This is a genomic window from Alcanivorax sediminis, from assembly GCF_009601165.1.
In the GTDB taxonomy this organism is placed as follows: Bacteria; Pseudomonadota; Gammaproteobacteria; order Pseudomonadales; family Alcanivoracaceae; genus Alcanivorax; species Alcanivorax sediminis.
This window is the reverse complement of sequence record NZ_WIRE01000001.1, coordinates 742880-800550: the sequence shown is the minus strand read 5'-3', so window position 1 is coordinate 800550 and position 57671 is coordinate 742880. Positions and strand designations below refer to the sequence as shown.

The window sequence follows — 57671 nt, the reverse complement described above, 5'->3', positions numbered from 1 at the left end:
CGCCTTGTTGGTGTTGTCCCAGATCAGGTCTTCCACCGGGTACACCTCGGAAAAGTCCGGCACCAGAATCCGGCACGCCGGGGCACCCAGTTGGTCATGCACCGCCACATACACTTCCTTGCCCTGCTCGGCGAGGATACCGAACAACGTCTGCGCTTCTTCATCGGTGGTTCCGGAAAAATCCCAGTCCACAAACTCATAGTCCGCTGCCGAACTGAAGAAGCGCCAGGAAATCACCCCCGTGGAATCAATAAAGTGCTCCACGAAGTTATTCGGCTCAGACACTTCCATGCTGTTGAAAGTGGGCGGCGGTACATCGTTGAGACCTTCAAAGCTGCGCCCCTGCAACAGCTCGGTAAGGCTGCGCTCCAGCGCCACATGGAAGCTGGGGTGCGCGCCGAAGGAAGCAAACACGCCACCGGTGCGGGGATTCATCAAGGTCACACACATCACCGGGAATTCCCCGCCCAGCGAGGCATCCTTCACCAGCACCGGGAAGCCCTGGGCTTCCAGCGCCTTGATCCCCTCAACGATCTCCGGGTAGCGGGCCAGCACATCTTCCGGCACATCCGGCAGCACGATCTCCTGTTCGATGATGTATTTCTTCACCGCCCGCTCGAAGATCTCCGAGAGACACTGCACCTCGGCTTCCGCCAGCGTGTTACCGGCACTCATGCCGTTACTGAGGAACAGGTTCTCGATCAGATTGGACGGGAAGTACACCGTCTCACCGTCGGACTGGCGCACGAACGGCAGCGAGCAAATGCCGCGATCCACCCGGCCGGAATTGGTGTCGATCAGGTTGGAGGCGCCCAGCTCGCCGTCCGGGTTATAGATGGCGCGGGTATGCTCATCCAGAATCTCCGTGGGCAGGCTGTCATTGGGCCCGGGCTTGAACCACTTTTCATTGGGGTAGTGAACGAACGCGCTATTGGCGATCTCCTCGCCAAAGAACTGGTCGTTGTAGAAGAAGTTGCAGCTTAACCGCTCGATGAATTCACCCAACGCGGAACACAGCGCACTTTCCTTGGTCGCCCCCTTACCGTTGGTGAAGCACATGGGCGAAGCCGCATCACGGACATGCAGCGACCAGACATGGGGCACGATATTGCGCCAGGATGACACCTCAATCTTCATGCCCAGGTCTTCGAGAATCCCGGTCATGGTGGCGATGGTCTCTTCCAGCGGCCGGTCCTTGCCCTCAATCAGGGTGCGAGCCGTCTCGTCCGGGTTCACCGTCAACAGCGCCTGGGCATCCTCGTCCAGGCTCTCCACGGCATTGATCTGGAAGTCCGGCCCGGTCTGCACCACCTTCTTCACCGTACAGCGATCGATAGCGCGCAGTATGCCAGTGCGATCCTTGTCGGAGAGATCCTCCGGCAGCTCCACATTGATACGGAAGATCTGGTTGTAGCGGTTTTCCGGGTCGACGATATTGTTCTGCGACAGGCGGATATTATCCGTGGGGATATCCCGGGTGTTGCAGTACACCTTCACGAAATAGGCGGCACACAACGCAGACGACGCCAAAAAGTAGTCGAACGGGCCGGGGGCCGAGCCATCGCCCTTGTAGCGAATGGGCTGGTCCGCGATCACCGTGAAGTCGTCGAATTTGGCTTCCAGACGCAGGTTGTCGAGAAAGTTGACCTTGATTTCCATGGGGCACTGCCGGGTTGGAGAGTGGGGGTTTCCGGGCGCCATTATCCCTGTTTTGGGGCGCGACGTCTGCCGGGCATCCATTACCGGATCGAGCCCGAGCCTCCCGGCTTGATCCACACAACGGCAGCACTGCTTAAAGTTTACCCAACCCTGCGATTCCCCCCTATACTTGCCCTCAATATCAAAACGACATTATTTGGGGGGAATCCATGAAAATGAAGATACAGCACCTTGCCACTCTGGCGCTTCTCGGCGCATCCGGCCTGACCATGGCAGACGAGGTAATCCAGGACGATCTGATCGTTTCCGGGGGCGCACCTTTCTCATCCGGCAGTGCCTGTATTGGCGCGGACTGCATTGAAGGCGAAGAATTCGGGTTTGATGTCCTGAAACTCAAGAGCGCCTCTCCACAGATCTACTTTAATGACACCAGTAACTCTGCCTCATTTCCCAGCACAGATTGGCGAGTAGGCGTGACCGATGGTGCGTCCTCCCTGCCGGCCGCCTTCTTCATCATGAACGCCACCAGCAGTACTTATACCCTGCAGATCAGCCCGGAAGGTGATGTGGCTCTGGGCGCCGGAGCAGTATCCGTAGCCGATGCCGTTTCCGTGGGCGCGCCGGGCAGCGAACGCCGCATTACCCACGTCGCTGATGGCATCGACGACACTGATGCCGTCACGGTTGGTCAGTTCAATACCTATGCCGCCAGCGTGGACACCACCGCCATGGATGCCAGCATTGCCAAACTACAGGATCGCATCAATGACCTCTCTGCACGCCTGAGCGTACTGGCTGAAGAAGAGTAAGGCGGAGAAACGACATGAAAAAAAGCATCCTGTTACTGGGTTTAATCCCAGCCATTGTCAGTGCGGACCAGGTGTACAATGATGACCTGATCGTCGCGGGCAACACCTGCGTGGGGATTGACTGCTCCTTAGACCAACCCTTCCCTCATTCCCCTCTCGAACTGAAAGAAAACAACCTCCGCCTGCGCTTACTGGATACCGACTCGCCAGTGGAAGTCATCAACACTATTGGTCCCGACTACACCCGCGCACCAGCCGAACTGGGCCATAGCTGGAGCCTGGTGGCCAACGATTCGGCTAATGGTGGTCCTGGCTACTTTGCCTTCGAGCAATATAGCGATCCAGCCCCAAGACTCAGTGACGGCACCGCCATTGATTACAACTGCACCAACACCGTCACGGGTGTTCCGATATCCGGTGAAGCCAATAAAGATGATATGACTGTCACTATCGTGGGCACTATCCCCGAGGGACTGAATTGGGAAGATCAGTGGTGCGCCTTTCACAACGAGGCCATTGTTCGCAACGGCGTTCGCTTTACCGTTGGCAGCACCGCAACCAACGGCGGCGTCAGCATCGGTTTTGGTAGCGAATATGCAGAAGGGACCGTCAGCGTCGGCAACGACAGCAAACTGCGTCGCTTGGCCAATCTGGCAGAAGCACTGGATGACGTGGACGTGCTGACCGTGGCACAGATGGATGTCTACGCTGAGCAAAAGGCCGCACTGGCCAAGCTGAATGCCAAGCTCGATCAGATTGAGACGGTTGTTCGCGCCATGGAGAACCCTCGCTCCGGCGGCAGCCTGCCCGCAGGGCTGCTTGCCACTGTTGCCATGCTGTTGATGTGGCGGCGGCGAGTTTAAGAGAACCGGGAAGCATCAAAAAGGGCAGCTACGCTGCCCTTTTTATTGATACACCCTATGCCCATCAGCAGGCTCAAAAGAGTCACGGCGCCTCTACGCGACAGCGGCCCAGCGACGAATCCTCCAATGCCTTACACAAGGCCACCACATCCGCACTGTGATACTCACTGGAGATCAACTCCCCCGGAATCAACCCTTCATCCCAACGGGTCGCCATCACAAAATAGCTATCAGGAACATCCGCGTCCGGAAACACCTCTATCACCGCCCGTGTCTGGTGAATAAAGAGGTTGCGCAAAGCCTTGTCGCAACGGTAGCGATGGCCCTCCCCCGCAGCATGACACTCATAACCGCTTGCCCGAAGAGTATGTTCAATCGATGCGAACAGGTTCTCCTGACGCTCAGCAGGCGCCTCGATCACCCGAATCGCATCTCCTGCTACATTGGTACAACCCACAAGCACCGAGGACACCCCCAGCAACACAACCAATCCGCCTCGAAACCGCAACGCATTCTCCCTATTACCAATCCACTTCAAGTGCCGTTAACGATAACCCGCTTGCTCGTAAAGCTTGTCCTTGTAACGCCCCAATACAACATCAAGCTCCGGCCGCATCATGAGCTGACCATTTACATCAATGACGGGCAGGTCATAGCGTGCCGTGGAGATATCTGATGCCTGCATCCTTGAATGCAGAAGATCCGCCACGCTCCTCTCATCAACAATGAAATACTGATAATTCGCCCCGGTACTTTCCAGTTCCCACTCTCACTCAAGGCAACATATCCATCAGCCAGGGCCATCTCTTTCAACCTCAAAATCAACCCAAACGCCAGCACCATCGTCACCATCACCGTGCTCAATCTTGTCATAGTCAAAGCGATAACCCTGGGCCGTCATGAAGAAGGAACAGTAAGCATTAATGAAACCTTCCGGAAAAACCACACCTGCATCTTCTATCCGCGTGATCGCCAAAGGCACCCCCTCTACAGGAAGCTGTAGGTCGCCCTCCATAACGCCACGCAAAAACGGCGTGCAACATCCAGCCAGGTCATAGGGATCATCATTCAGTGACAACAACAACTCAGACAGAACTGTCGCCTCTCGCCTTAACCTGACGAGATCAATCTCAGACAGCCTCCCCCAATCATCAACCCGGACCCACTTTCGGATTAATTTCGCTTCAGTCATAGACTGGCCAAGCTCAAAGCAGGGCCCATTGCCTCACAGTTGATCAACGGAATCGGGACGCACAACAAGCCGCCTCACCCTAAAAAACAGTGCAAACAAGACCGCAGGGACAATCAACATGATGCTCACGGGGAGCATCCCCACAACCACCAACACCGAAACCATCAAAAAAGCCACTGCGATGATGCCCATCAGAACCCCCGTTCTCCGGTCATACGCCAGTGAAATCCCACAATGCGGGCATCTGTACTCTTGATGCTCGAACTTGTACCAGACAGCTCTTTTGGGAATAGCTGATATAAAGCGCTCCCCTGTAATTTTCTGGTAACAGGAAGGGCAGTGGATCTTGTTATTCATGTCAACGCCAGCGCTGTGGATTGATTGGATTACCCATCGCCTCACCAAAGATGATGACAAATCTAAAACCATGATCCGGGACCAGAGACCATGGCACACCTAAACCACAGCAGCAGGAAAAGCTGAGACACAACGTTAAGTTTTTTCGACTTCCCGATCTTGTTAAAGTTTTAGCCGATAACCGTCGGTGGCAAATAAATTGTGAATTCATTTATAGGCTCGATTAATACGCTGTAGGGTGAGGTTTGCTCCGACTCCTCAACAATTCCGAGTTTAGATAAAAGCTTGAAATTGGCTGACTCTAACTGTGCCGGCCTGACTTCTAGTGCCTTATGCCAGACTCGATATGTCCCGAGCTTTCCATCTCTACGGTAATAGAAGCCTGCCAATGGATGTGTCAAGTAGACCAAGGCCGACTCAGCGTCAGGGAACCCGGGGAAATTGAACCGATCGGTTTCCGACTGGATCAAGCTAACTGTAGCCTCTGCCCACCTTGAGGCAGTTTGCATGTGATATTTATCATAAAGGCCAGAGAATTCGTTTATAGCGCAATCAAACTTCACTTTTCCCGAATGCCAAGGAAGGTTCCATAAATATCTTGGCACTACCAGTGTTAATGAATCCAGAGTCGTACCGAGGAACCATACACAGCGCTCGCCGGTTTCGGTGTCTATTATGTAAATTCGATAGTTAGTCTGCCCCATCGTGAATTTGGGAAAAGGGAAAACTGCTGAAGTAAAATCAACATCGATGAAGGGCACCACTGATATTAGTCCCATTTCCTGGCCGTCGATTTCGACTGCATCCAACTGAAAGCGCTCAGGGAAAATACCCTTAAATCTGCTTGACGGTACCGCGTACGTAATAATTGAAAAATGTTTCAGTCTGCATAAAACGTCTATGCCTTGCGGCTTTGGTCTTTCTATCAAATAGTCTTTTATCTTTCGTGATTCTTGCACGATACTTCCCTGAAGTTTAACCCCCGGCACATGTGCCGATTTGGAACCGTAAAGCGGCGAAAAAACGGCCGCGATGATGTCGATTGTTATAACCTGTACCGGTAACAAACTTCATCAACATTGCAGATTGACGCCTCTTCATTTTTTTCGGTTCGAAAATGCCAGGAAAACCCGAGGAACGGATCTTGTACTGGAGGGATAATAATCCAGCCTCCATTCTCAAAATGGAGCTCTAGCGAATTATCGTCTCTTAAAGTCCACTGTTGAACGAGCGAATTCATTGAATGGGTTAAAACCAACGCGGCCAAGGTATCGTTCGCGTTGGCTCCTTTAGCCTCAAGGTCTATCGGTGGCTTATTGATCGATGCCCACCACCGCTCTGAATCTGGAACCAAAATTTCCGAAGCTGATAATTTGTTTGTATCTAGATCCTTTGAAACAAAGTCAACGTCCCAGTACGTATACCCATACTTGAACAAATTGACGTGCGCACCATCCAGCACTGAGTGCAAATCCTCAAGAACCCTATCTCTATCATGTGAAAACAGAAATTTAGTCATGCGCTTCGAGTTGGTTACGCCGCGCTCTGCCGCTTGTCGGCAGTAGTGCCTTGTTATGCTTCATCTGCTTCAGCAGGCTTAGAATCTGAGGCTTCTTGAATAGCCCGACGAAGACCTTTAGCCAGAAAAAATACCCCTGAAATGCTTGAAATATAGGCAAAGTAGTATATATACATTCCTATAGCTGTTTCGTTTCCTAGGCCCAAAACACCTTTCAAGAACCCTGCAACCATCGGTATCAAAACCATAAAAAGGAGCGCGCTCTTAAGCAGCTTTTTCCCTTTCGCTCCAGATGCATTAGCGATCCCATTGATAGTAATCACCAGGTACACGCTAGCCCCGAACAAAGCTGCTGTTATCAAACCATTTATCAGTTGCATTTCTACCCCGCTAAATTCATGCATAACGCTTGACGCAGTAGACCAGTGGAGCGAGGAACGAGCGTAACTAGGTCCGACTGCCGCCACTTGTTATGTAAATTTTAACTTCGACCGAACTAGACTCACCACTGCGGCAACGTAGCACGGGATAAGGAGGACAACGAACAGACCCGCATCACCTCTTACACCAACCCCACCCCAACTTAGCCCTGAATCCGTATAGGCCGGCCCAATGAAAAAAATCATGGCAAAACCACCGATAAAACTAACCGGCACGCCCCCATGGCCACCAAGAAGCAAGGTTGGGGCGATAAAGGTTGCTGTTATGCCTGCCCTTGATGCTGCAAAAAACCAAAATTTACGTTTTATGAAGCCTTCGTTTTGGAGCAAGCCCCTTTGAAATAGAAGACCCAAAAGAAGAGGAACGGCCCACACGAAGATAACTTTAACGAAATCCACTCCCCCTCCTTATACATAACGCCAAGCTAAACGGACTAATTGAGTGCAGCGAAATTTGATCCGCTGCAATTTCTTGTTAGGTACTTAATGCCTAACTCCCCAGCCGCCAAAGTCGCACCCGAAATCACCGCCAATCACTATCATATTGAGACACCATCGATTGGCAAAGTCTTCAGTAAGAGTCAGATTTGGCCGCAAACCTTGCAAGATGAACGTTCCCTCACTGTTTTTTGAGGCTTTAGTTATATACTCGTATTTTTCTTTTAGATGATGATGTAGTTCAGATATTGATTCCAAAACGTCAGATATAAAGTAGTATTCAGCTTCGACCTCATCTCCTATTTTAAATCCAGAGGAAACCAGTTTGCTCACCACGATCGAGTTCATCTCTTTGTGCGAATCATAAAGCACCTTTTCGTGATCATTTAGCTGACTTTCCAGATCAGACATTCTTCCTCCTTCATGTACCTAACGCCCGGCGCAGCAGGCAAATTGGAGCGACGAAGGAGCGGAAATTTGGTCTGCCTGCCGCCGCTCGTTAGGTGACTCCACCGCTCTCTCCATTGTCTCTTTTCATCTTGAATATCACGGATAGGATGAACCACGCCACTACATAGCTCGGAGCATATAAGAGACTCCCGAAAATGACTCCCTGCATTGGGTGCCAGCCGCCTTGATAAGACGAGAGAGCCAAATACCCGAGCACCAAGAAACCAACCAGGAGCAATATGGTGTGCACTAAAGCCTTTTTCCTTTGAACGATTCTCATCAAGTCAAAGACCCAAAGAGCAACCGGAACAAAGATCATAACGACAAGAATTTCCGTGCCCATAATTCACCTAACGCTTTGCAGCGTGCGCGCCCGTGGAATGGAGCCGAAGGCGCAATGTAAAGGGCGTCGCCGTGCCTGCACTTGTTAAGCGCGACCTACGGCGATAATTGCTCACGCGCTTCCATTAACGCGAATCCCAATAGATTAGCGCCCTTCCACAAGTTTGGGTTTTCACAGGCCGGGTCATCTTCGGCCAGGCCGATACCCCAAATTTTGTCCACTGGGCTTGCTTCGACGAGCACCCGGTTTCCAGTGTTAAGTAAAAATTCTTTCAGTTCCGGGTTGCAGCTGAATTTTGCTAAGTTACCCGAAACCACGATTTCAAAGCGACAATAGTCCCATTTTTCTTGATTGAAGCCCTTAACCTCACGACCAATAGCTTTTGCTTCTCCGGGATTACTCGCGGCTAGAAGTCTTTCTGCAGCATCGCAATCACCAAAAAGTAACGCTTTGCGATACATCATGTAATGCTCCGCTGTCATGAAACTTTTGCCTTCGCATTCAAATGGCGCATCATACCACTGACTAAAGCAACTTTTTGATACGCCAGTCTTTGGTTTTTTGTGCCCCCAGAAAAATACATACTTCACTCTGTTTCCGTGATTTACGTATTCCGCCAGCTCTTCTCTATTTCTGATTTTCAATTCTACTCCGTGACTAACTTGGGCGCTTAACGCCCGGCACAGCGGGCAAATTGAAGCGAGGAACGAGCGGAAATTTGATCCGCTTGCTGCCGCTTGTTAGGGGAGTTGCCGCTCGATTTGATCCCAAACCGGATCGAGACCAATCTCGAACTCATACCACAGATCCTGAGTCCAACCCGCTCCCGCACCGTCGCTAAACTGGCCAGATGTATACTCCATAAGCTTTCTGACTTGCTTTTCATCAAGCTCTGAATCTACGTTGTACCTAGCACATATCCAAAGCTTCCCTGCTTTCGTTTTGAAATGGAGAATCCCATCCTGTACCCCAGCTTCTTTCAGACCATTAGCATCATGACTATCGGACAAATACTGGGATAATTCACAGTCTGGATCTTCATTTTCTCGGCCAGAGAGGGCTTCGATAACACTATCCGGAATTTGAATCTCTTTATTATTTTCATCAACCGCTTCCATTGGAGCACAGAATTCAATGAGCATTTCTTCCCCCTAACGCTGCGGACACGCGCTTGTCGCGTGCTCTGCCTTGTTATGACCCGTACCGCATATCACAGGCCCATTGAACTGATGTGATCCCAGTAACATTGCTTTCATTTGACCACCCCTCAGCCTCGTCATTTATATCGCCCGAAATTGTCCAACCTCTACCGAGTGCTTGCCCTGCCGCAATAACCTCTACTACGTGGTCATTCCAGGTGGCGGCACGGCCTGCGGCTACGAGGGATATAACGTAGCCGCCTTTGTGATATGGATCGATCGCATGATCCACAACATTCAGGAAGAAGCTATTTCTTAGCTTTGAAAATACTACGCCAGCATTTTTCTCATTCTTAGCGTCGCACCAAAATTTCCAGTGAGATTTCATGGCTTCTCAGTCATAACGCCCGCCTCAGCCGCCGAAGGTCGGCATGCAGGCCCTTGTTATAGGTATTTTTTGATGCCAATTCTTTCATCGTATTCATGCTTTTTGTGATCGGGTGTTAAATTGCGCTGGTAGCGTAATGAATACCCTCCAGATAAATCTCCTGAATCAGTAAGAATGTACCAATCCATCAATGATTCTTCAGGAAGCTTTATCCATTGCCCTACTTCTAACCACGTAAACTCTTCCGGTAGTTCGAATGGCCTTGCGAAGCAATAACCATCTTCAAAGAAGGGATGCATTAACCATAAGAATGCTCCTTCATCGGAACCTTGCGCTTCAGGTATAAAAAACTTCACGGACGCAAAAGAGTCATCAGGCAAGCTTTCCAAGGCGACCTTGAAATCATTTAGTGTTGCCTGCGCCTTTTTAATAGTTTGTCGATAGTCATCACTATTTGAGTCAACAGCCATGAATTTTGGTTCTTCAGCTTCTTCCATGCTTCTTACCTATAACAGCGTATTCAGTCGAACGGTTCGACATATCTTTTATCGACATATTTCTGGACCAGAAATACATTATTCCAAAGAAAAAATTCAACGCCTCAATAGGTTGCAGTACAAACAGCAACCGTTCTCATCCGGCAAAACTCGAATCGTTCGACATAATTCCGGCACGGTCGTACTGTTCCGCTTATTTGGATTCGAATTAAATCACTCTATATCAATCAGTTAGCATTTTCTGTAAGCCATATCTTACACGCCATACACTTCCATCTGTTGAGCACGGCTTTTGCCATTACTATGGCATTACTCTTTCGTGCCGATTCTGGTTTTGGTTTTTCCTTCCTGCGATCAGGTTTCGTCTGCAGGCATACCCTGACGATCACTACGGGCCCTGCGGATGGTTATCCCAACAGGACGCCCCCTGATTTTGACTTTCCTCATGGCTGGCAGCTCAAAGCTCGTAGCTGACGCTTTCCCAGGCATAAAAAAACGCGGCTGAAGCCGCGTTTTATTTCGAACCCGAAAAGAGTTACCGACCGAGAATGTCCCGGGAGATAATTTCCTTCATGATTTCGCTGGTACCACCGTAGATGCGCTGGATACGGGCATCCACGTAGTCGCGTGAGATCGGGTATTCCTGCATGTAGCCGTAGCCTCCGAACAGCTGCAGACACTTGTCTGCCACCACACCCTGAAGCTCGGTGGTGGTGAGTTTGGCAATGGAGGCGTTGGTGGTGCTCAGCTCGCCCTTGTCGTACTCGGCGGTGCACTGGGTGCAGAACGCCTTGTTGATCTGGGTCTGGGCGTGCAGGTCAGCCAGCACGTAGCGGGTGTTCTGGAACTTGCTGATGGGCTGGCCGAAGGCCATGCGCTCCTGGGTGTATTCGATGGTGCGCTCAATCATGCCTTCGCAGGCTGCGACCGCACCCAGGGCCAGGATCAGGCGCTCACGGGGCAGCTCGTTCATGAGGTTGGCAAAGCCTTTGCCTTCGCCACCGAGAATCTGATCGGCACCGATTTTTACGTCCTGGAAGAACAGCTCGGAGGTGTCAGCGGCGTGGTGACCCATTTTTTCCAGGTTACGACCACGGGAGAAGCCCGGCAGGCTGCAGTCCACGGTGAACAGGGTCATGCCCTTGGAGCCGGCATTGGGGTCAGTCTTGGTGGCGAGCACAATCAGGTCACAGTGCTGGCCGTTGGTGATGAAGGTTTTCTGGCCGTTGATGCTGTAGCCATCGCCATCTTTGTCGGCACGGGTTTTCATGCCCTGCAGGTCGGAACCGGCACCCGGCTCGGTCATGCCGATAGCGCCTACGGCTTCACCGGACACCATCTTCGGCAACCAGGTCTGCTTCTGCTCTTCTGTACCCAGATGCAGGATGTAGGGGGCAACGATGTCGGAGTGCACGGAAATGTTGGAGGCCAGAGCGCCGTAACCGGCACGGGAGGCTTCTTCCACGATCACTGCGGAGAGGGTAAAGGTGGCACCAAAGCCGCCGTATTCTTCCGGCACGTCCACACACAGCAGGCCGTTCTCGCCCAGCTTGTTCCACAGCTCGCGGGGGAACTTCTCGTCCTTTTCCCACTGGTTGTAGTAGGGCGCCACTTCGTTTTCGAGGAATTTCTTGACGTTGTCGCGGAACAGATCGATTTCGTTTTGATCAAGCATACTGGCTCATCCTGTTGGTCATTAACGTGCACGGGGCAGCCCGTGCCGGCGAAACTATGGCCAACATTCTAGCGACAAGCGGTGAGGGTCACATCAACAAGGGTGACTCTCCGGTCTTTTGTATACCTTCTCCGTCAGTGACCTGTCAGTCTGAGACCGACAGGTCGCCCGGGCATCAGGCTGGCTCGATGCTCACCGGGGTCTTGAGGGAGTTGGCCACAAAACAGTTGCGGTGCGCACTGTCATGCAGTTTCTGCAGCGCCGGACCATCCAGGTCTGCATCGTCGAACACCACTTTCGGGCGCAGGGTGATACTGGTGATCGCCACTCTCCCCTCGCTGTTCTTTTCTACCTTGCCGGAGGGGCGATCAATGTAGCTCAACACCTTGATTCCACGCTTGGCGGCGATGGCCAGGAACGTGAGCATGTGGCAGCTGGACGTGGCAGCCACCACGGCCTCGTCCGGGTTGACCTTGTTGCCGCAGCCAAAGAAGTCCGGTGAGGCCGACGCCTGCACCACTTCACCACCACTGAGGGTCCATTCGTGGTCGCGATTGAAGGATTCATAGTCGAAAGGGGTATCCGGTTTCAGGTGCCAGGCAACCGTAGCTCCGTACTCACTCATTGCTTGCTTCCTTTTTCCAACGATGACTGAACATTAACCATGATCCGGAAAGGCGGGAAAGGCAACTCAACCATCGTCGATCTTGATGACCGTCAAGGTTTGGAGGGTAGGTGGCAATGCGGGAAGGGCTGGTTATGAGTTTCGAGGAGCGAGTTTCGAAGACCAAAAGCAAAACCTGGCCATACCAGCGGGCTTTGCCTTTCGTAACTCGCTTCTCATTACTCGCCTCTTCTGGGCAGCCTACTCGCCGCTCTGCTCCGGCTTGAGCAGACAACGCTCCACCTGGTCCAACACCCGTGTGCTATACAGCAGCGCCACATGACCCAGGTACGGCACATGCACATTCTCTTCTGCACCATGCAGAACCGCGGTGGAAACAGGCAGGACGAAGTTATCCAGGTTGGAAAAAATGGAAAAATAACGCGCGCCCCCCGGACAGGTTTCCCCGGTGGCCAGCTCCCGGATAAAGGGGCTCTGGTAGCGCATTTGGGCGGCCGCTCCCAGGGGCGGGAACAACGCCGCAACACGGGAGCCATAGTGAGGGCTACCCAGCGTGATCACCCGATCAACCTTGCCGGCGAGCCCCAGGTTCTTCAGGGCATAGCGCGTCAGTGGGCCGCCCATGGAATGGCAAACCAGGTGCGCCTTTTCGGCGCCGGTGGATTGCAGGATACGCCCCACATGATCCACAACCTGTTGCGACAGCTTGCGGGCATTGATATGCGGCGGGGTATAACTCACCGAATACACGTTGGACCAACCGCGCCATTTCAAACGCCACTGCATCATTAAAAAATTGGCGCTATTGCCGCCATAGCCATGCACCAGAATCACGGGCACTTCCCCATGGTGGCGGGTGCGTGCCGGGGTGGCGTCGTGAATCAGACGCAATGGATAGCTGTATACCATCAGGGTTAACGACAGCGCTTCCTTGAGGATGCCCATCACTGCAGGTAGCCGTGCCATGGGAGGCTCTCCCGGCAGCACTGCCAGTTCCGGAAAATTACGTCGCTCGAAGTACCAGCACAAATACAACCCGAGTGTTAGCGATACAGTAACCAACGCCACCATGACCAGCAGCAGAACAATCAGACTCATGACGCTTTCGCCTTTTAAAAGCCAGCAATAACAGTATCAGTAACCCGGACAAAAGCGCGCCGAATGACAGGACTGCCAGAAAGGAAAAATAATGTCACATCAGCTCCTGGCGCTGTAGCCAGTCGATGCAATAACCCACCGCTTCGTCCATCTTGTCCTGCTGGCCGAAGTAGTAATGGTTGGCGCCTTTTACTTCGTGCCGCTCGGCTTGTCCGGCTGCAAAGCATTCGTAGAGTCGCTGGGTATGGCTGGGGGTGCAGGCATTGTCGGCGCTGTTGCCGATCACCAGCGCCGGAATCTTGATGCGCCTGGCGCAGGCCGGGCCATTGGCGCGGGAATCGTCGAAGCTCCACTGGCTCAGCCAGCCACGCAGGGTGTTGAAGCGAGCCAGCGCCACGGGGCCGTTGTTCACGGTGCGCGGGTCCCCCAGATAACAGGTGCCCGGCGCCCGATCGTTGGGATCCTGGGCCGGATCCAGCCAGCGCACGTCGCACATGGTGCGATGCACCACAAAGCCAAACTCTTCGCTGTTCAGGCCACGACGGCGAAAGTCTTCCAGCTTGCTTTTTACCCAATCGGTAATGCGACGGTTACGATCGATCTGGGCCTGGCGGAAGCGCGCCACGAAGTCATCACTGTAGGGCGGCTGGTTGGGGCAATCCGGGTGGTAAATATCCAGCTCCCGATCCCGGTCTTCCGGGTTATTCTCGTCTTTCACCGACGGGTCCAGCCACTCAGTCATGGTGATGGCGCGGGACACATGGGCAGCCAGCAACATGATGCCATCGGCCGGAATCAGCTTCTGGGCCACCAGATCATAGGGATCGCCGGCGGGGGTTTCGGTAATCTGCGGGTCTTCCGCTTCTGCCTGGTACATCAGACTGAGAGAGCCACCGCCGGACCAGCCACCCAGCACCACTTTTTCGTAGCCCAGCTTCTCTTTGGCATAGCGCACGCAGGCACCCAGATCTGCCACGACCTTTTCCATCAACAGGGCACTGTCGGCACCGCGATAACGGCTGTTGCAGTAGATGACGGACAGACCGGCCTTGGCCAGCGCCGACACCATGGGCAGATAGGCGCCGCCGCCCACCGGGTGCATGAACACAACGACGGTCTTGCCGGGGCCACTTTTCGGGGTCAACAGGTGTGCTTCCAGCGTCACCAGATCCATCGGCCCGGCATAAGTGTCCTTGAACTTGGACTGCTCGGTAAAGGCAATTAAATGAGGCGTGCGATCGTAATGCTTGCTCATGTTCAGGCGTCCTTCGATTGTTCTTGTTGTGCGTCCTTTCCGTTTTCCATGGCGGCCTTCACCCGGGAAAAGTCGGTCTTGCTGGTGTCGATACCACGCATGTCCAGCGCCGCGCCAAACAACGCTTCTTTCCGGGCGCGGGTTCTTTCCGTCCAGGCCTTGAGGGCGTCATGGGCCTTGGCTGCATCGGCTGCCACCACCTTGTCGTAGCTTGGGTCACGCACGGTGATCTCCAGCGGAATGCCGTTGGGGTCGACAAAATAGATGGAATGAATGAACTCGTGGTCCACGGGGCCGAAGCAGGGTCGCCCCGCCTTGTTGATGCGTCGGCGCCATTCCTTGAGCTCTTCCATGGTGTCCACCTCAAAGGCCAGATGCAGATCGAACGCATGGCGCGGGCGGAATTGCATTTCGTCGGCACTGTCCGGCGCATCAAAGAAGGCGATGAAGTTGTCGTCGCCCATCTGGAAGAACAGGTGCATGTAATCCACTTTGCGGCCGGTCCCCGGTTCTTCATCAAACTCCATGGCCAGGGTCAGCGGCAGGCCCAGCACATCTTCATAAAACCAGCGGGTCTGTTCTGCATCGCGACAGCGATAGGCACCGTGATGCACGTGCTTGAGCATGGCGAGAGGGGTCGGGCTGCTCATGGTTTGCTCCTGTTTATTGTTCGTATTCGGGATACTCCTTGGAGGCACATTGTTGTCACAGGAATCGTCTGAATTGAAAACCGAAACTACCAAGAACTTGTCAGTTCTGACCACTCGCGCCAGCGCTTGCACAATGGCACACTGAGCAACCTTTTTACGGGCAGGACAAACCTCAATGAGCGACAAGGCCATCATCAACGAAGTCGGGCTGCGCGACGGGCTGCAGAATCAGCCGATCACGGTGGATACCGATACCAAGGCGCGTCTGGCGCAACTGCTGGTGGATGCCGGGATGCGTTACCTGGAGCCGGTGAGCTTTGTGAGCCCCAAGGCCATTCCGCAGATGGCCGATGCCGCCGCCCTGACCCCCCTGCTGCCCAAGGGTGATGACCTGCACGCCCCTCTACACTACACAGCCCTGGTCCCCAACCTGAAGGGCTATCAGCTGGCTAAAGAAGCCGGCTACCCCACCGTGGCTCTGGTGCTGTCCACCACGAATTCCTTCAACGAACGCAACCTGCGCATGAGCCTGGAACAGGCGGCGCAAAGCTGCGAAGCCATCATCGCCGCCGCCAAAGCCGATGGCATTGCTACACGCACCTATATCTCCGGGGCCTTTGCCTGCCCCTACGACGGCCCGGTGCCCGTGGCCCTGTCGCAGCAACTGGCCGAACGCATGTTTGCGGCCGGATCGGACGAAGTGGCCATCGCCGACACCATTGGTGCCGGCAACCCCCAACAGATGAAAGACATCATGGCGCCGCTGATCCGCGAATTCGGCGCCGAAAAATTCTATGTACACCTTCACGACACCCGTGGTCTGGCCGCGGCCATGGCCTGGGCCGCAGCGGATCTGGGTGTGCGTCGCTTTGATGCTTCTGTGGGCGGCCTGGGGGGTTGCCCATTCGCCCCCGGCGCCACTGGCAACATGGCCACTGAGGATCTGGTTTACCTGCTGGAGAGTGCCGGACTGGATACGGGTATCGACGTGGAGAAGCTGCGCGCCGCGGTGGCGTTGGCTCAGGAAGCCACCCAACGACCACTGGGAGGACGCATCCTCAGCTGGATGGAATCGCAGGAAAAACAGGGCAAGACGCCCTGCCTGTGGTAATGGCTCTGACTGGTCCGCGTTGAGAGTGGGCCGGGCTGGCGAGTTTCGAGTTTCGAAATGCAAAACTGGAGGTGGCTCGTACTGCAAACCTGTTGGTGATTTTCGTTACTCGAAACTCGTAACTCGCCGCTGCCCAACGTTCGCACAAACCGGCTCTTTCGCTGTTCGTAGCTCGTAGCGCAATACTGCCCTTCAGCTGTCCGCTTCCGCCACCAGCAGCAAACCGCGCAGAATCATGGCGACCGACGCGACCACGTCGGCCCGTGGCGCCTGGTAGTCGCTGAGCAGCCAATCCAGTGTTACCTGGCTCACCGAGCCCACCACCCCCAGCGCCACCCGGTGTACCAGGCCCGCATCCTGATTACTGATCCAGTCGGGATGGATACCCTGCATCAGGGATTTCAGCAGCGACGCAAAGTTCTGCACCGTCTGGTTGTAGAGTGCATCGACCCTGGGACTGACCCCCATGATTTCCTGCCACACCACCCGTGCCACCCGCGCGTCTTCCACGGCAGCGAAAAAGGCATCCAGGCCTGTGTTGATCAGTGCCTGGTTATCCCCTTTGGGTTGAACCGCCAGCACCGCAGTGAGGATGTGCTGCTGGATCTCCGCCACCTGCTTTTCGTACACCACCACCAGCAAATCTTCCATGGAGTGGAAAGAGGCATAGAAATAGCGGTCCGTCAGCCCCGCCGTCTTGCACAGCTTGCGCATGGTAGTCGCGCGGTAGCCCACCGTACCAAACAACTCCAGCCCGGCGTCCAGAAACGCCTGGTAGCGACGCCTGGCGCGGACTTCAGGTGATTCACCGCCATAGGTGCGGCCCCGGGATGATTTACGTCGTGTCGTTGTCATGGGCCTATTTGACGACAGACAACATCAGATGTAAAGTGACGACAACTGACATCAGATTGTGCAGCACTCACTTCCCCTGCACACAGAACAAGATACCGAGACATCGCCATGAAATATGCCGACACCAACCGCTACGCCGTGCCTGCTGACAAGGTCCTGAAGGCCTTCACGGATCCGGATTTTTTCCTTCGCAAATATCAGGCCCAGGGCGCAGAAGACATTCAGCAGCTGCACCATGAGCAGAACGGCAACCACTTTTCCATCACCTTTACCCGCACAGTGGCGGTAGGCGTGAAACTGCCGGGCTTCGCCAGCAAGCATGTGCCGGATCGCATCACATTGATCCAGACCGACCGCTGGGATCTGGATGCCCGTCGCGGCACCCTGGATATCCGTTTTGACGGCATGCCGGCCACCGTAAAGTGCCAGATGCAGTTATCCGACCACGGTGAGGCCACCGAGCATGGGCTGGAGTTCGAAATCGCAGTGAAGGTGCCATTGATTGGCAAGAAGCTGGAAAAACTGTTGGCGGATGGCCTGCAGAAAACCTTCCAGCGGGATTCCGGTATCGCTGCGGAACTGCTGGCCAGTTACTGACTGGCCAGCAGCACAGCGCAGCCTCAGGCGGTCACGACAACCGTTTCAACCCGCAGTGCCCGCACGCCGTTTCCGCCAGTCTCACGGGTGGCGTAAAGCGCCTGGTCAGCGGTACGCAGGAGGTCGTCCATGTCCGGCTGCGGCGGCTCCTCATCAGGCAGCAGCGCCGCTACGCCGATACTCAGGCTGAGCGGCTGCGGAACTCCGTCCAGACCAGCCACACCTTGAAGGCAGCGATCCGCCATCTGCAGTGCGCTGTTGATGCCACTCTCCGGTAGCACCGCCATGAACACATCTGCACTGTAACGCCCCACTTCACCGCGCTTGCCAATGACGGATTTCAGGCAATCCGCCACTGCTACCAGCAGGGCATCTCCCTCGCTGTGCCCGAAGGTCTCATTGATACCCCGGAAGCCATCCACTTCCATCAGCAAGCAGGCCAACGGCTCACCACTACGCAGGGAGCTGCCATGGGCATGGCGCAGGTGCTCCATCATCACCGTGCGGTTACTTAGCCCGGTGAGGCTGTCGATGCGAGCCAGCTGGGCCAGCTCCTGATTCAACTGCTCCAGCTCATCCCGGTTTTCCAACAGCGCCGACTCGGCGTCTCGTTGCGCGGAGATATCCTTGATCTGGGACAGAAAACAGCGCGGCGAACCGTCCGCGTTACGGACAATGGAGACCGCCAGTAGCGCCCATACCAGCTCGCCATTGCGGTGAAAGTAGCGCTTCTGCATCCAGTACTGGTTCTTGTCACCACACAGCAACGACTGCACGTGAGCCAGATCCGTATGCAGGTCATCCGGGTGGGTGATGGTCTGGAAATCCATGGCCAGCAGTTCCTGGCTGGAGTAACCAAGCAGGTCACAGACCGCATCGTTGACCCGCAACCAGTGCCCATCGGGCGCCACAATCGCCATGGGGATGGCCGCGTGCTGGAAGGCCGCCTCGAACAGTGCCTCACTGGCTTCCCGGGCACTGTGACTCTGCGCCTGGCTGTGGCGCAGCTGGTCCTGTTCCAGCGCATGACTGAGGCTCTGGGCCATCAATTCAATAAATTCCAGCTCCTCCACCGTAAACGGCTCGGCCCGAACCCCGGTAGCACTGAAATTAAGCGTGCCGGCAATCTTATCGCCCACACGCAGTGGCGTGCCGATATAGGACTCCAGCTGCATGCCCTGGTAAACCGGGTGGGTGCGCATTTCTTCCAGTGCGCCCACATGATGCAAGGCCACGGTGCCACGCTTGGTGACCACCGCCTGGCAGTAGGTATCCCCCAGCGGGAACACATCCCCCTGCTTGATCAGATCACCGCCACCGGAGACGGCAGACACGGTATACCGATCCTGCTCAATCTGGCTGACGATGCCGGTGGAGAGGCCCAGTAGCTCACAGCCACTGTCCAGGTAGGCCTGGAACAGAGCGGACAGATCCGTCCGGTCCAGTAACGATAGTTGATGTAGCGTGCGCATACTGGTCACGCTGAAATCCCGCAGATCATCCACTGTGCGGTTCCTGACAGGTCCATTGATAGAAAAGTCACTTTACTGGCTGTCGGGCAGCCGGAAAATGCGACGGAAAGAGGATATGCATATCGCCCATCGCCTGTCAGCTACCGTTCAGGCGATTTGCGGTGGTGCTGAGCCCTGATTATCTCTTGCCAGCCACCCTGACGGGCAAAGCGCCAGCCAGGGGTCAGTGCAGCTGAAACAGGATCTGCAGCAACTGAATGCCCAGCAGGACAAACAGCGGGCTGAGATCAAAGCCGCCCATGGGCGGCAGCAGCTTGCGTACCGGCGCCATGATGGGCTCGGTGATCTGGACAATAATTCGTACCACCGGGTTATAGGGATCCGGCGCCACCCAGCTGAGAATCACCCGCACCAGCACCGCCCAGAATACATAGTTCAACAGCACGCTGGCCAGTTCGCGCAGGGCATAAATCACCAGCTGGGGACCAATCCCTGCGGGGAAACCACCTACCTGAATCCCGAGGATCACCAGTGCCTTGAGGATGATCAGAATGACCACCAACACCAGCGACGCCACATCCAGGCCGCCATATCCGGGAACAATGCGACGCAACGGGGTCAGCAGGGGATTGGTTGCCTTAAGCACAAACTGGGAAATCGGGTTATAAAAATCTGCCCGCGCCAGCTGCAGCACAAATCGAGTCAGCACAATAAAGATATAGGCACTGAAGGCAAAATCGAGCAGGTAGATCAGGGCACCCTGGGGGTTCATGGATTACTCCGTTGGTCGCAACAGGGGAAGAGTTTGGGGCAAGGGGGGCAAATTTCAAAGGGGGGGCAAAAAACAGTAACGAGAAGCGAGTAACGAGTTGCGAAAAGCAAGACCCGCTTCGGGGTTCGCTTCTCGTAACTCGCACCTCGCAACTTGTTTTAACCGGCCAGCTCTTCCGACCGTTCCCGTGCCGCGGCGACGGCTGCCTGGACGTGCTCGCGGAAGCCGGCTTCTTCAAACACGTTCAGGGCGGCGGCGGTGGTGCCGCCGGGGCTGGTGACCTGCTTGCGCAGCACGTCCGGCCCTACTTCGCTGGTGATGGCCAGCTGGGCAGAGCCCCAGGCGGTCTGCAGCACCATCTGGCGCGCGGTGGCGGCATCCAGCCCCTGGGCCTTGGCGGCTTCGATAAGGGATTCCATCAGCAGGAAAAAGTAGGCCGGGCCGGAGCCGGATACCGCGGTGACAGCATCCAGTTCCTTTTCTTCCTCGAACCAGAAGGTCAGGCCCACGGAGCCGAGGATGTCCTTGGCCATGGTCTTTTGCTCATCACTGACGCCGTCAGCGGCGAACAGCCCGGTAGCACCGGCCTGAACCAGGGACGGGGTGTTCGGCATGCAACGCACCACCGGCGTTTCACCGAGCCAGGTTTTCAGGTTGGCCACGGTGATGCCGGCCGCGATGGAAATCACCAGCGGCTGACGGTCTGCAATCAGATCGCGCAGATCTTCACATACCTGCTGCATCATCTGCGGTTTCACCGCCAGCACCAGCACGTCGACGCGGTTCAGCACATCACGGTTATCCGTGGTGACATGAACCCGGTGCAGCTGGGCTACCTCATCCAGGCGATCCTGCGACGGGTCGCTCATCCAGATGCGGGCCGGGCGAATTCCTTTCGCCACCATGCCACCGGCCAGGCTGGTCGCCATGTTGCCGGCACCGATAAAACCGATCAGTTGCTGTGCCATAACTGCTGTGTCCTTTGGTTGTCGCCCATGCGACACGCCGGGCTAGCGGGGCGGACGGGGGCCAAACAGGGCCGTACCCAGTCTGACCACGGTGGCGCCCTCTTCGATGGCCACCCCGTAATCCGCACTCATGCCCATGGAGAGCGTGTCGAGGCCGGGCATTGTATTGCGCAATTGTGACAGTGTCATGGCGAGCTGTCGGAAAGCGCTCCGGCTGGCGTCATCACTGTCCGCACGGGGGATGGCCATCAGGCCGCGCAGGGCCAGATTGGGCAGCGCCGCCACCCCGGCGGCGAGCTCGGCTACGTCCGCCAGCGGCACCCCGCTTTTGCTCTCTTCATCGTCCACATTGACCTGAATACAGACATTCAGCGGCGGCAACCCCTCGGGCCGCTGCTCACTGAGCCGCCGGGCGATCTTGAGACGATCCACGGAGTGCACCCAGTCGAAACGGGCGGCGATATCACGGGTCTTGTTGGACTGGATGGGCCCGATGAAGTGCCAGACCAGATCACGCCCTGCCAGGGCGTCCATCTTGTCCAGTGCTTCCTGCAGGTAGTTCTCGCCAAAATCCCGCTGTCCCTGGTCCGCCAGAGCGGCCAGTTCCGGCGCAGTGCGGGTCTTGCTCACCGCCAACAAGGTCACCGAATCCGTCCCCCGGCCGGCGCGCTGGCAGGCAGCGGCAATGTCCTCGCGGATCGTCTTCAGGGGGCTATCAGCGTCTTGCATGGGGGGCTCTACCTTGTCATTTGGCGCAGTGGCCGTCCGGCGGCGCTTTCCTACCGAAGGCGAATTCCCACTGCAGTTCCTTGAACGCCTGAAAAGCTCGGGTTACTTTAAGGCGCATTAAGACGATATTCTGAGACTGCCGGCGCGCCGACGGTCCACATAATAACCCTACATAATAACGGAAGAGGGCGCTCACCGTACCCTGTTCCACAACGCACAATAACGCCAGAAGACACCATGGATATTACCGAGCTGCTCGCCTTCAGCGCCAAGAATGGCGCGTCTGACCTCCACCTCTCCGCAGGCCTGCCCCCCATGATTCGGGTGGACGGCGATGTACGCCGCATCAATCTGCCCGCCATGGAGCACAAGGAAGTTCACGCGCTGATCTACGACATCATGAATGACAAGCAGCGCAAGGATTTCGAGGAGTTCTTCGAAACCGATTTTTCCTTTGAGGTGCCCGGTGTGGCCCGTTTCCGGGTGAATGCCTTTAACCACAACCGCGGTGCGGGTGCGGTATTCCGGACCATTCCTTCCAAGGTACTGACCATGGAAGACCTGGGCATGGGCAAGGTGTTCCAGAAAGTCTCCGAATTCCCCCGTGGCATTGTGCTGGTGACCGGGCCGACCGGTTCCGGTAAATCCACTACCCTGGCGGCCATGCTCGACTACATCAACAACACCCGTTACGAGCACATCCTCACCATTGAGGATCCCATCGAATTTGTACACGAATCCAAGAAGTGCCTGGTGAACCAGCGGGAAGTCCACCGTGACACCCTGGGCTTCTCCGAAGCACTGCGCTCCGCCCTCCGGGAAGACCCCGATATCATCCTGGTAGGTGAGATGCGGGATCTGGAAACCATCCGCCTGGCGTTGACGGCGGCCGAAACCGGCCACCTGGTGTTCGGCACCCTGCACACCACCTCCGCCGCCAAGACCATTGACCGGGTGGTAGACGTATTCCCCGCCGAAGAAAAGTCCATGGTCCGCTCCATGCTGTCGGAATCCCTGCAGGCGGTTATTTCCCAGACCCTGATGAAGAAGAACGGCGGTGGCCGGGTGGCGGCCCACGAAATCATGATCGGTACTCCGGCGATCCGGAACCTGATCCGCGAAGACAAGGTGGCGCAGATGTACTCGGCTATCCAGACCGGTGGTGCGCTGGGCATGCAGACACTGGACCAATGTCTGCAAGGGCTGGTACAGAAGGGGCTGGTGGCCCGCGATGTGGCCCGCGAAAAAGCCAAGTCTCCGGATTCCATCTGATCAGGCTGGATACGAACAATAACCGCCCCGGGCTGATGCCCGGGCAGGCAGGCAAGTAACATGGAATTTGAAGAGCTTCTCAAGATCATGGTGCAAAAGGGCGGGTCCGACCTGTTCATCACCGCCGGTGTGCCACCCAGCATGAAAATCCACGGCAAGATCCTGCCGGTAACCAAGAACGCCCTGACCCCGGACATGACCCGGGATATTGTGTTCGGTGTGATGACCGAAAAGCAGCGCAAGGAATTCGTCGAAAAGCACGAGTGCAACTTCGCCATTTCCGCCCGTGGCATCGGTCGCTTCCGGGTGTCCGCCTTCTATCAGCGCAACCTGGTGGCCATGGTGCTGCGCCGCATTGAAACCAAGATTCCGAATGTGGACGACCTGCGTCTGCCGCCCGTGATCAAGGAACTGGCCATGACCAAGCGTGGCCTGGTGATCTTCGTGGGCGCCACCGGTACCGGTAAGTCCACCTCGCTGGCCTCCATGATCGGCCACCGTAACAAGAACTCGAAGGGCCACATCATCACCATCGAGGACCCCATCGAATTCATCCACCAGCATCAGGGCTGTATCGTCACCCAGCGTGAAGTGGGTATCGATACAGACAGCTTCGATGTGGCATTGAAAAACACCCTGCGTCAGGCGCCAGATGTGATCCTGATCGGTGAGATCCGGACCCGGGAAACCATGGACAAGGCCATCGCCTTTGCCGAAACCGGCCACCTGTGTCTGGCCACCCTGCACGCCAACAACGCCAACCAGGCGCTGGATCGGATCATGCACTTCTTCCCCGCGGACATGCACGACCAGCTGTGGATGGACCTGTCCCTGAACATGAAAGGCATTGTCGCCCAGCAGCTCATCCCGACCCCGGACGGCAAGGGTCGCCGAGCCGCCATTGAGGTATTGCTGGGTACCCCGCTGGTGCAGGATCACATCCGCAAGGGTGAAGTGCACATGCTCAAGGAGCTGATGAAAAAGTCCCGCGAGCAGGGCATGCAGACCTTCGACCAGGCCCTTTATGACCTCTACACCGCTGGCGAAATCACCTATGAAGACGCCATGCTCCATGCGGACTCCCCCAACGATCTGCGTCTGATGATCAAGCTCGGCAACGAAACCGATGCATCCAGTCTGGATGTGGCGACCCGGGGATTGAGCATCGAGGACACTGAATAGAGCAGTTAATAGTGAATAGCTACGCGGGATGGCATGTTGCCAGACCGCATGAATAGAGGCCGCGACCAGGCGATTGGGCGCGGCCTCTTTCGTTTTATACGTCAGGGGATTGCTGTAGGAGTTCCGCTTGAGGGACGAACCGGGCGCCAGCAAGGTACACCCACCCCAGAACCAAGCACACCCCCTCAGTAAACTCCGCAACCTCTGTGGTAAAAATCGCCTTTGGCCCCGGCCGTTTCCCACGCCATGGCCCTTAAAACGGCGAGCTCTATGCTTCGAACGGGATCGATTTCCGCCGAACGGAATTCGGCCACTGTTCGAGGGCCCCGTTTTTATTGCAAAATGAAGGCATGAATCTGAATTCCATCATTACTGACAGCCCCACCACCGACAGCGACCATTTCATTTCCGGGATCGGGCTGGCTCAGCTTTATTACGGCGCCGAACTACTGGGGCTACCCGCTGCTGACATCCTGCAACGTTGCGGGCTGGATCCGGCTACCTCACTGCAACCCATGGCACGGGTGGCCACCTGGCAGGCGGAGATGTTTCTGCAGGAACTCCTGCTCAGCAGCCAGGATGAATTGCTGGGGCTGCATATCGGCCAGCAGATGATGCCGGCCATCTTCAACACCATGACCAACCTGGCGTTCAGCGCGGCCAGCTTGCGTGAGGCCCTGACCTTTACCACCAAGTATCAGGCCCTGATCGGTGGTAATTCGGGTGGCTTTCATCTGGAGCACCGTGACAACGGCAACCTGGTGCTCACTGCCTCCATGGTCACCCAGCAACCGGTACTGCGCCGTCACCTGATGACCAACCTGATATTGCTCGGCACCTCCATGGTGCGGTTCATTACCGGCCAGCCGAACATGACTGCCTGCCGGGTGCAGCTGGAACACACGCCGGTCAACGAGGAAGAGCAGGCGATTCTCGAAAGCATATTGCTGTGCCCGGTCACCTTCGGTGCGTCCTGCAATCAGGTGGAGCTGGATGCCCATACGCTGAACCTGCCCATCAATGTATTCAACGATCAGCGCCTGGTACAGGCCGAAGCCGCAGCACGTCAGCAGCTTGAAGAGGTGGAAAAGCAGCAGGATCTGGCCGGGCAACTGCGCTGGCTGGCGCGGGACCTGATGCTCAGCGGCCTGCCCCGCCGCAAGACCGTGGCCGATCGTCTCGGGGTGAGCCTGCGCACCCTGGATCGCCGTATGGCCGAGCAAGGCCTGTCGTGGCAAGAGCTGCTGGATGAAACCCGCCAGCAGCTGGCCCAGGATTATCTGAAGATCACCGACATGACGGTGGCGGACATCAGCCAGCGGCTGGGCTTCTCGGATACCCGCTCCTTTCAGCGCCGCTTCCAGCAATGGACCGGGCTGTCACCCTCCAAATACCGCGAATCGCTCTAGCGAGCATGCACTTGACCGGGCGGCAAGATTTGCCGCCCCGTTGACCCAATCGGTCGGTGCCTCTCTGACAGCCCGCAATGAACAATAGCCGGCTACCTGAAGCCCTCGGGTAGCCACGCAGACTAAAAAAAGGGTTCAGCCTGCCTCGGGACCACCTTGCATGAACGCGGACTACTACATTACCGGTATTGGCGTGTCGCAGTATTACCACGGCGCGCAACGGCTGGGACTGCCCGCGGCCAATATCCTGAAACGCTGCGGCATGTCACCAGACATTACCTTGCAGCCCATGCAGCACACCTCCGTGGACGATTTCGAACGCTTCATGCTGGAGCTGATCCTGGAAAGCGGCGACGACATGCTCGGTATCCATATTGGCGAACAGGTGATGCCATCGCTCTACGGCGTGCTTCCCACTGTCGCCACCATGGCCGGCAGCGGTCACCAGGCAGTGGAAGCGGTACTCAAATACCAGGCACTGGCGGGAGGCAACGCCGGGGCCATTCGCCTTCTCGACGAGCCCGGCGATCATCTGGTCTTCCAGGGGTTGATGGTCTACCCCAACCCGGTGATTCGCCGCCATCTTGCTGAAAGCATGGCGGTATTGCTCTACAAACTCGCCACCTTTATCTCTGGCCGACAAGACCTCAAAGTCCAAGAAATTCACTTCGAGCATGCCTCCGGCTCCGACGCCAGCAAGGCCTATCTGGATAAGCTGCTGGGCTGTCCAGTGCGCTACGAAGCTCCCGAAATACGTATTGTGGCGGAACGGGCGCTACTGGATATCCCCTTGAACGCCTACAGCAATGACGCCATGCAAGTCGCCGAAGAGCTGGCGAGGCAACAGCTTGCACAGCAGCAGGAAAACCAGAATATTCTCCAGCAGATCAAGCTCCAGATACGCACCCTGATGGCGGGCAGCTCACCGCGCAGGGAGATCGTCGCCGATCGACTGGGTATCTCTGTGCGCACGCTGGACCGACGACTGGCCGAAGCGGGGCTCTCCTGGCAGCAATTGCTGGATGGCCTGCGCGCCCAGCTGGCCCAGGAATTCCTCAGCGACACGCAACTCACCGTGCAGGAGATTGCCTGCCGCCTGGGCTTTGCGGATGCCCGTTCCTTCCAGCGCCGCTTCCGTCACTGGACTGGCAAATCGCCCTCTGAATATCGCGACACCAGGAGGTGGCCCGGTTCGTCACCCTGATGGCGGCTTTTGCCACTGCCTGCCACGACAACCCTTGTTCATGATGCGGTCAAAATTCTGCGCGAAAAATGCGCCCCTGACGGCAGAACAATAATGAAACGTCTCCCACCCTTTATCTGCGTAATTCCTTTACTGCTCATCGTGATCAGCGGCTGCGCCATGCGCAACCCGCCCGCCATCGCCAACGATATTCCACTGGACGCAAAACGCTATCAGGTGGTCATCAAGGCCCACGATGGCGGCGATATCGCCGCCACCCTGTGGCAACCCGCCCTGGCATCTGGCCAGAGTGCACCCTTGATGCTGCATACCCACGGCTTTGGCCTGCAACGCATGGACGGCGGACTGGATCTCTATTCCCTGTTGCCTACCGGCCAGATTGCAAAGCAGATGTGGAAGGAGGGCTACTGGCTAATCACCTGGGATCAGCGGGGGCATGGCGGAACCGACGGCGTCATCGACGTGATGAACCCGGAACTGGAAGTGCGCGACCTGAGCACCATCCTCGACTGGGCCGAGCAACACATTCCCCGCCTGGCCAGAGACGATAATGGCGACATCAAAGTCGGCATGGTGGGTGAATCCTATGGCGGCGGTATTCAGCTACTGGGCACCATGCTGGATGACCGCATTGATGCGCTGGTGCCCATGACCACCTGGTACGACCTGGAAACCGCGCTGGCGCCCGCCGAGGTACCCAAAGGCGGCTGGATCAAGACCCTCAAGCTGATGGGCGACTGGGTTAACTTTCGCAAACTCAACCCGCCACTGCGTGACGCCTTCAAGAAAGCCATGGACGGCGAGCTGGACGAGCAGATGCGCCAGGACTATGCCAGCCACTCCATGGCCTATTACTGCAATCAGGGCATGGCACCGGGCGCCAACGCCCTGCTGATCCAGGGCTTTCGGGATGTGCTGTTTGATATGGAACAGGCCCTGGAGGCCCGGGACTGCTTTGCCCGCAACGGCCGCGATGTAATCCTGATCGCCCAGCAAGGAGGTCACCTGCTGCCGCTGGAACAACACTCTCCCTCCCTGCCGGTGTGGTATCTGGAGAAAGAGCTGCACTGCGGACAGCAACCCATGGACAGCAACCAGGTTGCCGTGGACTGGCTCAAATCCCAGCTGGGCAACAGCCCCTCCCCTGACCTGCCACCGGTCTGCGTATCCAGCCAGGAGCAGGGGGTCGCCCTGAACGACTGGCCTGACAGCCGGGAAACCCTCACCCTCACCCCCGTGACCCTGAGCGGCAAGCGCAGCGGTAGCTGGCGCTGGTGGACCGGCACCCTGGACTGGTTTGCGGGCTGGCGTACGGAAACCGGGCTCGGCGATACCTTTGCCGAAGCCAGAGATGCCGGCCTGCGCCCGGCCTTCATCCCACTCCATACTGCCGAGAGCCAGGAATTCCGCGTTGGCACCCCCTTGCTGCACCTGCAATCTGACAGCGACGGCCCGGTACTGGCCGCGCTCGTGAAGCGGCAAGCCGGCAAGGCCCATCTGGCGCTCGTGAACGATCAGCTGGCCCCGGTGCCTCTCAATACGGACGGCGCCCTGCCCCCCATCGCCGTGGCACTGGAGCCCGGCGACCAGCTCGGGCTGGTGCTGTTCAGTCGTCATCCCCAGTTCGACACCCGCGAGCTGGCGTTTGGTGACGCTACCCAGATCAGCGGCACCCTGTCATTGCCTGTCACGGTCAAGCAGCTGGCAGACATCGACCCCGCCCGCCTGCGCCAGCCCACCGGCACCGTTGCCTCCAGCAGCAACAGCGCCGCCCGCTGATACCCTCTAGGCCGTCACATCCCTTGTGGCGGCCCTGCAGCGCCTTCTTCCGCCCCCCACTGACTGCGCGTCGCCCTTCACCGTCACACCCCCGTCATGATTTGTCCGCCCGCTGGCAACATTTACCGCTGCGCTCGTTTTTTCACCAGCTCCACAATGATCACTTGATCTGGGCAACGTTGCCGATCAGACGAGGGACGCCATGAATAAAACAATAACAACGGCGCTGTTGCTGGCTCTTGCCAGCGTCAGCCAGGCCCGCCTGCAGGCGCTGGACGAAAGCGAAATGTCCGCCGCTCACGGCGCTGGCATTGCCGTGGCTCTGGATAATTTCCGCTATTTGATGGCTCCCACCAGTTATTTCGAACAGGTGGGCATCAGCCCATCCGGTGCCTGTACCAGCACCGGCAATACCAGTGGCAACTTTGGTTGCTGGCGCCGCGGCGATCTGCGTTGGTACGGGATCAATATTTCCGGTGCGGGCGCAGGCGGCAGCCACTGGAATGAAAGTGCCTGTGATGCCTCGTCACTGGCGTGCCCCCGTGGCGGCCAGATCAACTGGTTTTCTCCGTTCGACAACCCCTATGTAATGCGTGCCTGGTCTCCCCGGGGCATGGCCTGGGACGGCAGCCTGGTGAACCAGGACGCGGCCAACCCGGACAAGACCATTTACGAGTTTCTGGCACCCACCAGTCAGCCGGACTACACCCTCTCGTTCTGGGGTGAAATCGAGGCGGGCGCCACCCGCAACAGTGCCACCCAGATGCTGACTGCCGGACAGGGGATCAACAACAGTAGCGGCGGCGGCCTGCTGAAAAGCCAGACCATCATCCATGGCAATGCGGCAGGCAGTGTGTTCCGCCTGTTCCAGCACACCGAGCCGGGCAACGAAACCTTCGGCATGATGTATCACAGTTACCTGCGCGGCGACTTCCGCTTCAGTGTTGCCCAGGCCGCCGGCGGCGCCACCGATGTCATTGGCCAGGCACCGGTGTTCGAGGCCAATGAAGGTCTGATCTTCCGCAACGTGGAAGCCTTTCTGCCTTTTGGTCAGCTCTATTACCAGTCACTGGTACTGGGCCCCGTGGGCACCAGCGGCGACTTTTATCTGCAGCTCACCCCGATTCCAAACAACCCCACCGTCTACAACCGCTTTTACGGATTGGACGCTGGCGATGTGCGCGGCTTCGAAACCGCCCGCACGGCGACCCGGGACTGGCAGACAGCCTGTGCCGGTGGTGACACCGCCTGCCAGAATTATCGTCTTTCCCATGGTTATGTGCGCTATGGCGACTGGTATCCCGCCATGGCGGGCTGGGCCGCCCAGGGCACCCGCGAATCCATTAATGCCAACAACGACGGGATCATTTTCCAGGCTCGTGCCGGCAGCACTTTTAACGCCTTCGCCAAACGCCCTATCCGCATCGACAAGCGCGGCGAAACGTCCAGCATGCACCAAACCCAGAACTACAACTGTGACCCCAACAACCCGGGTGTTTGTTTTGGTACTGGCGAAGGTCCGATCAGCAATGGTCCCGGTAACAACAATCGCTACTACACCACCGACCGGGTCAACCTGGGCTCCGCGCGCATCGAAGGTCTGCTGATCAATCAGTTCTATATGGAAAGCTGCCGGCCGGGGGTGTGCTGATGAAGGGGTTACTCCTTGCCCTGTTGCTGGGCCCACTGATCGCCCAGGCCGACAGCCTGACGCCGCTCAACGATGACGAAATGGCACACATCGCCGGCCAGGCCGGACAGGGCGTGCAACTTACCTTGATGCTACGCAATAACATGGATGCCAGCGGCAACCCCATCGGCTGCACGACGGGTGGCCTGAACCCCTGCCGTATGGGATTTGAGTTCTCTGCCCGTGATGGCATCTGGCTGATGCTGAAAGATTATTACGGCGAACTTCAGATCAATGATCTGCGCATCGATAACGCCACGCTGCCCGGGAGTAACACGAGCCACTTCGACGCCAGCCGCTTTCAGTCCGTGGAAGGCAACTGCCTGATCACGGGCTGCAATCCCGCCGGCCTGCTTTCTCTGAGAACTTACTATCCATTTCACAAGGAAACCGGCGTCTACAACGACCTGAACCTGTTTACCAATGTCGGCCGCGTTGCCCTCGAGTATGACGACACCGTCAACAACATCCCCGGCTATATGCAGGACGCCGCCACAGGCAGCGTGCTTGGCTTCCGCGCCACCGATAGCCAGGCGTTGAACGCGCCTGCCAACATGCGATTTGAAGGTGAGGCTTATGTTTTCGGTTTCTAGAAAAAGTCCCCGTTCCGGACGAAGCCTGATGCTGCTCGCGACTGCGCTGATGACTTACAGTACTGCGAGCCTGGCACGCCTGGAGCCCATGGCGGATACCGCGCTCTCGGATGTCATCGCACAGGATGGGAGCCTGTTCCTGTCCGACCATATCTCACCCAACTCGCTGGCCAACGCCCCCGGAGACGGTTCGGCCAATTTCGATTTTTATCGCATGGGACTGGACGTCAAACTCAACCTTAACGCCAACATGGCCAAGTTCCAGCTGGGCTGTGGCGGCGTCAATGATTTGCTCTCCAGTTCTGCCGCCTGCGATATCGATATCGATTATCTGAGCTTCATGGGCGTGAACAATGACGGTGACTTTCCTGCCCTGAATGGCCCGGAGAGCATGTTTGAATTAATCCGCCCCTACGTGGAACTCGCCGTCAAGAATGATGGCACCTCCACGCTGCGCGAAGTGGTCGGCCTCAAGGTCGGCGGCCAGCGGATTAACGGCGCCCTGGGCATTGGTCGTGACTACACCGGTGCCAGCAAACCCTCCGAAGGATTTGTGGGTCCGGGACTGGAAAGCAGCCTGATCAATCAGGAGCATGGTGGCACCTGTAACCCTTCTGCCACCACGGGCCAAGGGGTGGTGAACTGCCACTCCGGCATCAACAGTGTATCTGGCTTTTTGTCACTGGAACTGTCGGCCGCCATTCGGGCAAGAGCCAATATGGCCGGGCTCTATGATGCTGATCTGGACACCTGCTTTGGCCGGATGAATCCGGCCCAATATGGCTGTGGTCCAAACTCCCTGCCGTTCTTTGTGGATGCCGGCGGCACGCGCTTGCAAACCCTGCATGTGGCGGCGGCAAAACTGACCGTCGATGATATCGATCTCAACTGTGCCTGGTGGGACGCCGTCTGCTGGGGCATCGTTAACCCCCTGGCCAGCGCCATCGTCAACGAAGGTTATGGTCAGCTGAAAATCGACATGCGCCAGGTGCACTACCTGCTGACCCCGAACACGGAAAATTTCTTCCTTTCTGTGCAACGGGAGAAAGTGTCCTGGCCGAACTACAGCAAGGCACCTCCCCCCAACAATATTGCTTTCGACGCCTGTAACCCAACCTACGGACAAGTGCCCACCAACGGACGCTGCTCCAGCGGTTATGCCCCCACAGCCAACACCGGTTGGTGGCTGAATGCGCCGGGAGCAAAAATCCTCAACATTAATCCGCCAGACCGGATCAATGTGGGGCGTGTTGATCTTGGCACCGTTATCAGCCTGCTTGGCCCTGAAGGGCGACTGTTGATTGATAATCCCAAGATTGACCTGCCTCGAGTCTCCAACTGCTACGGCAGTGCGGTTTTCTGCTGAGGGCATGGTCATGAAACAACATCTCGCGCCCTGGCTGCTCATCGGCTTCCTGCCCGCCAGCTCACAAGCATTACAGGCCATGACCGATGCCGCGCTTTCCACGGTGACCGGTGCCGACGGAGTGTCCGTTGGCTTAACCAGCGATACCGGGATCAGTGCAGACACCATCCAGTGGATCACTGATGACAATGGCCTCAACAATGGTTCCTGCAGCGGCGGCATTGCCAATCAACATGCCTGCACCCAGCTGCAGAATGTCTCTCTGCAAGGCGTTGGCGGTGCTCTTAACCAGCAATGGGATCTGGATGTGGGCAGCGATGGCAGCGACAATCCTTATCTCGCCATTTCCGGTAACTGGACACCGCAGAAATTCGAGATCGGCGGACTGACGTTCAATACCGCAGCGGAGAATGCGTCAACAAGATCGCTTGGCGCTCTGGCACTGATATCCTCAGGCCAGATTTCGCTGATCAATCGTGGGGGCATTTTCAATACCGGTGGCGATTTCGCCACACTGGACCTGACTACCAATGGCGACCTGATTTATCGGCAAGGTAACGCGGGCAGTGCTGAACTCAGCCTTGCCAACCTGATGATGGCCGCTCGCTTCACCAATGGCGCCGCGGCCGGCCAAGCCATCTCCACAGGACGTGTTGGCATCGACTCACAAGGGTTACTGGTTAGCGCTCCCTTTGCCGATGTGGACATTGGCTTTGATCTCGCGTTCAAGGCAAACCCCACAGACTTTGACCAAACCGGACGAAACAATCTGCTTCGTTTTGGCTGGCAGGGCGGCCTGGTCAATCCGGTATGGCGACTGCAACCCGGCGGCTTCGGTTACGGCAGCTACCTTAACGGGGCCGACACTTACCAGGACTTTGATGGCAGCCAGACGGGGCAACGCTCGCAGGGTATCAGCCTCTATACCGAATGGGATTTCGATAGCGACTTTTCTCTCTCATTGGGAGAAGCCGGCGGTAACGGCACCATCGCGCGCTTTAGCAACTGGCAAAGACTGGGCGCGGCACCCGGCCCGATGTTCAAACTGCCGATTATCTTTGATGTGTTCCAGGGAGGAGTTGGCCCAGCAGGGCTCTGTGCAGGGAGTGCCACCTCCGGCGTCGTGGATCAAACCGCCTGCACCGCCGCCGGCGGCGAGTGGTATGGCAATGATCTCCCGGGGGCAAACGAAGCGGCTTTCGGCATCCTGATGCGCGATGGGCGTCTGCTTGCCTACAACACCTTGATTGAAGTGGAGGATCCGCTGGCCGGTGGCACCGTCACACCGGTGAACTGGGGCGCCGCCTTCACTTTCGGCAAGCTGGATGCCGATATCTTCCTCTACCCGTATGGCCGTGCTGATGGTACCGCCGTCGCCACCACCGATACCGGTATTCGCGCCGACATTAACCTGATCGCCCAGTCGCCGGATGCCTGGCGTCGCGCCAACAGTAGCAGTGCCGCCGTACGAGCCACTTCCGGCAATGGCTGGCAGACCAACACCCATTTCATGATGGTGGATACCACCGCCAATACCGGTGTCGGCTTCATCAATGGCGACATTATCTATCAGGCGCGTGATTTGTTTCTTCGCGTCACCGATGGCGACAGCCGCTACCCGAATCTGCCCGGCGGCCTTTGGCTGCAAACCGACAACAGGGCCCAGTACCGTTTTCGAGCCCTCTTTGGTGGCGGCTACATGAACGACCTGAGTTATGACGCGCTCACCAAGGTATCGCTGATTGATGTGAACCTGAACACCAGCCAGTTCCTGTTTGTGCTTAACCCGCTACCGGTGGATGGCGCTACCGGGGCTGCGCCCATTGGCTTCAACGGATTGCTGGATCTGGATAACAGTCACATCACCGTAGGAGAAATTTCCAGTCCGCAGTCGCAATTTTACGTCAAGGATGTGTCCGGCCGGGTGGCCTGGCGTGATGGCAGCCTGTCCATGATTTCCGGGCAGCACACCGCTGATGGTTTGCCTCAGCTGGCCATCAGCAATGACCTGGATTTTGGTACCTCGGCGCATTTTGGTGGTGCACCGGGTGCACCCTTGATCGGCACTATCGGTTTTGGTTCTGAAGACTTCGGTCGCATGGCCATTCCTGCCGGCACCTGGCACAGCGATGTCATTCTGAAAATTCCCTGATCAACCGATTCATCACGGATAACAATAATGAAAATGGTTTTTCACCCACTGCGTTGCTTACTGGTCCTGCTGTGCTTCCTGGCGCTGCAAGGCTGCGCCATGTTTGCGCTCAATCCCGAGCGAAATGCTCTGCCCGAGCAGTACGTGGCGGCAGAAGGCGCCTCTTCCATCATTCTGGAAAGCCCGGATCAGTTATCTCTTTTTGGCCAATGGTGGCTTCCCGAGGGCCAGTTGGAACCCCGGGCGGTGGTGCTGTTGCTACACGGCACCATGGCGCACTCCGGGTTCTATTCCCCCATGGCCAATTTTTTTTCCGAAAACGGCATTGCGGTATTCGGTCTCGACCTGAGAGGTTGGGGACAGTCGCAAGGCTTTGGGCGTAATGGTGTGATCGGCAGTTACGATGAATACCTGCTCGATCTGGACAGCGCCTACGTTGAGGTCAAGGCCCGCTATCCTGACCTTCCCGTCTACCTTCAGGGAGAGTCCATGGGGGGCGCCATTGCCCTGCTCTCCCAGATTGAAGAGACGGTGGAAGTAGACGGCCTGATTCTTAATGCGCCAGCAGTAAGACCCGGGTTGAGCTTTGGTCCAGTCAGCTCCCCGAACTGGCTGTCCAGCATGGGACTCTGGACACTGGCACAGCCAGGCAAGCTCTTCCCCAACATGCCCGCGCTGTATCACGGTGGTCTGTTCGAGCATATCGGGATCGGGCTACTGCTTAAGGAAGACGAAAATAAACAACGTTTTCTGGAAGACCCCCATGCTACCCACAAGGCCCTTCCGTTCAGCTACTTTACCGGTCTGCAGAATGCAGCATCCCGGATCCAGGACCGCCTTGACCAGGTCACAGCTCCTGTTCTGATTCAACAGGGCACCCGGGATGTACTGGTACCGGTCAAATCCAGCGAATTCACTCTTGAGCACCTGGCCAGCGAGGACAAGACGCTGTTGCTCTACGAAAAAATCACCCACGCCAGCCTGCATGACCGGCGGCGAGAAGAAATCTGGGGGGATATCGTCAATTGGATGAATGCCCGGATCGCAGAGTCGGAAGACAGCATCGCGTCCAGCCCCCCACTACCTGCCACCGCAACACGGTAACCGCGTCCTTTCCCGATTGCCCCCTATGTTGCGCATAGTGGGGCTTTTTTTTGGGCGCGCTTCAGCCCCGCAAATAGCGTTTGCTGGCTCAATAATGCGGCGGTGGCGCATCTTCGATCTGCGCTGACTCGAAAGCATCAGACAGATAGACCAACCTTTCGACCATTTTCCGGCACGCTTTTTCCAACTCATCCAGCTTTTGCTGCTGATCACTCACCACCTTGTTGAGATGTTCGATCAGGTCTTCCTGGTAAGCCAGCTTGGTTTCGATATCAATCAGACGGTCTTCGCTCATGGAAACCTCTTGTTTAATGACTTCAGCAACGTCCGGGGCGCTGATGAGTCCGTTTCGAGTGGCGAGAAGCGAGTTTCGAAAGGCAAAAGCAGAGAGTGGCACCACCTGAAGGTTTTCGTCACTCGAAACTCGTTACTCGCTGCCCACATGAGCATCTCGCCCCAGAGCCATGTCTGTGGCATATAGCAATGCTATCCCCCATTGTACTGGCCTGAACGGCAGATTTCCGCTATGGTTTCACCCGTCTTGGGGGAGTAGTCGCTCGACCCGCTTTCCTGATAAGCCTCAAGGTGGCCGTCAACATAGTTGCGCCTCATGCGCATGGCGTCCACATCCGCACTACCCTCTACGGGTTGCCGGATTGACGAGACCTGAGACATGACTTGCATTCCGCTGGGGCGGGATTGGCAGGTTGTGTCTCTGTGTCGAAGTAATCCCGCCCCTCTGGAAAACATCCATGGAAGCCACCCTCAGCTCACTGTTGCTGGTTGCCCTCGGCGAAATTGGCGACAAGACCCAACTACTGTCCCTCGCGCTGATCCTCAAGTTCCGTAAACCCTGGCCCATCCTCGCTGGCGTGGTGGTAGCCACCCTGCTCAATCATGGCGTCTCGGTGTGGTTCGGTGACTGGCTGGCGGATGCCGTGCCCATGGAGTGGATGCGCTGGATTCTGGGTATCAGCTTTATTGCCCTGGGCCTGTGGATGCTGATTCCCGATGAGGATGAGGAGATCAGCAACGAGCCGAAATACGGGCCCTTCCTCACCGCCCTGGTGCTGTTCTTCATCGCCGAGATCGGCGACAAGACCCAGCTGGCCACCATTGCCCTGGCCGTCCAGTTCAAGGATCAGTTCTGGCCAGTCCTCACCGGCTCCACCCTGGGGATGATTGCCGCCAACCTCCCCGTCATCTGGCTGGGCCACCAGTTCGCCAGCGAAAAACTGGAGACCTGGGCCCACCGCATCAGCGCGCTGCTGTTTGTGGGCTTTGGCATCTGGGCATTGGTGTAGTGCGCCTGACGCCTGACGCCTGACGCCTGACGCCTGACGCCTGACGCCTGACGCCTGACGCCTGACGCCTGACGCCTGACGCCTGACGCCTGACGCCTGACGCCTGACGCCTGACGCCTGACGCCAAAAAGCGTATTCTGTGCCACCTTGAGCACAACAGTTTTCTGCGCCGCAAGGCGCTAACGTCTGGCGTCCAGCGTCAGGCCTCAAGCGGAATCTATCCATGGCCCTCACCGCCACTATTTTCAAAGCCGAACTGACCATTTCTGATATGGATCGGGACTATTACGCCACGCACAATCTGACAGTGGCGCTGCACCCTTCCGAAACAGAAGCGCGCATGATGCTGCGGCTGCTGGCCTTTGCCCTGAACGCCCATGAGGACCTTGCCTTCTGCAAGGGCATCTCCAATCCCGAAGAGCCTGATCTGTGGCAGCACAACCCCAACGGTACGGTGGCACACTGGATAGAGCTGGGAATGCCAGATGAAAAGCGACTGCGCAAGGCCTGTGGCATGGCAGAGCGTGTCACGATCTATTGCTACGGCGCCCGGGCACCGCAGGTGTGGTGGGATGGAATGAAGAACAAGGTGCAGCGTTTTGACAATCTGTCCGTCATCTATATTGATCACGAGAGCGAAGTGGCGCTGGAGGAGTGCGTGAACCGGACCATGCAGCTGCAGGCGATGATTCAGGATGGGCAGGTCTGGTTTGGAACAACAGACAACAATATTGAAATGGGGCTGTCCCGCTGGTATCCAGCAGGAAAGTAAAGGGGCGCCTTCAAGTTTCAGGGGGAAACATGAAAAACGCGATCATCCTTGTCTTGTTTACAGGAGTGATTTTCTTTACCGGCTGGTGGATCAGCGATGAGCCTCTGAACCCGGTGGCCCAAAAGTGGATCGATGAACCACAGGTTGAAAACCAGCCCTACAATATTCTGTTAGGGCTTGGCAGTGCACCTGGATTGTCCGCGCAGGAAGAAGGAAAGCGTCTCTATCATCAACGCCTCACTGAACCGACAACAGCGACACCCAATCACTTTGGTGGCTTCAACGATGATCCTCTCCTGTGCGATTACAGCACGTATGAATGTCTTCAGAACCAACGCCTTCACATCGAGGAATCAAAGTCACTTCTGGTTGAGAAAAAAGTTCTGATCGACCGCTATCTTCAACTGCTTTCAGCGGGAAACTATGTCGACAACACACCTCTTTCCCTGACCGCCGAATTTCCCCATTACTCATTATTAGTCAAAGCTGCACGTCTTCATTCATTACAGCTTTTATCACAATCCGATCCAACCAGCGCCCTTGAAACCGAGATCAGCCAGCTTCGCGAATTTCTGACTCAGGATCACAACCTCATTGGCAAATTGGTCACTGCACGAATACTGAGCGAGAAGTTTCAGCTTGCCGCATTGCTGGTACAGGAAGGGATGGATATTTCACTTTCCGACTATCGCCTTTCTCACGAAGAAAAAAGTCTCGCGACTGCGCTGCGGAATGAGTTTCGTCTCCGCGCTTTTTTCCTGATTAATGAAGAGTACAACCAGGATTCCTCAGGAAGCAGTGTATGGGAGCGCCTGGCCTTAAACATGGGCATGAGAACCAACATCATGATCAATCGTGATCTGGCTTACACGCTTCATTTCGCCGACCTTTCCGAAAACCCTGCCAGCGTTATCGTTGAAGACCATTATGTCATGCAGGAACCCACACTCGGTCAAACTCTGCGTAATCCATTCGGTAATTACCTGCTTGAAATGGCAACGCCCGACATTAAACACTACCTGCTACGGATGGCGCACCTGGATGCAAAGCTCCAGCTGCTGGGGTGGCTGCGCCACCCGGACGAAGCGCACCCCAACCCCTGGCCTGAGTCCTCAGCCATTCAGATCAACGAAAAAGAACGACAGATCTGTTTCCCGACAGAGCAGAACCAGGCTGAGCAAAACTCCTGCCTGCCATGGGTGCCTGCACCTTGATAACCCTGGGTTCTGCCACCATGCTTCTAACAGTGAACATAACAGGTAACTGACATGGCCATGGAACTCACCTGCCCCTCCTGCGGGGCCATTAATCGCGTACCGGAAGAGCGGCTGCAAAGTAGACCGGTATGCGGGAAATGCAAAACCCTTCTCCTCAACGGCCAGCCCATCGCTGCCAGCGATGCCAGCTTCCAACGACTCCTGGACCGTAACGGGTTGCCATTGGTGCTGGATTTCTGGGCCAGCTGGTGCGGACCCTGTCAGCAATTCGCCCCCACTTTTCAGTCAACGGCCGCCGCCTTCGCTACTCAGGCTCGTTTCGTCAAAGTGGATACTGAAGCCTGCCCTCAGACCGCCGCCCGCTTCCAGATCCGTTCGATCCCAACATTAATGATCGTGAAAGACGGCAAGGAAGTAGCGCGTCTGTCAGGCGCCCTTCCCAAAGCCCAGTTTGAACAGTGGCTTAATCAACACTTACGCGCCTAGCGCCTGTGGCTTGACCTTTACGCCGACTTTTCCCGGCTTCAAGCCTTGTCATTTCCACTGTCGTTGATGAAGATGCAGGCTTCACTGACCACCTCCGGCTTGCATTCTTATGTCAGACTTCATTCTTCACCACTACCCCCTCTCCCCTTTTTCGGAAAAAGTGCGAGCCATGCTCGGCTATGCCGGTCTTGACTGGCAATCCGTCATTGTGAAGGAAATGCCTCCCCGCCCACTCCTGTCGCCGCTGGCGGGTGGCTATCGCAAGATTCCGGTTGCGCAGATCGGGGCCGATGTCTTTTGCGATACCCGCACCATCAGCCGGGAAATTGCACGCCTCAGCAACAAGCCGGAACTGGTGATGGAGAATTGCCCTGAGGAAGTACAGCAGTTTGTTCGCGAGGTGGATCTCGACATTTTTCTTGCTTGCGTTATCACCGCCGGCAACCTGACTCTGCTGCGCAAGGTACTGAAAGAATCCAGCATTATGGATTTGGGCAGATTGCTGTGGGACCGAATTCGCATGGGCAGCAAGGCAAAAGTCAAAGCACAGAGCCCCAGAGAAATGAAGCGTATGGTACGAGCGCACCTGGATCGACTCGAGACAATGCTTGCCGATCAGCCCTTCCTGTTTGGCGACAGCCCTAACGCCGGAGATTTTTCTGCCTATCACAGCCTGTGGTTTCAGCGGGACCTGGCCAATCAGCGCGTAGTGCAGGACTACCCAAATGTGAATGCGTGGATGGATCGTCTCAAGGGCTTTGGCCAGGGGCATTCGACAACCATCAGTGCAGACGATGCGCTGGACGTTGCCCGGAGCAATAACCCCCGAACACTCCCTGTCAGTGATGACGATGGGGATCTGATCGGACAGTGTGTAAGCATCACACCGGATGATTACGGCCTTGAGCCGGTTACCGGCACGCTGGTGGCGAGCAACGCTTCAGGCTGGATTGTCGTTCGCCAGGATCCAGCGGTGGGTCAAGTTGCCAATCATTTTCCCCGTGAGGGATTTCGTCTTCGTCCGTAAAGCGGATTACATGTCTCGCTGGTTGACCCTTTTCATGAGCGCTTCTGCACTTTCCTTGCGCTCTGAATAGCGGTCAACCAGGTAGTCGCTGCGATCACGGGTAAGGAAGGTAAACTTCACCAGCTCTTCCATCACATCCACGATGCGATCGTAGTATCCCGAGGGCTTCATACGATCATTGTCATCGAATTCCAGGAACGCCTTCGGTACGGAAGACTGGTTGGGAATGGTCACCATACGCATCCATCGGCCCAACACGCGTAGTTGATTCACCGCATTGAACGACTGCGAGCCACCACACACCTGCATGACAGCCAGCGTCTTGCCCTGAGTCGGACGCACCGCGCCGAGAGACAGGGGGATCCAGTCGATCTGCGCTTTCATGATGCCCGTCATGGCACCATGACGTTCCGGCGAGCACCACACCATGCCTTCGCTCCAGGACACCAGATTACGCAGCTCCTGAACCTTGGGATGGTCCGCGTCTTCGCTGTCGGGAAGTGGCAACCCATCAGCATGAAAAATTCTGGTTTCCGCTCCCATGGCTTCCAGCAGCCGCGCCGATTCCTGCACTACCAGGCGACTGAAAGAGCGCGCACGCAGCGATCCATACAGCAACAGGATGCGAGGTTTGTGTAATGACGGTTTATCACGAAAAACCGCATCCGGTGTCGGAATCTGGAAACAGTTCTTATCAAGGTTCGGGATATCGTTCATTGGGTTTTTATTCTCCACACACTATGGTGGTGATTGCCGAGACAACTTCCACCCTACGAAACCGCAGGGCGGAAATGGGTGCCAGCCCATCTCCGCCGTTCTGGTTTTCGAAACTCGGTACTCGGTACCCGCCACTCGTGATCGCCATGCAAGCATAGCTTCTACCTGGTCAGGCCCGGGATTCTTCGAACCAATGAGTGGTGCGATTAACGATAGCCACCAGTGACAACATCACCGGCACTTCCACCAGCACGCCCACCACCGTGGCCAACGCAGCACCCGAATTGAGACCAAACAGACTGATCGCGACTGCCACTGCCAACTCGAAGAAATTACTGGTTCCGATAAGGCATGCCGGCCCTGCCACGTTGTGCTTCAGGCGCAGCTGCTTTGCCGCCCAATAAGCAATCGCAAAGATACCGTAGGTCTGAATCAGCAGGGGGATGGCAATCAATACGATCGCCATCGGCTTGGCGATAATCGTTTCTGCCTGAAAGCCGAACAGCAACACCACGGTGGCGAGCAGCCCCATAACACTCACCGGCTTGAGATGATGCACAAAACCGGCGACACGCTCTTCACTGCCCAACAACTGACGGGTGATAAAACCGGCGATCAGCGGCAGCAGCACATACAGCACGACTGACAGCACCAATGTATCCCAGGGCACCGTGATGTCACTGACACCCAACAGCAAGGCCGCAATGGGTGCAAAGGCAAAGACCATGATGATGTCGTTTACCGATACCTGAACCAGAGTGTAATTGGCGTCTCCCTTGGTAAGCTGACTCCAGACAAACACCATGGCGGTACAGGGCGCCACGCCGAGCAGAATCATGCCGGCGATGTATTCCGTGGCGGTCTCCGGCTCGACCCAACCAGCAAAGAACACCTTGAAGAACAGCCAGCCCAATGCGGCCATCGTAAAAGGTTTGATCAACCAGTTGATGACCAGTGTCAGCAACAAGCCACGGGGATTTTTGCCCACCTGCCTGATTGCCGAGAAGTCGATCTGGATCATCATCGGATAAACCATGACCCAGATGAACACCGCCACGGCCAGATTCACATGAGCGTATTCAAACGCGGCCACGGCCTGAAACAGATCCGGCATCCACAAACCCAGACCAACGCCTGCGGCAATGGCCAGCCCTACCCAGACGCTCAGGTAACGCTCGAAAAGTCCCATTACAGATCACCCATCTGCTGATGAATCTCTTCACCACACTGCACCAGCCCTTTCTGATTGAGCTCATCCAGTGACACCGCAAACAATGCCTTCAGTCTTCTTTCCAGTTGCTGGTAGGTGGCCTCGAAAGCAGCGGCTATTTGTTCGTCTGTTCCTGTGGCGTGGGCCGGGTCCGGCAGCCCCCAATGTAGCTTGGGCGTGTCACCCAGCCATACCGGGCAGGACTCGCCGGCGGCGCTGTCACACACCGTAATGATCAGATCGATGTCTTCCCCTTCCAGATCATCCATGGACTTGGAGCCAGGGTTTTCAGGAACAATATCGTGACGGGCCAACACCGCCAACGCACCCGGATTAACCTGGCCAGTAGGATGACTGCCTGCACTCAGGCCGCGAAAACGCCCTTCGCCCAGGTGATTGATCAGTGCTTCACCAATAATGGAACGGCAGGAGTTGCCGGTGCACAGCACCAGGATGGTCAGTGGTTGCAATTGCATGTCAGGTCTCACAGCAGGAAGCGACGGATTGATTCAGTGCCAGCGCCTCTCTCGCCGCAGGCACCAGTTGTTTGAGGCTCTTTTTTGCCCAGTCGGGCAACTCGGGATTGATCCGATAGTGCATCCAGGTGCCCTGTCGGCGGGCGATGACCAGCTGACACTGACGCAACTGAGCCAGATGGCGAGACACCGTGGATTGCGGCGCCTGCATGACCTCTACCAGATCACACACGCACACCTCCCCCTGGCCATGGAGCAGGCAGATCAGGCTCAGGCGCGTGTCATCGCCCAGGCATTTGCAGAGTTGCGTCGGAGTCAGCATGGTGGCTTTGAATTCGTATATTCGGAAGTACGGATATTATAGCTGCAAGCTTCAAGCTGCAACGCGGGAAAGTTTTATGACAGAACGAGTTTCGAGTTTCGAGTTTCGAGTTTCGAGTTTCGAGTTTCCAAGATCAAAAGCGGTTTACTTTTCGCAACTCGACACTCGTTCTTCGAGACTTCCTCCTCGCCAAGGCTCGGATCGCCATGCAAGCATGAGCTCCTACAGCGGCTACGTTTTTGAGGCACAAAAAACCCGGCCTGCTGACCGGGTTTTTGCGTGCTACATGAAGCGTGTTGCGTGCAGCGTCTATTTCTTCAGCTTCGCTTCGATTTCATCCACGCTGATGTGGCGCACATCCTTGCCTTCCACCAGGTAAATCACCTGCTCGCCGATGTTGCGGGCGTGGTCACCAATACGCTCAAGCGCACGCAGGGACCAAATGATGTTGAGCACCCGCGAAATGGCGCGGGGGTCTTCCATCATGAAGGTCACCAGTGAGCGCATGGCGCTGCGGTATTCCAGATCCACTTCCTTGTCTTCCGCCGCCACTTCCAGTGCCTTCTTGGCATCGAAGCGAGCAAAGGCATCAAGGGTATCGCGCAGCATGTTGCGCACGTGGTTACCGATATGCCGCACTTCCACGTAGCCACGGGGAGACTCACCCTCTTCCGCCAGCTGCAGGCCCATGCGGGCAATCTTGGCGGACTCGTCACCGATGCGCTCCAGATCGGATACCGCCTTGGTCACGGCGATGATCAAACGCAGATCGGAAGCGGCCGGTTGACGCAGGGCCAGCACCTTGGTGCATTCCTCGTCGATGAGCATTTCCAGCTTGTCGACCTTGTCTTCCGTTTCCAACACTTTTTCTGCCAGCGCGGAGTCGGCTTGCAGCAGGGACTGGAGGGCATCCACCACCTGTTTCTCCACCAGGCCACCCATTTCCATCAGGTTGTTGCGGATGGATTCCAGCGCTTCGTTGAACTGGGATGAGCTGTGCTCACCAAAATGCATGCGATCCATGGGGGTCTCCTTGTCCTTAACCGAAGCGGCCGGTGATGTAAGCTTCTGTCAGATCGTGCTCGGGCTTGGTGAACACGGTCTCAGTGTCATTCATTTCCACCAGACGACCCAGGTGGAAGTAGGCAGTGCGATTGGAAACCCGCGCGGCCTGTTGCATGGAGTGGGTCACGATGGCAATGGTGTATGACTCACTCAGCTCGGCAATCAGCTCTTCAATCTTGGCCGTAGCAATGGGATCGAGTGCAGAACAGGGCTCATCCATCAACACCACTTCCGGGCTTACCGCGATAGTGCGGGCAATACACAGACGCTGTTGCTGACCACCGGACAAACCGGTGCCCGGCGAATGCAGGCGGTCCTTCACTTCATCCCACAGACCCGCCTTGCGCAGACTGGTTTCCACGATCTCATCCAGATCATATTTTCTGTTGGCCAGGCCGTGGATGCGCGGCCCATAGGCCACGTTGTCATAAATGGATTTGGGAAACGGGTTGGGTTTCTGGAACACCATGCCGACACGGGCACGCAGCTCCACCACGTCCAGTTTGGGGTCGTAAAGATCCTGATCTTCCAGATGCAGGTTGCCCTTCACCTGACAGATGTCGATGGTGTCGTTCATGCGGTTCAGGCAACGCAGGAAGGTGGATTTACCACAGCCAGACGGGCCGATCAGTGCCACCACTTCGTTCTTGCCGATATCCAGACTGACACCGTGGATGGCCTGCTTTTCGCCGTAGAAAACGTCCACATCGCGCATGCGCATCTTGGGGTTTTCTACATAGGGGGTTCCCACGGTCTGATCCGGGTAGCGGGTAGTGTTGTCCATTGCCTGTTCACCTTCAATCTGGCTGGCCGGCATCTCGCTGCGCGGCGTCTTGTCGTCAATCTTTTGTGCAGTATCCATGATTCAAGTCCCGTTAACACTCATTGTTACCAGCGCCGCTCAAGGCGCTTGCGCAGGAACACCGCCAACGTATTCATGGCGATCAGGAACGTCAGCAGTACCATGATGGCGGCGGAAGTCAGCGCCACGAAGGACTGCTCCGGGCTATCTGCCCACAGGTAAATCTGAACCGGCAACACCGTGGCAGGATCCAGCGGCCCGGCGGGCACATCCACAATAAAGGCCACCATGCCAATCATCAGCAACGGGGCGGTTTCCCCCAGTGCCTGGGCCATACCGATGATGGCGCCGGTGAGCATGCCCGGCAGCGCCAACGGCAACACGTGGTGCAGCACGACCTGCATGTTGGAGGCACCCAACCCCATGGCCGCCTGACGAATGCTCGGGGGCACCGCCTTGATGGCGGCACGACTGGAAATAATGATGGTCGGCAAGGTCATCAGAGTGAGCACGATCCCGCCCACCAGCGGCACGGAGCGAGGCATCCCGAACAGACCGATGATCACCGCCAGGCCGAGCAGACCGAAGATAATGGAGGGCACCGCGGCCAGGTTGTTGATGTTGACCTCGATGAAGTCCGTGAACCTGTTCTTCGGTGCAAACTCTTCCAGATAGATCGCCGCTGCCACGCCGATGGGAAAACTCAACATCAACGTGACCAGCATGGTAAAGAAAGAGCCGGCGATGGCACCGCGAATCCCAGCCATTTCCGGCTCGCGGGAATCGCCATGGGTGAACAGGGACTGGTTCCACTGGAGCTCGAGCTTGTCCTCGGCTTCAAAAGTTTCAATCCAGGTTTTCTGGTTTTCGCTCAAACGCGACTCGAGACGATCATCGCTACCGGATTTGACGAATACATCCACATCATCATCCGCCAGCAACCACAGCGTGCGTGTCTGGCCCAGCAATTTTCGATCATCACGCAGCATGTCACGCAACTGGTAGCCTGCACCCGTGCTGACCAGGCCATAGAGCTCACGCTTTTCCTGGCGACCCTCGACTCCGGGAAATTTTTCTCGCAGGGCATTGCGGATCAGTCCGTCGTAGTTGGCATAATTCAGCTCTTCATCATCATTCACATCCATGATGTCCAGAGTGTCACGGTCGAACGTCACATCCATCTGCACATAACTTTCGAAGAAGGCGCTGTGCCCCTTGCCAATGATGTCGGTAAACAGCAGCACCAGCGCCATCAGACCAAAGCCGATGGCCGCCATGCCATAGGCCTTGAAGCGGCGCTCGGCGCGATAGCGTCGGGCCAGTGACTTGCGAACCTGTTCAGTGGTTTTGCTCATGGCAGATTCCCCTAGTCGTATTGCTCGCGGTATTTCTTCACGATGTGAAGCGCAACCACGTTCAGCAGCAGAGTGGTAATGAACAACATCAGGCCCAGAGCGAATGCTGCCAGCGTCTTGGCGCTGTCGAATTCCTGGTCACCGGTAAGCAGGGTCACGATCTGTACCGTCACCGTGGTCACCGCTTCCAGCGGGTTCACGGTCAGGTTGGCTGCCAGACCCGCCGCCATGACCACGATCATGGTTTCACCGATAGCCCGCGACGCAGCCAGCAGAATGCCGCCCATGATCCCCGGCAGGGCTGCCGGGAAAATGACTTTCTTGATGGTTTCAGAACGGGTGGCACCCAGCCCAAGCGACGCATCCCGCATGGCACCCGGCACGGCCGTGATCACATCATCCGCCAGAGAAGAAACGAAGGGGATGATCATGACCCCCATCACCAGCCCTGCCGCCAGCGCCGACTCCGACGCCACATTCAAACCAAGGGATTCACCGATCTGACGGATCACCGGCGCCACCGTCAAAGCAGCAAAGAAGCCATAGACCACCGTCGGCACCCCGGCCAGCACTTCCAGAGCCGGCTTGGCAAAGGAGCGTACTTTTGCCGGCGCATATTCCGCCAGATAGATGGCAGACATCAGACCCACCGGTACCGCCACCAACAGGGCGATGGCAGAAATGAGCAAGGTGCCCATAAACAGCGGAATGGCACCGAAGGCCCCTTCTGAGGCCACCTGGTCAGCACGCAAGGCCGTTTGCGGACTCCATTGCAGACCAAACAGGAATTCGGTGGCCGGCACCTTGCCGAAGAAGCGAATGGATTCAAACATCACCGACATGAGAATACCGACGGTGGTCAGAATCGCGATGGTGGCGCTAAGCATGAACATCGTCTGCAGCACTTTTTCAACCTGCTGACGGGCGCGCATCTGTGGAGAGATCTTCACCCAGCCCCAGGCGGTGCCCAGCATGGCCACCACAATCACCACAACAGCCACTGCCATGCTGTTCAGCGAACGCAGGTTATTCAGCTTTTCTGCCGCTGCCGCCACCGCCGCAGGCACTTCACTGGCCGCAATGGCGCCGCTGGCCACGTTGCCAATCTGGTTGAGCAGCAAGTTGGCCGACGATGCATCAGCAGGCAGACTGTCTGCCGGCAGACTGTCCATCACCATGATCCGAATCAGGGTGTCATCAAAAATCAGCCACGCACCCAGCACCGCCAGCGCAGGAATGGCACACCAGATGGCCGTGCGCATGGCGTAGTAGAACGGCAAGGAGTGCAGATGGCGGATGCCACCCAACGGCCGCGCCAGGGTAAAGGATCGGCGATGCCCCAGGTAATAGGCCCCCGCGATCATCACCACCAGTAGCAACAGCAGATTACCGGTTTCCATGGTGTTCTCCGATTAGGTTTCTCTCCAGTAAAGGCAACGAAAGTGACGAATCCCTTACTGCAAAAAAAATGTCATAAATTCAATTGTTGGTTAAAAAGCCCGGTGGCGAAATCGCCACCGGGCCAAAGCATCCTTGCTTGTTTTTCTCTTCCTGACTCAGTGCTTAGTGCAGACCTTCTTCGCCGGTCATGGACTTCAGGCTGCGGGCCTGGGCCATCATGTCCTTGCGCAGATCATCGCTCAGCGGAATCATGCCCTTCTCAGCCAGGTAACCTTCCTCGCCCCAGGCTTTCTCGCTGGTGAACTCTTTCACGTAACCCTTGATGCCCGGTACTACACCGACGTGGGCTTTCTTCACGTAGAAGTACAGGGAACGGGATACCGGGTAGTCGCCAGAAGCGATGCTGTCGAAGGTCGGCGCTACGCCACCTACGTTAGCGCCCTGTACCTTGCCACGGTTCTGATCCAGGAAGGAGAAACCGAATACACCGAAGGCGTCCGGGTTCTTCTCCAGCTTCTGAACGATCAGGTTGTCGTTCTCGCCAGCTTCTACATAGGCACCATCTTCACGGATGCTGCGACAGATTGCCTTGTACTTGGACTTGTCCTGCTTCTTCATGTCTTTCAGCCAGGAGAAAGTCTTGCAGCCACCTTCAATGGCCAGCTCGTTGAACGCGTCACGAGTACCGGAAGTGGGCGGCGGACCGAGAACCTCGATCTTGGTGTTCGGCAGGGCCGGGTTCACTTCTTTCCAGGTCTTGTAGGGGTTGGCTACCAGCTTCTCGCCACCCTTCGGATCCGGAACTTCCTTGGCCAGGGCCAGGAACAGATCACGCAGGGTAACATCCATGTGCTCGCCTTTGGCAGAGTTGGCGAACACGATGCCGTCGTAACCGACTACCACTTCAGTGATGTCCTTGACGCCATTTTCCTGGCACTGATCAAACTCGGACTTCTTCATGCGACGAGACGCATTGGTGATGTCCGGGTGCTGGGTGCCCACGCCGGCGCAAAACAGCTTCATGCCGCCGCCGGAACCAGTGGATTCGATTTTCGGGGTCGAGTTGTTGGAACCGCGACCAAAACGCTCAGCCACAGTGGTAGCGAACGGGTATACGGTAGAAGAACCCACGATGGAAATGTAATCACGGGTGTCGGCAGTGGCCGGAGCGCTGGCAAAGGCCAGAGCGGCAGCGACGCCAGCAAGAGTTGCTTTAATCTTGAAGTTCACAATAAGCCTCCAGGTTACACATGGAACCGGCGATGTTGATTATTGGATCCACCCCGGTTTTTTCTAACTGTAAATAGCCAGTTCATGTCTCAGCACGACGCATCCTAGAGAGGCAATGTGACAGCCACATTACAGGAAGCCGGGATTTCCGGTTTTTTCTCTCTCCCGGCACGCCATGATCCTTAGGCTGAAATCAGTCTGAAAGCCCCGTATAATGCGCCCTTTCGCGGATTTACCGGCAGCCTGAAGGGTGCCTGGAAAACTATGACAACAACATTATTACGCTGGCAGCGCAGGCTGACCGGCTTCACCACCCGCATCGGGCAGGCCTCCGCCTGGCTGGCCCTGCTGTTGGTACTGGGGATGGTACTGGTGGTGGCCCTTCGCTACGGCTTTGGCATCGGTAACATTGCCCTTCAGGAATCGCTGACCTATCTGCACGGCAGCCTGTTCATGCTCGCCATCGCCTATACGCTGGCCGAGGACGAGCATGTCCGCGTGGATGTGCTGTACCAGCGCTTTTCGCCACGGACCAAAGCCTGGATCAACCTGCTCGGCACCCTGTTCCTGCTGCTACCCATGTGTGCGGCGATCTTCTGGCTGTCACTGGACTATGTTGGGAGCAGCTGGCGCCAGCAGGAAGGCTCCGCCAATGGCGGCCTGCCCTTCGTCTATTTGCTCAAATCCCTGTTACTGGTGCTGCCAGCATTGCTCAGTATTCAGGCGCTGGCCGACGGCCTGCGGCAGTTGCTGGTATTGCTGGGCACCCAAGTGGACCAGCCCAGCAAGCATCCGGAGGACCATTTGTGATGGAGTGGATCCCCCTGCTGATGTTTGTCGTGGTCTGCCTGGTACTGCTCAGTGGTTACCCGGTGGCCTTCGCCCTGGGAGGGACCGCGCTGCTGTTTGCCGGTGCCGGCATGGCGCTGGGCGGCTTCAACCCGGCCGACCTCACCTTTGTCCCCAACCGCCTGTTCGGCATTATCGAGAACACCACCCTGATGGCCGTGCCATTGTTTGTGTTCATGGGGGTGATGCTGGAGAAGTCCCGGGTGGCCGAAAACCTGCTGTCGAGCATGGGCCGCCTGTTCGGCCCGCTGCCGGGCGGCATGGGCATTGCCATCATTCTGGTGGGCGCCCTGCTGGCCGCCAGCACCGGCATTGTGGGCGCCACCGTGGTGACCATGGGCCTGCTGTCCCTGCCCACCATGCTCAAACAGGGCTACCAGCCACAGCTCTCCACTGGCCTGATTTGCGCCACCGGTACCCTGGGCCAGATCATTCCCCCTTCCATCGCCCTGGTGCTACTGGGGGATGTGCTTGGCAACGCCTACCAGGAAGCCCAGCTCAAGCAGGGCCTGTGGTCGCTGGATACCGTGTCCGTGGGCGACCTGTTTGTCGGCGCCCTGATCCCCGGCCTGATGCTGGTCGGGCTGTATCTGCTTTATGTATTGGGGGTGAGCCTGTGGAAGCCGCATTTGGCGCCAGCCATGCCCACCGACCAGAACACCGCATCAGGCTGGGGCACCGTGCTCAAGGGGCTGGTTCCGCCGCTGCTACTGATTCTTGCTGTGCTGGGCTCTATTCTCACTGGCAAGGCCACCCCCACTGAGGCCGCCGGTGTCGGCGCATTCGGCGCCCTGCTGCTGGCAGCCTTCAACCGGCGCCTGAACCTGGCCATCCTGCAGGAAGTGGTGCGCTCCACCAGCCGGGTCACCGCCATGGTGTTCATGATCCTGATCGGTGCCAGCCTGTTTTCGTTGGTATTCCGGGGGTTTGGTGGCGAAGAGGCAGTACACCACCTGTTCGACGCCATGCCCGGCGGAGTGATCGGCGCCACCCTGATGGTCATGCTGCTGATTTTTCTGCTTGGCTTTATCCTCGACTTTATCGAGATCACCTTTGTGGTGGTGCCGATTGTCGGACCGGTACTCCTCGCCATGGGGCTCGACCCGGTATGGTTGGGGGTAATGCTGGCCCTGAACTTGCAGACATCGTTTCTGACGCCTCCCTTCGGTTTCGCGCTGTTCTATTTGCGCGGCGTCGCGCCAGCGGAGGTCCAGACCGGCCAGATTTATCAGGGTGTAGTGCCGTTTATCTTGATACAACTGCTGATGCTGGCCATATTGGCTATGTTCCCGGCACTGGCAACCTGGCTACCTGAACAGCTGTACGGCTAACGTCAGCCTGACAATTACGGATAATAAAGATGACTAATCATACTGACGACTCACCGCAACCGATTGGCGAACTGGCCATCCAGACCATCGCCATGCCCCAGGACTCCAACTGGAATGGCGATATCTTTGGTGGCTGGCTGGTGTCTCAGATGGATCTGGCCGGCGCAGTCACTGCTCGCAAGAAAGCCCGTGGCCGGGTAGCTACGGTTGCCATTGATTCCATGGCCTTTCTGCGCCCCGTACCGATCGGTGCCGTGGTCAGCTGCTACACCCAGCTGCAAGACATCGGACGCAGCTCCATGCAGATTCTGGTGGAAGTATGGATTCGTGAGGATACCGGCACCCTGTCGAAAGTGACCGAAGGGCATTTCACCTTTGTCGCGATTGATGACACCGGGCGCACCCGGGCGGTACCGCGGGACTAGTTTCAAAATCAGTTTCGAGTGTCGAGAAGCGAGTTTCGAAAATCTGAACACCGCCCCATAACGATGGGGGTTTTCGCAACTCGAAACTCGTCACTCGCTTCTGTAACCCTTACCTCGCCTGCGTCTATCAGCCTTCCAGCTCACTACGCACATTCAGGTAGGGCTGCTCTGCCACGCCCATATACTGAACGGATTCATCACGGAATTTGCGGTAGGACTCGTACACCTTGCGGGCGTCCTTGTTGTCCGCCACCAGTGCTTCTACCACCTCGTCGCTTGCCACCTTCAATGCCTTGAGTACATCGTCAGGCAAACGACGCAATTTCACCCCGTGCTTGCCGATCAGCTCATTGAGCGCAGCATTGTTGCGTGCGGTGTATTCATCAAGCATATCCTGGTTTTCGGACTGGGCCGCATAGCGAATAATCGCCTGCAGGTCCGCCGGCAGGCTGTCCCACACCTGCTTGTTGATGGTCAGTTCCAGGGTAGGGCCCGGCTCCTGCCAGCCCGGGTAGTAGTAGTACTCGGCTACGCGATGCAGGCCAAAGGTCAGATCGTTGTAAGGCCCAACCCAGTCGGCGGCATCAATGGCACCCGTCTGCAGGGAAGTGAACACTTCCGCACCGGGCAGCTGCACTGGTGTCGCACCGACCTTGGCCAACACTTCACCCGCCAGGCCCGGCATACGCATCTTCAGCCCTTTCATGTCTTCGATGCTGTTGATTTCCTTGTTGAACCAGCCAGCCATCTGGGTGCCCGTATTGCCACAGGCAAACGGTTTCAGGTTGAACTGGGCATAGAGATCATCCCACAGCTCCTGGCCGCCACCGTGGTGCAGCCAGCCGTTCATTTCCTGGGCGGTCAGACCAAACGGCACCGCGGTGAAAAACGGAGTAGCCGGGTGCTTGCCCTTCCAGTAGTAGGCCGCGCCATGGCCCATCTCTGCGCTACCCTGCCGGACGGCATCGAACACCTCGAAGGCCGGCACCAGTTCTTTGGCCCCGTAGACCTTGATCCTGATACGCCCGGCAGACATCTCTTCCACCCGCTTGGCAAAACGGTTGGCACCGGCACCCAGGCCCGGGTAGTTCTTCGGCCAGGTGGTCACCATCTTCCATTCATAGGTTTGCGGAACCGGCTTCTTGTTGTCCGGCTCAACGCTGCCCTGCTGACCGTCCGCCGGAGGGCAATCTTTCTGTTCGCAACCGGCCAGTGCCAGCCCGCCCAGCCCCAGTCCCAGGGCAGAAACGAATTTACGACGATCCAATTTTTCTTCCTCCGATAAAGGGCGGCAGTGATCTGCCGCTTTCGGGTTATTTGTTGTGGCCTGACAATACTGGCGTCAGGCATCCAGCGTCCTGCTTCAGGCGGGCCGAAGGCCCTATATCACTTCCAGACGCGCGTACTGGCTGACCAGCCATTTGGTACCCGCACCATCAAAATTGATCTGCAGCCGCGCATTGGGGCCCTGGCCCTCAAAGTGCAGCACGGTGCCCTCCCCGAATTTGGGATGCAGCACCCGGGCGCCCAGCACGATACCGTTGGATTCGGTTTCCCGGATCGGCTTGGCCGCGCCGCCCATGGGACGGCTGTAGCCGGCACGGGCGCGGATCTCTTCCATGGCGTCTGCGGGTATCTCGCGCAAGAAACGGCTGGGCGGGTTGTAATTCTCGTTACCGTACAGGCGCCGGCTTTCCGCGTGGGTCAGGTACAGCTCGCGCATGGCACGAGTCAGGCCCACATAGCAGAGACGGCGCTCTTCAGCGAGGCCGCTCGGGTCTTCACTGGAGCGCTGGTGAGGGAACAGCCCCTCCTCCATGCCACAGATAAAGACTACCGGGAATTCCAGCCCCTTGGCGGAGTGCAGGGTCATCATCTGCACCGCATCCTCATGGGCATCGGCCTGACCTTCACCAGACTCCAGGGCCGCATGATCAAGGAAGGCCGTGAGGGAGTCCATTTCGGAATCTTCGTCTTCTTCACCAAACTCGCGGGTAGCCGAAACCAGCTCGCGAAGGTTTTCCTGACGCTGCTGGCCTTTCTCGCCTTTTTCCTTGCCGTGGAAGGCCACCAGGCCACTGGCCTCGATGACGTGTTCGGCCGTCTCACCCAGATTCAGCCCTTCACATTGCTGCGCCAGCTGCTCAACCAGATTAAGGAACAACGCCAAGGCATTGATGGCACGAGCAGTCAGCAACTGCTCACTAACAATGGCCTGTCCCGCGTCCCAGAGGGAGCAGCGGCGCGCCTGGGCCACCTCGCGCAGGGTTTCCAGGGTCTTGTTGCCGATCCCGCGGGTGGGGGTATTGACTGCCCGCTCAAAAGCGGCATCCGCATGACGATTGCTGATCAGGCGCAGGTAGGCCAGCGCGTTCTTGATCTCGAGTCGCTCGAAGAAGCGTTGGCCGCCATAAATACGGTAGGGAATCCCGGCTTGCAGGAAGGCTTCTTCCAGCACACGGGACTGGGCATTGGAGCGATACAGCACCGCCATCTCGCTACGCGCCGTACCTTCCTGGAACAGCTTGTCCACGCGCCCGGCAATGAAGCGGGCTTCATCCACTTCATTGAATCCGGAGTACAGCCGGATGGGGTCACCATCACCGCCCTCGGTCCACAGCTCCTTGCCAAGACGATCGCTGTTGTTGTCGATCACCGCATTGGCGGCCTTGAGAATGGTGCCGGTGGAGCGGTAATTCTGCTCCAGGCGGATGGTGCGGGTGTCCGGGAAGTCGCGGCTGAACTTGTGAATATTCTCGATCTTGGCGCCACGCCAGCCATAAATGGACTGGTCATCGTCGCCAACGATGGTCACGGCGTTGTCTTCATAGGCCAGCAGCCGCAGCCAGGCGTACTGGATGCTGTTGGTATCCTGGAACTCGTCGACCAGGATATGCCGGAAGCGGCGCTGATAGTGGCCACGCAGACTGTCGTTATCGCGGAACAGTTCCAGCACCCGCAACAGCATTTCGTTGAAGTCCACCAAGCCACCGCGCTCGCAGGCTTCTTCGTAGCCGTAGTAGATCTTCTGCATGGTCTGGACAAACAGGTCGCCATTGGCATCCATATGCCTGGCGCGCAGACCTTCGTCCTTCTGACTGTTAATGAACCAGGTGGCCTGGCGCGCCGGCCAGCGCTGCTCATCCAGCCCCAGCTCCTTGATCACCCGTTTGACCAGTCGCTGCTGGTCATCGGCGTCGATGATCTCGAAACCCTGAGGCAAGCCGGCCTCCTGCCAGTGAGAACGCAGCAGGCGGTGGGCAATGCTGTGGAAGGTACCCACCCACATGCCTTCGGCCGACATATCCAGCAGCTGCTCGATCCGCCCGCGCATCTCGGCCGCCGCCTTGTTGGTAAAAGTTACCGCCAGAATGCCAAACGGCGAGGCCTGCTCGGTGGCAATCTGCCAGGCGATGCGGTGCACCAGTACCCGGGTCTTGCCCGAGCCTGCACCGGCCAGCACCAGCAAATGGCGATCATCGGCTGCCACCGCATCGCGCTGGGCCGGGTTCAAACCATCTATAAGGGAAGTCACGTCATCCATGGCGCGGCAGTTTAGCAGAATGTAGCCCGCGAGGACTCCTCAATCCCACCGGTAGCAATCTCTATACAGACTGACCGATAAAGGCTGTTCCCCTCTCTCATCCCTGTCGGTACACTGATAAACAAAAACACTCGGCCAAAAGGCCAGAGGATAATAATCAAGGTGTCTTTGCAGTCTCCGAGCAACCGCGCGTCCGCCCCGTTCAAGGGCATCCTCACTGAACAATGTCAGTTATTGTTCAGCGGTATCCTCGTGCTTTTTGTGCTGGAATCCATCAGCGCGGTCGTGCTGGGCAGTTTCTACTGGAACAGCCCGGTCCCCCGCTCCATGTTGCTGGGCTGGATCACCGTCATGGGCCTGGTTCAGATTGCACGGGTTCCCCTGCTGATTCTGGCCCGTCGCAAAATGGCACGGGACGAGATCAACGCCAGCTGCCGAACAGCACTCTCTGCCCTGGCCCTGACCACCCCACTGATCCTGGGTATCGCCGGCTACATTTTCAATCCGCTGGAGCTGCTGTTCCGCCCTGACATGCTCAGCACTCAGCTGCTGGTCGCCTGTATCGGTCTTGGCCTGAGCACCCTGGCACTGGCTGCCTACAGCAGCCATTTCCCCACCGTTTTCCTCTATCTGGCCATGCTACTGGGCCCGACCATGGTGCGTCTGTCCCAAACCCAGACCGATAGCGAGTTGTCCCTGCTGGTATTGATGCTGGTGCTAGGCCTGTTCTTCCTGCTGGCCGCCCGCCGCATTCATAACACCGGCCACCAGGCCATGATGCTGCAGGCCAGCAACCGTTCCCTGATCGACTATCTGAACCGGGCCCGCAGCGACGCCGAGTCACTGAATGAGAAGCTGGCTCAGGAGATTTACGAAAGAAAGGAAGCCCGGCAGCGCCTCCAGGAAACCAACGAGCGACTGGAAACCATGGTGGCCGAGCGGACCCAGGCGCTGGAAGAAACCAACCAGGCGCTGGGTGCCACCAGCGAACGGCTGGAGCTGGCACTGGAAGCCAGCAACATTGGTCTGTGGGACTGGATGCTGGATACCGGCCGCAATTACCACACCAATTTCGATCGCCTGCTGGGCTACGACAGCGCCTACTTCAAGAACTTCTTCGGCGACCTGGAAACCCTGGTTCATCCGGATGACTTGACCCGGGTACGCCGCGCCATGGTCTCGCACTTCAAAGGCGACAGTGACCGTTATCATGCGGTTTACCGGCTGCGTCATGCCGACGGCGACTGGCGCTGGATTGAGGATGACGGCCGCGTGGTGCGCTGGTCTGAAAAAGGCCGCGCCACCCGCATGATCGGTACCCGCCGCGACATTACCGAAGACCGCCAGGCCCAGGAACAGCAACGACTCGCCGCTACCGTGTTTGAGAATGCCCCGGAAGGGATCTTTATTCTCGATCACAAGTTCCGCTTCCTGGCTGTCAACGCCCGCTTCGAACAGATCACCGGCTATTCCGAGTCCATGGTGCTCAGCAAGCAGGTGCTTGATCACGACGAAACCCACCCTAACCGTGAAACCTACGTTGGCATCACCAACGCTCTGAAAGAGAGCGGTTTCTGGGAAGGGGAAATCAGCGAAAAACGCCGCAACGGCGAAGCTTTCCCTGAATGGCTTCAGATCAGTGCGGTACGGGACGAACAGAAGCGGGTGATCCGCTATGTGGGCATGATTTCGGATCTGACCACCCGCAAGGAAACCGAACAACAGCTGCAGTTCCTGTCCAACTACGATCGTCTCACCGGGCTGGCCAATCGCTCCCAGTTCCGCGAACACCTGCACAAGTCGCTCACCCTGGCTCGCCTCAATCGGGAAAAGGTGGCGCTGCTGATGATCGACCTGGACCGCTTCAAGCCCATCAATGAATCCCTTGGCCACGAAATCGGTGACCGCCTGCTCAAGGCCGCCGCCGAACGCCTCAGCCACTTTGCCGGCGAAGAAGAACATCTGGCCCGGGTAGGCGGCGACGAATTCACCCTGCTGGTGGAGAAGTACACCAGCGAGGCCGCCATCAGCCAGCTCTGTCAGAAGCTCATTAATGCCATGAAAAAGCCGTTCCATATCGACGGCCACGAGCTGCTGCTGGGGGCCAGTATCGGCATCAGCGTATTCCCGGACAGCGCCAAGGAAGCGCAGAGCATGATCAACCAGTCCGACATGGCGGTGTATCAGGCCAAGCGCAGCGGCGGCAACAACTTCCAGTTCTACCGCGGCAACATGCGCGTGGCCTCGGTGGAACAACTGGCGCTGGAAACCAGCCTGCGCAAGGCCATCTTCAAGAACGAGTTCGTGGTCTATTACCAGCCGAAGATGGAACTGGCCAACAACCGCATTACCTCTGTGGAAGCCCTGGTGCGCTGGCAACACCCGACCATGGGCCTGATCCCGCCATCTGAATTCATCCCGCTGGCCGAGGAAACCGGGTTGATCTCTGCCATCGGTGAGCTGGTACTGGAACGTTCCTGCCGTCA

At 57.1% G+C, this 57671-nt stretch carries 59 protein-coding genes (2 of these 59 running past the window's edge); 23 read left to right on the top strand and 36 right to left on the bottom strand.

Features of this window, described 5'->3' with window-relative positions:
* A protein-coding gene (locus GFN93_RS03465; protein ID WP_153499014.1) for an OsmC domain/YcaO domain-containing protein crosses the window boundary here: on the bottom strand, positions 1–1659 show its 5' portion. Its footprint begins 561 nt before the window's first position; 1659 of the gene's 2220 nt are visible here — the first part of the coding sequence; the start codon lies at positions 1657–1659; its stop codon lies beyond the left edge, outside the window.
* Between the two features lie 209 nt (positions 1660–1868).
* Here GFN93_RS03465 and GFN93_RS17525 point away from each other — a divergent pair, with 209 nt between their 5' ends.
* Together GFN93_RS17525 and GFN93_RS03455 are read left to right on the top strand one after the other, a co-directional pair.
* Positions 1869–2468, top strand: a complete 600-nt coding sequence (locus GFN93_RS17525; RefSeq protein ID WP_153499013.1) for a hypothetical protein — start codon at positions 1869–1871, stop codon at positions 2466–2468.
* Positions 2469–2482: 14 nt separating this feature from the next.
* Positions 2483–3331: a hypothetical protein gene (locus GFN93_RS03455; RefSeq protein WP_153499012.1), complete on the top strand. Its 849-nt coding sequence runs from the start codon at positions 2483–2485 to the stop codon at positions 3329–3331.
* An 82-nt stretch (positions 3332–3413) separates the two neighbouring features.
* Here the strand turns inward: GFN93_RS03455 and GFN93_RS03450 are convergent, their stop codons facing one another.
* The 17 genes from GFN93_RS03450 to GFN93_RS03370 form a co-directional block, all read right to left on the bottom strand.
* Complete coding sequence (locus tag GFN93_RS03450) at positions 3414–3815, bottom strand: hypothetical protein (protein ID WP_153499011.1); 402 nt, start codon at positions 3813–3815, stop codon at positions 3414–3416.
* 60 nt (positions 3816–3875) lie between these two features.
* Positions 3876–4040: a hypothetical protein gene (locus GFN93_RS03445; protein ID WP_153499010.1), complete on the bottom strand. Its 165-nt coding sequence runs from the start codon at positions 4038–4040 to the stop codon at positions 3876–3878.
* Positions 4041–4121: 81 nt separating this feature from the next.
* On the bottom strand, positions 4122–4523 hold the full coding sequence (locus GFN93_RS03440; RefSeq protein WP_153499009.1) for a hypothetical protein: 402 nt from the start codon (positions 4521–4523) through the stop codon (positions 4122–4124).
* A gap of 33 nt (positions 4524–4556) precedes the next feature.
* Positions 4557–4880, bottom strand: coding sequence for a hypothetical protein (locus GFN93_RS03435; RefSeq protein ID WP_153499008.1), 324 nt, complete (start codon positions 4878–4880; stop codon positions 4557–4559).
* Positions 4881–5050: 170 nt separating this feature from the next.
* On the bottom strand, positions 5051–5839 hold the full coding sequence (locus tag GFN93_RS03430; protein ID WP_328594196.1) for a DUF2071 domain-containing protein: 789 nt from the start codon (positions 5837–5839) through the stop codon (positions 5051–5053).
* Between the two features lie 613 nt (positions 5840–6452).
* Complete coding sequence (locus tag GFN93_RS03425) at positions 6453–6779, bottom strand: hypothetical protein (protein ID WP_153499007.1); 327 nt, start codon at positions 6777–6779, stop codon at positions 6453–6455.
* Between the two features lie 90 nt (positions 6780–6869).
* On the bottom strand, positions 6870–7238 hold the full coding sequence (locus GFN93_RS03420) for a hypothetical protein (RefSeq protein ID WP_153499006.1): 369 nt from the start codon (positions 7236–7238) through the stop codon (positions 6870–6872).
* An 84-nt stretch (positions 7239–7322) separates the two neighbouring features.
* A complete protein-coding gene (locus GFN93_RS03415; protein ID WP_153499005.1) occupies positions 7323–7688 on the bottom strand; it encodes a ribonuclease E inhibitor RraB in 366 nt (121 codons plus the stop codon).
* 477 nt (positions 7689–8165) lie between these two features.
* Entirely contained in the window at positions 8166–8714 is a 549-nt protein-coding gene (locus GFN93_RS03410; protein ID WP_194285738.1) for an NADAR family protein, read from the bottom strand.
* A 96-nt stretch (positions 8715–8810) separates the two neighbouring features.
* Positions 8811–9212, bottom strand: a complete 402-nt coding sequence (locus GFN93_RS03405; RefSeq protein ID WP_153499004.1) for a hypothetical protein — start codon at positions 9210–9212, stop codon at positions 8811–8813.
* A 49-nt stretch (positions 9213–9261) separates the two neighbouring features.
* Positions 9262–9597: a hypothetical protein gene (locus GFN93_RS03400; protein ID WP_153499003.1), complete on the bottom strand. Its 336-nt coding sequence runs from the start codon at positions 9595–9597 to the stop codon at positions 9262–9264.
* Between the two features lie 56 nt (positions 9598–9653).
* The gene (locus GFN93_RS03395; protein ID WP_153499002.1) at positions 9654–10094 is read right to left on the bottom strand and encodes a DUF2314 domain-containing protein; all 441 of its coding nucleotides are present in this window, start codon (positions 10092–10094) and stop codon (positions 9654–9656) included.
* Positions 10095–10629: 535 nt separating this feature from the next.
* Positions 10630–11769: an acyl-CoA dehydrogenase family protein gene (locus GFN93_RS03390; RefSeq protein WP_153499001.1), complete on the bottom strand. Its 1140-nt coding sequence runs from the start codon at positions 11767–11769 to the stop codon at positions 10630–10632.
* A 175-nt stretch (positions 11770–11944) separates the two neighbouring features.
* On the bottom strand, positions 11945–12394 hold the full coding sequence (locus tag GFN93_RS03385) for an OsmC family protein (protein WP_153499000.1): 450 nt from the start codon (positions 12392–12394) through the stop codon (positions 11945–11947).
* A gap of 240 nt (positions 12395–12634) precedes the next feature.
* Positions 12635–13492 (bottom strand): esterase/lipase family protein, encoded by an 858-nt coding sequence (locus GFN93_RS03380; RefSeq protein ID WP_153498999.1) that lies wholly within the window; start codon positions 13490–13492, stop codon positions 12635–12637.
* 94 nt (positions 13493–13586) lie between these two features.
* Positions 13587–14747, bottom strand: coding sequence for an alpha/beta hydrolase (locus tag GFN93_RS03375; protein WP_153498998.1), 1161 nt, complete (start codon positions 14745–14747; stop codon positions 13587–13589).
* Positions 14748–14749: 2 nt separating this feature from the next.
* The gene (locus GFN93_RS03370; protein WP_153498997.1) at positions 14750–15397 is read right to left on the bottom strand and encodes a VOC family protein; all 648 of its coding nucleotides are present in this window, start codon (positions 15395–15397) and stop codon (positions 14750–14752) included.
* A 175-nt stretch (positions 15398–15572) separates the two neighbouring features.
* Here GFN93_RS03370 and GFN93_RS03365 point away from each other — a divergent pair, with 175 nt between their 5' ends.
* Positions 15573–16508 carry a hydroxymethylglutaryl-CoA lyase gene (locus tag GFN93_RS03365; protein WP_153498996.1) on the top strand — a complete coding sequence of 312 codons (936 nt, stop codon included), beginning with the start codon at positions 15573–15575 and terminating at the stop codon, positions 16506–16508.
* Positions 16509–16700: 192 nt separating this feature from the next.
* Here the strand turns inward: GFN93_RS03365 and GFN93_RS03360 are convergent, their stop codons facing one another.
* Entirely contained in the window at positions 16701–17363 is a 663-nt protein-coding gene (locus tag GFN93_RS03360; protein WP_153498995.1) for a TetR/AcrR family transcriptional regulator, read from the bottom strand.
* 108 nt (positions 17364–17471) lie between these two features.
* Here GFN93_RS03360 and GFN93_RS03355 point away from each other — a divergent pair, with 108 nt between their 5' ends.
* Positions 17472–17960, top strand: a complete 489-nt coding sequence (locus tag GFN93_RS03355) for a DUF2505 domain-containing protein (RefSeq protein WP_153498994.1) — start codon at positions 17472–17474, stop codon at positions 17958–17960.
* Positions 17961–17983: 23 nt separating this feature from the next.
* On the opposite strand, the gene GFN93_RS03350 is transcribed toward GFN93_RS03355, so the two are convergent.
* From GFN93_RS03350 to GFN93_RS03335, 4 genes are all read right to left on the bottom strand, one after another.
* Positions 17984–19465, bottom strand: coding sequence for a sensor domain-containing diguanylate cyclase (locus GFN93_RS03350; RefSeq protein WP_328594194.1), 1482 nt, complete (start codon positions 19463–19465; stop codon positions 17984–17986).
* Between the two features lie 190 nt (positions 19466–19655).
* Complete coding sequence (locus tag GFN93_RS03345; protein WP_153498993.1) at positions 19656–20204, bottom strand: YggT family protein; 549 nt, start codon at positions 20202–20204, stop codon at positions 19656–19658.
* A 158-nt stretch (positions 20205–20362) separates the two neighbouring features.
* A complete protein-coding gene (gene proC / locus GFN93_RS03340; protein WP_153498992.1) occupies positions 20363–21172 on the bottom strand; it encodes a pyrroline-5-carboxylate reductase in 810 nt (269 codons plus the stop codon).
* 42 nt (positions 21173–21214) lie between these two features.
* The gene (locus GFN93_RS03335) at positions 21215–21901 is read right to left on the bottom strand and encodes a YggS family pyridoxal phosphate-dependent enzyme (RefSeq protein ID WP_153498991.1); all 687 of its coding nucleotides are present in this window, start codon (positions 21899–21901) and stop codon (positions 21215–21217) included.
* A 237-nt stretch (positions 21902–22138) separates the two neighbouring features.
* Between GFN93_RS03335 and GFN93_RS03330 the strand changes: the two genes are divergently transcribed.
* The 10 genes from GFN93_RS03330 (at position 22139) to GFN93_RS03285 (ending at position 35652) form a co-directional block, all read left to right on the top strand.
* The gene (locus tag GFN93_RS03330; RefSeq protein ID WP_153498990.1) at positions 22139–23173 is read left to right on the top strand and encodes a type IV pilus twitching motility protein PilT; all 1035 of its coding nucleotides are present in this window, start codon (positions 22139–22141) and stop codon (positions 23171–23173) included.
* 60 nt (positions 23174–23233) lie between these two features.
* The gene (locus GFN93_RS03325) at positions 23234–24355 is read left to right on the top strand and encodes a PilT/PilU family type 4a pilus ATPase (RefSeq protein ID WP_153498989.1); all 1122 of its coding nucleotides are present in this window, start codon (positions 23234–23236) and stop codon (positions 24353–24355) included.
* A 350-nt stretch (positions 24356–24705) separates the two neighbouring features.
* On the top strand, positions 24706–25764 hold the full coding sequence (locus GFN93_RS03320) for an AraC family transcriptional regulator (protein WP_153498988.1): 1059 nt from the start codon (positions 24706–24708) through the stop codon (positions 25762–25764).
* 160 nt (positions 25765–25924) lie between these two features.
* Positions 25925–26968, top strand: a complete 1044-nt coding sequence (locus tag GFN93_RS03315; RefSeq protein WP_153498987.1) for an AraC family transcriptional regulator — start codon at positions 25925–25927, stop codon at positions 26966–26968.
* 93 nt (positions 26969–27061) lie between these two features.
* Entirely contained in the window at positions 27062–28747 is a 1686-nt protein-coding gene (locus GFN93_RS03310) for a CocE/NonD family hydrolase (protein WP_153498986.1), read from the top strand.
* Positions 28748–28949: 202 nt separating this feature from the next.
* On the top strand, positions 28950–30398 hold the full coding sequence (locus tag GFN93_RS03305; protein ID WP_153498985.1) for a hypothetical protein: 1449 nt from the start codon (positions 28950–28952) through the stop codon (positions 30396–30398).
* A complete protein-coding gene (locus GFN93_RS03300) occupies positions 30398–31030 on the top strand; it encodes a hypothetical protein (RefSeq protein ID WP_153498984.1) in 633 nt (210 codons plus the stop codon). Before GFN93_RS03305 ends, GFN93_RS03300 begins: the two co-directional genes overlap by 1 nt.
* Positions 31031–31058: 28 nt before the next feature.
* Entirely contained in the window at positions 31059–32396 is a 1338-nt protein-coding gene (locus GFN93_RS03295; RefSeq protein WP_153498983.1) for a hypothetical protein, read from the top strand.
* A 10-nt stretch (positions 32397–32406) separates the two neighbouring features.
* Positions 32407–34548 (top strand): DUF6160 family protein, encoded by a 2142-nt coding sequence (locus GFN93_RS03290; protein ID WP_153498982.1) that lies wholly within the window; start codon positions 32407–32409, stop codon positions 34546–34548.
* Between the two features lie 27 nt (positions 34549–34575).
* Positions 34576–35652 carry an alpha/beta fold hydrolase gene (locus GFN93_RS03285; protein ID WP_153498981.1) on the top strand — a complete coding sequence of 359 codons (1077 nt, stop codon included), beginning with the start codon at positions 34576–34578 and terminating at the stop codon, positions 35650–35652.
* A gap of 88 nt (positions 35653–35740) precedes the next feature.
* On the opposite strand, the gene GFN93_RS03280 is transcribed toward GFN93_RS03285, so the two are convergent.
* Positions 35741–35947: a SlyX family protein gene (locus GFN93_RS03280; RefSeq protein WP_153498980.1), complete on the bottom strand. Its 207-nt coding sequence runs from the start codon at positions 35945–35947 to the stop codon at positions 35741–35743.
* 191 nt (positions 35948–36138) lie between these two features.
* On the bottom strand, positions 36139–36327 hold the full coding sequence (locus GFN93_RS03275; protein WP_153498979.1) for a hypothetical protein: 189 nt from the start codon (positions 36325–36327) through the stop codon (positions 36139–36141).
* Between the two features lie 77 nt (positions 36328–36404).
* Here GFN93_RS03275 and GFN93_RS03270 point away from each other — a divergent pair, with 77 nt between their 5' ends.
* The 5 genes from GFN93_RS03270 (at position 36405) to GFN93_RS03250 (ending at position 40458) form a co-directional block, all read left to right on the top strand.
* A complete protein-coding gene (locus GFN93_RS03270) occupies positions 36405–36956 on the top strand; it encodes a TMEM165/GDT1 family protein (protein WP_153498978.1) in 552 nt (183 codons plus the stop codon).
* Between the two features lie 223 nt (positions 36957–37179).
* On the top strand, positions 37180–37728 hold the full coding sequence (locus GFN93_RS03265) for a YaeQ family protein (RefSeq protein ID WP_153498977.1): 549 nt from the start codon (positions 37180–37182) through the stop codon (positions 37726–37728).
* Between the two features lie 29 nt (positions 37729–37757).
* The gene (locus GFN93_RS03260) at positions 37758–38942 is read left to right on the top strand and encodes a hypothetical protein (protein ID WP_153498976.1); all 1185 of its coding nucleotides are present in this window, start codon (positions 37758–37760) and stop codon (positions 38940–38942) included.
* A 54-nt stretch (positions 38943–38996) separates the two neighbouring features.
* Positions 38997–39431 carry a thioredoxin TrxC gene (gene trxC / locus GFN93_RS03255; RefSeq protein WP_235901629.1) on the top strand — a complete coding sequence of 145 codons (435 nt, stop codon included), beginning with the start codon at positions 38997–38999 and terminating at the stop codon, positions 39429–39431.
* A gap of 109 nt (positions 39432–39540) precedes the next feature.
* Positions 39541–40458 carry a glutathione S-transferase C-terminal domain-containing protein gene (locus GFN93_RS03250; RefSeq protein ID WP_153498975.1) on the top strand — a complete coding sequence of 306 codons (918 nt, stop codon included), beginning with the start codon at positions 39541–39543 and terminating at the stop codon, positions 40456–40458.
* Positions 40459–40464: 6 nt separating this feature from the next.
* Here GFN93_RS03250 and arsH read toward each other — a convergent pair whose 3' ends face one another.
* The 9 genes from arsH to GFN93_RS03205 all read right to left on the bottom strand — a co-directional run bounded on the left by arsH (position 40465) and on the right by GFN93_RS03205 (position 49036).
* Entirely contained in the window at positions 40465–41175 is a 711-nt protein-coding gene (gene arsH / locus GFN93_RS03245) for an arsenical resistance protein ArsH (RefSeq protein WP_153498974.1), read from the bottom strand.
* A 169-nt stretch (positions 41176–41344) separates the two neighbouring features.
* Complete coding sequence (gene arsB, locus GFN93_RS03240; protein ID WP_153498973.1) at positions 41345–42364, bottom strand: ACR3 family arsenite efflux transporter; 1020 nt, start codon at positions 42362–42364, stop codon at positions 41345–41347.
* Positions 42364–42861 carry an arsenate reductase ArsC gene (locus GFN93_RS03235; RefSeq protein WP_153498972.1) on the bottom strand — a complete coding sequence of 166 codons (498 nt, stop codon included), beginning with the start codon at positions 42859–42861 and terminating at the stop codon, positions 42364–42366. The genes arsB and GFN93_RS03235 overlap by 1 nt, the downstream gene beginning before the upstream one ends.
* A 1-nt stretch (position 42862) precedes the next feature.
* Positions 42863–43183, bottom strand: a complete 321-nt coding sequence (locus tag GFN93_RS03230) for an ArsR/SmtB family transcription factor (protein WP_153498971.1) — start codon at positions 43181–43183, stop codon at positions 42863–42865.
* Positions 43184–43492: 309 nt separating this feature from the next.
* Positions 43493–44206, bottom strand: a complete 714-nt coding sequence (gene phoU / locus GFN93_RS03225; protein WP_153498970.1) for a phosphate signaling complex protein PhoU — start codon at positions 44204–44206, stop codon at positions 43493–43495.
* Positions 44207–44222: 16 nt separating this feature from the next.
* A complete protein-coding gene (gene pstB / locus GFN93_RS03220; protein WP_235901915.1) occupies positions 44223–45065 on the bottom strand; it encodes a phosphate ABC transporter ATP-binding protein PstB in 843 nt (280 codons plus the stop codon).
* A gap of 71 nt (positions 45066–45136) precedes the next feature.
* Positions 45137–46405 carry a phosphate ABC transporter permease PstA gene (pstA, locus tag GFN93_RS03215; protein ID WP_153498968.1) on the bottom strand — a complete coding sequence of 423 codons (1269 nt, stop codon included), beginning with the start codon at positions 46403–46405 and terminating at the stop codon, positions 45137–45139.
* A gap of 11 nt (positions 46406–46416) precedes the next feature.
* Positions 46417–47805 carry a phosphate ABC transporter permease subunit PstC gene (gene pstC, locus GFN93_RS03210; protein WP_153498967.1) on the bottom strand — a complete coding sequence of 463 codons (1389 nt, stop codon included), beginning with the start codon at positions 47803–47805 and terminating at the stop codon, positions 46417–46419.
* A gap of 163 nt (positions 47806–47968) precedes the next feature.
* Positions 47969–49036 carry a PstS family phosphate ABC transporter substrate-binding protein gene (locus GFN93_RS03205; protein WP_328594191.1) on the bottom strand — a complete coding sequence of 356 codons (1068 nt, stop codon included), beginning with the start codon at positions 49034–49036 and terminating at the stop codon, positions 47969–47971.
* 264 nt (positions 49037–49300) lie between these two features.
* Here GFN93_RS03205 and GFN93_RS03200 point away from each other — a divergent pair, with 264 nt between their 5' ends.
* From GFN93_RS03200 to GFN93_RS03190, 3 genes are read left to right on the top strand one after another with little or no spacing between them, the layout of a single operon-like run.
* Positions 49301–49846 carry a TRAP transporter small permease subunit gene (locus GFN93_RS03200; protein WP_153498966.1) on the top strand — a complete coding sequence of 182 codons (546 nt, stop codon included), beginning with the start codon at positions 49301–49303 and terminating at the stop codon, positions 49844–49846.
* Positions 49846–51216, top strand: coding sequence for a TRAP transporter large permease (locus GFN93_RS03195; RefSeq protein ID WP_153501796.1), 1371 nt, complete (start codon positions 49846–49848; stop codon positions 51214–51216). Before GFN93_RS03200 ends, GFN93_RS03195 begins: the two co-directional genes overlap by 1 nt.
* Before the next feature lie 29 nt (positions 51217–51245).
* Entirely contained in the window at positions 51246–51641 is a 396-nt protein-coding gene (locus tag GFN93_RS03190) for an acyl-CoA thioesterase (protein WP_153498965.1), read from the top strand.
* Positions 51642–51768: 127 nt separating this feature from the next.
* Here GFN93_RS03190 and GFN93_RS03185 read toward each other — a convergent pair whose 3' ends face one another.
* Positions 51769–52908: a TRAP transporter substrate-binding protein gene (locus GFN93_RS03185; protein ID WP_153498964.1), complete on the bottom strand. Its 1140-nt coding sequence runs from the start codon at positions 52906–52908 to the stop codon at positions 51769–51771.
* Positions 52909–53022: 114 nt separating this feature from the next.
* Positions 53023–55185, bottom strand: a complete 2163-nt coding sequence (gene uvrD, locus GFN93_RS03180; RefSeq protein WP_153498963.1) for a DNA helicase II — start codon at positions 55183–55185, stop codon at positions 53023–53025.
* 162 nt (positions 55186–55347) lie between these two features.
* Here uvrD and GFN93_RS03175 point away from each other — a divergent pair, with 162 nt between their 5' ends.
* A protein-coding gene (locus GFN93_RS03175; RefSeq protein ID WP_328594189.1) for an EAL domain-containing protein crosses the window boundary here: on the top strand, positions 55348–57671 show its 5' portion. The gene runs 556 nt beyond the window's last position; only the first 2324 of its 2880 coding nucleotides appear in the window; it begins with the start codon at positions 55348–55350; its stop codon lies off the right edge, out of view.

Coding starts and splice junctions, on each gene's coding strand:
- GFN93_RS17525 (WP_153499013.1), top strand. CDS start 1,869: ATGAAAATGAAGATACAGCACCTTGCCACTCTGGCGCTTCTCGGCGCA.
- GFN93_RS03455 (WP_153499012.1), top strand. CDS start 2,483: ATGAAAAAAAGCATCCTGTTACTGGGTTTAATCCCAGCCATTGTCAGT.
- GFN93_RS03440 (WP_153499009.1), bottom strand. CDS start 4,523: ATGACTGAAGCGAAATTAATCCGAAAGTGGGTCCGGGTTGATGATTGG.
- GFN93_RS03435 (WP_153499008.1), bottom strand. CDS start 4,880: ATGAATAACAAGATCCACTGCCCTTCCTGTTACCAGAAAATTACAGGG.
- GFN93_RS03425 (WP_153499007.1), bottom strand. CDS start 6,779: ATGCAACTGATAAATGGTTTGATAACAGCAGCTTTGTTCGGGGCTAGC.
- GFN93_RS03415 (WP_153499005.1), bottom strand. CDS start 7,688: ATGTCTGATCTGGAAAGTCAGCTAAATGATCACGAAAAGGTGCTTTAT.
- GFN93_RS03405 (WP_153499004.1), bottom strand. CDS start 9,212: ATGCTCATTGAATTCTGTGCTCCAATGGAAGCGGTTGATGAAAATAAT.
- GFN93_RS03400 (WP_153499003.1), bottom strand. CDS start 9,597: ATGAAATCTCACTGGAAATTTTGGTGCGACGCTAAGAATGAGAAAAAT.
- GFN93_RS03395 (WP_153499002.1), bottom strand. CDS start 10,094: ATGGAAGAAGCTGAAGAACCAAAATTCATGGCTGTTGACTCAAATAGT.
- GFN93_RS03390 (WP_153499001.1), bottom strand. CDS start 11,769: ATGCTTGATCAAAACGAAATCGATCTGTTCCGCGACAACGTCAAGAAA.
- GFN93_RS03385 (WP_153499000.1), bottom strand. CDS start 12,394: ATGAGTGAGTACGGAGCTACGGTTGCCTGGCACCTGAAACCGGATACC.
- GFN93_RS03380 (WP_153498999.1), bottom strand. CDS start 13,492: ATGAGTCTGATTGTTCTGCTGCTGGTCATGGTGGCGTTGGTTACTGTA.
- GFN93_RS03375 (WP_153498998.1), bottom strand. CDS start 14,747: ATGAGCAAGCATTACGATCGCACGCCTCATTTAATTGCCTTTACCGAG.
- GFN93_RS03370 (WP_153498997.1), bottom strand. CDS start 15,397: ATGAGCAGCCCGACCCCTCTCGCCATGCTCAAGCACGTGCATCACGGT.
- GFN93_RS03365 (WP_153498996.1), top strand. CDS start 15,573: ATGAGCGACAAGGCCATCATCAACGAAGTCGGGCTGCGCGACGGGCTG.
- GFN93_RS03360 (WP_153498995.1), bottom strand. CDS start 17,363: ATGACAACGACACGACGTAAATCATCCCGGGGCCGCACCTATGGCGGT.
- GFN93_RS03355 (WP_153498994.1), top strand. CDS start 17,472: ATGAAATATGCCGACACCAACCGCTACGCCGTGCCTGCTGACAAGGTC.
- GFN93_RS03345 (WP_153498993.1), bottom strand. CDS start 20,204: ATGAACCCCCAGGGTGCCCTGATCTACCTGCTCGATTTTGCCTTCAGT.
- proC (WP_153498992.1), bottom strand. CDS start 21,172: ATGGCACAGCAACTGATCGGTTTTATCGGTGCCGGCAACATGGCGACC.
- GFN93_RS03335 (WP_153498991.1), bottom strand. CDS start 21,901: ATGCAAGACGCTGATAGCCCCCTGAAGACGATCCGCGAGGACATTGCC.
- GFN93_RS03330 (WP_153498990.1), top strand. CDS start 22,139: ATGGATATTACCGAGCTGCTCGCCTTCAGCGCCAAGAATGGCGCGTCT.
- GFN93_RS03325 (WP_153498989.1), top strand. CDS start 23,234: ATGGAATTTGAAGAGCTTCTCAAGATCATGGTGCAAAAGGGCGGGTCC.
- GFN93_RS03320 (WP_153498988.1), top strand. CDS start 24,706: ATGAATCTGAATTCCATCATTACTGACAGCCCCACCACCGACAGCGAC.
- GFN93_RS03315 (WP_153498987.1), top strand. CDS start 25,925: ATGAACGCGGACTACTACATTACCGGTATTGGCGTGTCGCAGTATTAC.
- GFN93_RS03310 (WP_153498986.1), top strand. CDS start 27,062: ATGAAACGTCTCCCACCCTTTATCTGCGTAATTCCTTTACTGCTCATC.
- GFN93_RS03305 (WP_153498985.1), top strand. CDS start 28,950: ATGAATAAAACAATAACAACGGCGCTGTTGCTGGCTCTTGCCAGCGTC.
- GFN93_RS03300 (WP_153498984.1), top strand. CDS start 30,398: ATGAAGGGGTTACTCCTTGCCCTGTTGCTGGGCCCACTGATCGCCCAG.
- GFN93_RS03295 (WP_153498983.1), top strand. CDS start 31,059: ATGCTGCTCGCGACTGCGCTGATGACTTACAGTACTGCGAGCCTGGCA.
- GFN93_RS03290 (WP_153498982.1), top strand. CDS start 32,407: ATGAAACAACATCTCGCGCCCTGGCTGCTCATCGGCTTCCTGCCCGCC.
- GFN93_RS03285 (WP_153498981.1), top strand. CDS start 34,576: ATGAAAATGGTTTTTCACCCACTGCGTTGCTTACTGGTCCTGCTGTGC.
- GFN93_RS03280 (WP_153498980.1), bottom strand. CDS start 35,947: ATGAGCGAAGACCGTCTGATTGATATCGAAACCAAGCTGGCTTACCAG.
- GFN93_RS03275 (WP_153498979.1), bottom strand. CDS start 36,327: ATGTCTCAGGTCTCGTCAATCCGGCAACCCGTAGAGGGTAGTGCGGAT.
- GFN93_RS03270 (WP_153498978.1), top strand. CDS start 36,405: ATGGAAGCCACCCTCAGCTCACTGTTGCTGGTTGCCCTCGGCGAAATT.
- GFN93_RS03265 (WP_153498977.1), top strand. CDS start 37,180: ATGGCCCTCACCGCCACTATTTTCAAAGCCGAACTGACCATTTCTGAT.
- GFN93_RS03260 (WP_153498976.1), top strand. CDS start 37,758: ATGAAAAACGCGATCATCCTTGTCTTGTTTACAGGAGTGATTTTCTTT.
- trxC (WP_235901629.1), top strand. CDS start 38,997: ATGGCCATGGAACTCACCTGCCCCTCCTGCGGGGCCATTAATCGCGTA.
- GFN93_RS03250 (WP_153498975.1), top strand. CDS start 39,541: ATGTCAGACTTCATTCTTCACCACTACCCCCTCTCCCCTTTTTCGGAA.
- arsH (WP_153498974.1), bottom strand. CDS start 41,175: ATGAACGATATCCCGAACCTTGATAAGAACTGTTTCCAGATTCCGACA.
- arsB (WP_153498973.1), bottom strand. CDS start 42,364: ATGGGACTTTTCGAGCGTTACCTGAGCGTCTGGGTAGGGCTGGCCATT.
- GFN93_RS03235 (WP_153498972.1), bottom strand. CDS start 42,861: ATGCAATTGCAACCACTGACCATCCTGGTGCTGTGCACCGGCAACTCC.
- GFN93_RS03230 (WP_153498971.1), bottom strand. CDS start 43,183: ATGCTGACTCCGACGCAACTCTGCAAATGCCTGGGCGATGACACGCGC.
- phoU (WP_153498970.1), bottom strand. CDS start 44,206: ATGGATCGCATGCATTTTGGTGAGCACAGCTCATCCCAGTTCAACGAA.
- pstB (WP_235901915.1), bottom strand. CDS start 45,065: ATGCCGGCCAGCCAGATTGAAGGTGAACAGGCAATGGACAACACTACC.
- pstA (WP_153498968.1), bottom strand. CDS start 46,405: ATGAGCAAAACCACTGAACAGGTTCGCAAGTCACTGGCCCGACGCTAT.
- pstC (WP_153498967.1), bottom strand. CDS start 47,805: ATGGAAACCGGTAATCTGCTGTTGCTACTGGTGGTGATGATCGCGGGG.
- GFN93_RS03200 (WP_153498966.1), top strand. CDS start 49,301: ATGACAACAACATTATTACGCTGGCAGCGCAGGCTGACCGGCTTCACC.
- GFN93_RS03195 (WP_153501796.1), top strand. CDS start 49,846: ATGGAGTGGATCCCCCTGCTGATGTTTGTCGTGGTCTGCCTGGTACTG.
- GFN93_RS03190 (WP_153498965.1), top strand. CDS start 51,246: ATGACTAATCATACTGACGACTCACCGCAACCGATTGGCGAACTGGCC.
- uvrD (WP_153498963.1), bottom strand. CDS start 55,185: ATGGATGACGTGACTTCCCTTATAGATGGTTTGAACCCGGCCCAGCGC.